This is a genomic window from Camelimonas fluminis (assembly GCF_014656355.1).
GTDB classification, from domain to species: Bacteria; Pseudomonadota; Alphaproteobacteria; order Rhizobiales; family Beijerinckiaceae; genus Camelimonas; species Camelimonas fluminis.
Genome location: NZ_BNCG01000001.1, coordinates 638,541 through 693,972 on the forward strand (window position 1 = coordinate 638,541; position 55,432 = coordinate 693,972).

Genomic DNA, 55,432 nt, shown 5'->3' on the forward strand with positions numbered 1-55,432 from the left:
GCCCTGTGCGTTATGTCGGGGGCTGCGCCAAGGGCGCATCCCGTATTCTCCGCATGAGCGTCGCCGCGCCATCACGTGGAATTTGGTTGCTGGCGGCTTCCATGGAGCCGGCGATCATTCCACTGTGTTGCGACGGAAGCGCGGTCATTTCCGGCCAGCGCGCCTGATCGGGACGCCTGTGTGACCACGCCGCAAATCCTGTCTGTCGTAACCCTGATCGCGATGATGGCGATGTTCGTCTGGGGGCGGTTCCGTTACGACGTCACCGCTTGCATCGCGTTGATCGCCGCCGTCGCCCTCGGCGTTGTCGCCCCGGCGGATGCGTTCAAGGGGTTTTCCGACGACATCGTCATCATTGTCGCCTCGGCCCTGGTGATTTCCGCGGGCGTGCAACGCTCCGGGATTATTGAACTGGCCCTGTCGCTGACCGCGTCGCGGCTGACGCGGGTTCGCACGCAACTGCTGGCGCTGACGGTGACCGTCGGGGTTGCTTCCGGCCTGGTGAAGAATGTCGGCGCCCTTGCCATGATGATGCCGGCGGCTTTCCAGATGGCCCGCAAGAGCAAGGTCAGCCCGTCGGTGTTCCTGATGCCGATGGCCTTCGCTTCGCTGCTGGGCGGCCTGACGACGCTTGTCGGCACCTCGCCCAATATCATCGTCAGCCGCGTGCGCGAGGAGATGACTGGCAAGCCTTTCGGCATGTTCGATTATTTTCCGACCGGCTTTGGCCTGCTCGTCGGTGGGCTGGCGTTTCTGGCGTTCGGCTACCGGCTGATTCCCCGCGACCGGCGGGCGCCGCCGGATTTGAGCGACGCGCTCGACATCAGGGGGTATTGCACCGAGGCGTCGATCGGCGAGGGGTCGCCGGCAATTGACGAGATGGCGCAGGATTTCGCCGCCCGCCATCAGGGCGAGGTTACCATCGTGTCGGTGTTGCGCGGCCGGCTGCGCAGCTCCGCCTCGCCATTCACGGTTCTGCGCAAGGGCGACACCCTGATCCTGACTGGCGAGCCCGACGCCCTGGAGCGCGCCATCGCCCATGACCGGCTCAGCCTGGCGGGCCAGGACCGTGAGGCGCCGAAGGGCGCGGAGGGCGATGAGGTGGCGGTCGTCGAGGTGGTGGTCAACGCCAGTTCGTCACTGATCGGCCAGACGGCGGAACGGCTGCGGCTGCAACAGCGGCACGGGGTCAATATCATCGCCATTTCCCGCTCGGGCGAGCGGCTGCCGCGCCAGCTTGGAGCCACGGCGCTGCGGGCGGGCGACGTGATCGTATTGCAGGGCCCGCGCAGCATTTTGCCGGAAAAGATGCGGCATCTCGGGCTTCTGCCCCTGGCTGATCGCGCCCTGCGCCTCGGCAGCGCCCGCGCCGGCTGGCTGCCCCTGATCATCCTGGCCGTGGCGATGATCGCCACCGCGACGGGCGCCGTTCCGGTCGCGATCTCCTTCTTCGCCGCCGCTGGCCTGATTGTCATCAGCGGCGCCCTGACCCTGCGCGATGCCTACGATTCCGTTGAATGGCCAATACTGGTCATGCTGGCGGCGCTGATCCCCGTCAGTGATTCCCTTCGCGCCACAGGCGCCTCGCAGATCATCGCCACGCACCTGGCCACGGTGGCCACTGCGTTGCCGGGATGGGGGGCGGTGATGCTGATCATGGTGGTGGCCATGGCGGTGACGCCGTTTCTCAACAACGCCGCGACGGTGATGGTGATGGCGCCGATCGCGGCTGTGTTCGCGAAAGATCTCGGCTACCGGCCCGAAGCGTTCCTGATCGCCACCGCCATTGGCGCAGGCTGCGATTTTCTTACGCCGATCGGCCACCAGTGCAACACGCTGGTGTTTGGGCCAGGCGGCTACAAATTCACCGACTACGCCCGGCTTGGGGCGCCGCTGTCTTTGCTGGTGGTGCTGGCGGGCACGCCGCTGGTGCTCTGGGCGTGGCCGTTGCACTAGCGGATTTAACATTTGCATCCAGCTTCACATCATGCGGCATACAAATGTTAAAATCATAAATTAAATTATAAAATCAACAGGTTGCCAGTTATTCTGTTCTCGGCGTTCGCGCCACCGTTCTGGATTGCGGGGCGCGAACGCCGGAAGCAGCCGCCAGAGCATTTTCCTCTTGAGGCGCCGTCAGGGCCGCGCGTTAAATCATGGGGCTGGGCGTGGGTCCGGCAGGCTGGCGCCCTGCCGTGGCGTCGGCGGCGTCCGCCGGCGGGCTTCACGGGAATGTGTGCGGCGGCGGGTCGCGCATGTTGTCCGGCAAATGGCGCCCCGGCGAACCTGCTCTTTCGCAAAATTGGCTGTGTGCATGGCTTCTGGCCCATGGCCGCCGTTGCCACGACGGTGGCGTCGCCCTGCGGACCAGAACGGTAGGGCGGGAGAGACGAGGCTCGCGACGCCATGGTATCTCCAGATTTCAGGTGCTGAATCAGACAAAGCCCACAGAGGGGCGCCGGGGTTAAGGAGTTTCCGGATGGTGGAGAAGCAACACAAGGGCCGGTCGACGCCGGCAAGGCTGGCGAGGGGCCCCAGCCCCAGGGCTGCTGTCCTGGCGGCTGTGGCGATGCTCGGCGCGGGCGGCGCTTTGATGGCGACGACTTCCGGGGCGTCGGCCTGGTGTCGCGGCCCAGGTTGCTATGGCCCGCCAGCGGCTGGCGTGGTTGGCGGACTGGCCATTGGGGCGCTGGCCGGCGCGGCCGCCGCCGGGGCGCTTGCGCCGCCTCCGCCCCCGCCGCCGGTCGTTTATGACGAGGGGCCGGAATGTTACATGACCTCACGCCGCGTCTGGGTGGAAGGTCTGGGCTGGCGCCGTCGCCAGGTTGAGGTTTGCGACTGATCGTCTGCAACCAGGGAAGGCTCCTGCCAGGGAAGGCTCCTGCGGATTGCGTGGGAGCCGGTCCTGAAAGCCTGCCTGGACGTGTCGGGCAGGTCGGTCCGCCGGTCGTTGTTCTGACCTGCGGCGGCGACGGTCTTGCCGGCGTCAATGGATATTGTCCGTGACAGTATTCATTTGCTCAGGCGCAATCTCGCGGGACGCAAAAATCCCCCGCCGGATCTCAGTTGCCGGATCTTCGCCGCCAGATTTCCAACAAGCTCCTGGCAGGCGTGTGGCGGCTGTGTTTTCAGGCGGGTTGCGAGATATATATTGAAATCCCGACGCCATTACGTCGGGATTTTTTATTGGCTATCTTTTGCCATAGTTATTTGAAAGTATTCGTCAGGGATCAGGTTGGGTTGGTCGCTCTCTCCGCTACGGGAGGTTTGACGATGTCTATGCCTGCTTTGACGTCGATGCGTCCATGGTTCTTGCCAGCGGCGGTGTTGGCTGGCCTTCTGACATGTATGCCAGCCCAGGTCGAAGCCCAGGGGTTTCGCCACGGCGGCGGCGCTCATTTTGGAGGCCCCCATTTTGGAGGCCCCCGTTTCGGCGGACCACGCTTTGGTCCCGGCCCGGCAGGGCTGAGGCCGGGATGGGGCGGCCCGAGGCCATATTTTCATCCAGGACCCGCCTATCGTCCTGGTTGGGGTTACCGTCCAGGGTGGGGTTATCGACCCGCATACTGGCGCCCCTACTATCGCCCGTATTACTACAGGCCCGCGTATTGGGGCGGCGGCCCGTATTGGGGTTACGGCGGTTATGGCTATCCTCTCGCCGCCGGCCTGGCTCTGGGGGCCGCTGCGGCGACTGCCTACCCGGCCTACACAACATATGTGGATGGACCCTGCTATTGGGCGCCGCGACGCGTTATCGAACATGGTCGCTGGGTAAGGCGCGTCGTCACGGTCTGTTACGATCAGTAGCGCCTGCGGGAACGGGGCCCTGACAGCGGCCGTTGCGGGAATCAGACACCGGAAACAGACAAAGGCGGGGATTGCTCCCCGCCTTCTGTTTTCGGAACTCGATGGGCCTCGCGGCTTCCGCCCAGAGGCTGGGGCCGGAGACGCGGGCCTTGCGCCTATTTGGTGTCGAAGGTCTCGATATCCCGGTCCTTGGTTTCCGGCACACAGAGCAGGCCGATGACGAAGGTGGCCACCGCAATGACGATTGGATACCAGAGGCCGTAGTAGATGTCGCCGGTCTGCGCCACCATGGCGAAAGCCGTTGCCGGCAGCAGGCCGCCGAACCAGCCGTTGCCGATATGATAGGGCAGCGACATTGAGGTGTAGCGGATGCGGGTGGGGAACAGCTCCACCAGCGCGGCGGCGATTGGTCCGTAAACCATCGTCACCAGCAGAACCAGGATGAACAGCAACCCGATGACGCCAGCCACCTGCGGGCGGAAGATGTCGAACGGATGCGCCATCTTGACCACGCCGGCCTGGGCGGCGGCCAGCGGATAGCCCGCGTTCTGGAGCGCCGTCGATATGGCGGCCTTGAAGTTCTGGTCCCATGGCACGGTCACGTCATTCACCCGCACCGAAACCGGCGTTCCGGCCGCTGCCGGCTGGGTGGTGTAACGCACCGACGATTTGGCGAGGAAGTCGCGGGCCAGGTCGCATGGCGCCGTGAATATGCGGGTGCCGACGGGGTTGAACAGGTTTCCGCACTGGGCCGGATCGGCCACCACGGTCACCTTGACGTTCTCGATGGCCCGCTCCAGCGCCGGATTGGCAAGGGTGGTGATCTGCTTGAACACGGGGAAGTAGACAATGGCGGCGATCAGGCATCCGGCAAGGATGACGGGCTTGCGGCCGATCTTGTCGGACAGCCAACCGAAGAATACGAAGAAGCCGGTTCCCAACACCAGCGACCATGCGATCAGCAGGTTGGAGGTGTAGCCGTCCACCTTGACGATCGATTGCAGGAAGAACAGCGCGTAAAACTGGCCCGTGTACCAGACGACGCCCTGGCCGGCGACAAGTCCGAAGAGCGCGATCAGCACGAACTTCAGGTTCCGCCACTCGCCGAAGGCTTCCGAAAGCGGAGCCTTGGAGCGGGTGCCTTCTTCCTTCATGCGCTTGAAGGCCGGCGACTCGTCCAGCTGGGTGCGAATCCAGACCGAAACGCCAAGCAGCAGGATCGACACCAGGAAGGGAACGCGCCAGCCCCAGTCGGCAAAGGCTTGCTCGCCCACGATGGTGCGGGTGAACAGAATAACCAGCAGCGACAGGAACAGCCCAAGCGTCGCCGTCGTCTGGATCCAGGAGGTGTAGAAACCGCGCCGGCCATGGGGGGCGTGCTCAGCCACATAGGTGGCGGCGCCGCCATACTCGCCGCCGAGGGCGAGGCCCTGGAGCAGGCGCAGGGTGATCAGGATGATGGGCGCCAGGATGCCGATGGTGGCGGCATTGGGCAGGATGCCGACGATGAAGGTCGACAGGCCCATGATCAGGATCGTGATCAGAAAGGTGTATTTGCGGCCGACAAGATCGCCGATACGGCCAAACACAAGGGCGCCGAAAGGTCTCACAAGAAAGCCCGCCGCAAAGGCGAGCAGGGCGAAAATATCCCGGGTGGCGGGCGGATAGGCGCTAAAGAACTGCGCGCCAATGATCGCCGCGAGCGATCCATACAGGTAGAAATCGTACCACTCGAAAACAGTGCCGAGCGAGGAAGCGAAGACAACCTTCTTCTCTTCCCGGGTCATGGGGCGCGGCGGGGCCACGCCCCGGGATACTCCTGCCTGTGATGTCATTCCAACCTCCCTGAACGTCGTCGCTGATGCTGACGCGCCTGCCCTTGGGGCAGGTCTCCGGGCTGGCGTCGCCAGGTTCAGGTCATGTGTGAAAACACGATTCCCCGGCAGCCAGTCGTGGTCGCTGGTGAAAGGCTAGATTCCGTGTGACGTGGTGTCGCTCAGTAATAAGTATATAAATAATAAGTCTAATAATGGTTGTCCGCGTCCGGGATGTTGTTTGCGTCAGCCCGAAGCAGGCGTCGTCACATTGTTCCCGAATATCGGGCGTCATGACAAACCCAGGCATCCGACGCATTGGGGTTTTTGGCGACGCTCCAGGGCTGTAAAGCATTTCCAGCAAGGAAATGCGTCACGCTGATTTGAACTTTGCAGATTGTGGATGCGGCGGATCGTGGATGCATCGGCGTCCCAGCGGCCTGGCGTCGGACAGGCGGGACCGCAGGCGCGACATGTGGCGCAGCCAGTCCGCGTCGTAGCGAGGAACCAGGGTTTGCTCCGTCAAGCCGATTGAAGGTCGCTCTATTCCGCGACGGGAGGGCAGGCCCGCGCCACCGCGTAAAGCGAGATAGCCGCGGCGTTCGAGACGTTCAGGCTCTTGATGCGTCCCGGCATGTCGAGACGCGCCAGCGCCTGACACCGCTGGCGCGTCAGTTGCCTCAGGCCTTTGCCTTCCGCGCCCAGCACAAGGGCGAGCGGGCGGCGCATGGGCACGCCCTCAAGAACCGAATCGCCCTCCGAATCGAGCCCGATGCACATGACGCCGCGCTCGCTCATGGTTTGCAGGGCGCCGGCCAGATTGCGCACGGTGACGATCGGCACGTACTCCAGTCCCCCCGAGGCCGATTTGGCCAGCACGCCGGTCGCGGCGGGGCTGTGCCGCGCCGTGGTGATGATGGCGCTGACGCCGAACGCAGCAGCCGTCCGGACGATGGCGCCGACATTGTGTGGATCGGTGATCTGGTCGAGCACGAGGAACACGCCATCCTGCGGCATGGATTCGAGCGTCGGCGCGTCGAGCGGCTCGACTTCCGCATACAGGCCCTGGTGCACCGCGTCCGGTCCCACCAGCCGGTCGATCTGTTCGGGACGGACGATCTCGGCGGTTATGGCCGGCGTCAGGCCCGCTTCCTGCAGGCGCCGCTGCGCGTTCTCCGTAACCAGCAGGCGCAGGAAGGAGCGGCCGCTGTTGGCGATCGCTTCGGCTACCGGCCGCCAGCCATACAGCACCACCGTGTCTTCCGCATGCTCGGGCCGGTTCGCCTTCCACTCTGCCCGCGCCGCCTCGCGCCGGGCGTGATCCGGGCGGCGCCTGGGGCCCCTGGAGGCCTGGTTGCGATGATGGGGAGGCGGCCGGTTGGCGGACATGGGCATTTTCCAGACGACGTCCTTCACGGCGCGATGGCGCCGGCCGCCGTATGACGGGTGAGAGACTGGTTTGCGCGGCTGTTCTGCACGCTTCAGAACCTGTTGTCGACCGGAGGGCGCGGGAATGCGGCGCGGCGACCGCCAGATAATCCACATGTCCTGACAATTTGCGGGGCGAGGGGCGTTGACAGCGTCGGCTGCTCTCCGCATAAGAGCGCCACGTTGCCACGGCGGTTCGCCGGCCGGCGACGCACCCGGGGCGCTGGCAAGCGTCCTGCGGACATTCCGGACGATGAGGAGGGATGCCCGAGTGGTTAAAGGGGACGGACTGTAAATCCGTTGGCTATGCCTACGTTGGTTCAAATCCAACTCCCTCCACCATCGGCTCCGGAATAGTTTCTTGCGTCAGCAGATATTCAGGGCATAATCCCGGCAGACCGGGGCTGGCGTGAGTATATTCGCCACCGGCGCGGGTGTAGCTCAATGGTAGAGCAGCAGCCTTCCAAGCTGAATACGAGGGTTCGATTCCCTTCACCCGCTCCACCTCCCTGACATCTTTCCCCTATACCTGACCTTTGTGGCTCCGGCGCAATCTGGCGCGGAGGCGTTTCCTTTATGAACGTCGCTTTGCCCTGGAAGATTTTCCCGGAAACGTCATGGCGGTCGGGTCTTGAAAAGAACGCGCATCGACTGCATGTCCGCGCAAGTTTGATTTTGCAAACCACACCCGGAATTTGCTAGGGAAGCGCGCGTCACAGCCTCCGGCCGGAAAAACCTTGTCGGGACGGGCGCGGCGATGCTCCCGGGGCACAGTTGTCGGGAATGTTTCCCGTAACAGGAAAGCAAGATGGCCAAAGAGAAATTTTCGCGGACGAAGCCGCACTGCAACATTGGCACGATCGGCCACGTTGACCACGGCAAGACGTCTCTGACCGCTGCGATCACGAAGGTTCTTGCGGAGAGCGGCGGCGCCTCGTTCACGGCGTATGACCAGATCGACAAGGCCCCGGAAGAGAAGGCTCGCGGCATCACGATCTCGACGTCTCACGTTGAGTACGAGACGGCGAACCGGCACTACGCGCACGTCGACTGCCCCGGCCACGCCGACTATGTGAAGAACATGATCACCGGCGCGGCGCAGATGGACGGCGCGATCCTGGTTGTGTCTGCGGCTGACGGCCCGATGCCGCAGACGCGCGAGCACATCCTTCTGGCGCGCCAGGTTGGCGTTCCTGCGCTGGTCGTGTTCATGAACAAGGTCGACCAGGTTGACGACGCCGAGCTTCTTGAGCTGGTCGAGCTGGAGATCCGCGAGCTGCTTTCGAAGTACGAGTTCCCCGGCGACGACATTCCGATCGTCAAGGGCTCGGCGCTGATGGCGCTTGAGGACAAGTCTCCTGAGATCGGCCGCGACGCGGTCCTGAAGCTGATGGAAGCGGTTGACGCTTACATTCCGCAGCCGGAGCGTCCGATTGACCAGCCGTTCCTGATGCCGGTTGAAGACGTGTTCTCGATCTCGGGTCGCGGCACGGTTGTGACCGGTCGCGTTGAGCGCGGCGTCGTCAAGGTCGGTGAGGAAGTCGAGATCGTCGGTCTGAAGGACACGACGAAGACGACGGTGACCGGCGTTGAAATGTTCCGCAAGCTGCTGGACCAGGGTCAGGCTGGCGACAACATCGGCGCGCTGGTTCGCGGCGTGAAGCGCGAGGACGTTGAGCGCGGCCAGGTGCTGTGCAAGCCGGGTTCGGTGAAGCCGCACACGAAGTTCAAGGCTGAAGCCTACATCCTGACGAAGGAAGAGGGTGGCCGTCACACGCCGTTCTTCACCAACTACCGTCCGCAGTTCTACTTCCGCACGACGGACGTGACGGGCGTGGTGAGCCTTCCCGAAGGCACCGAGATGGTGATGCCTGGCGACAACATCGCCATGGAAGTGACGCTGATCGCGCCGATCGCCATGGAAGAGAAGCTGCGCTTCGCCATCCGTGAAGGCGGTCGCACCGTCGGCGCTGGCGTCGTCTCCTCGATCATCGAGTAATCTCTTGGGTCCGGGGGCGCGCCGGAATGACGGCGCGTCCTTTTCTATTGAAGTACGTCGGCCCGGAGGGGTCTTATGATCAACGGTCAGAATATCCGAATTCGCCTCAAGGCGTTCGATCACCGCATCCTCGATGCGTCGACCCGTGAGATCGTCTCGACGGCGAAGCGGACGGGCGCACAGGTTCGTGGCCCCATCCCGCTGCCTACCCGTATCGAGAAGTACACGGTCAATCGTTCGCCTCACATCGACAAGAAGTCGCGTGAGCAGTTCGAGATGCGCACCCACAAGCGCGTTCTCGACATCGTGGACCCGACCCCGCAAACCGTGGACGCGCTGATGAAGCTCGACCTCGCCGCCGGTGTTGACGTCGAAATCAAGCTCTGACGAGCGTTATTGCCGACGGTTGCCTCGGCACGCCTTAGAGGATACGCAAATGCGCTCAGGCGTCATTGCACAGAAGGTGGGGATGACACGCATCTTCACCGAAGCGGGCGAGCATGTGCCCGTTACCGTTCTGAAGCTCGACCAGTGCCAGGTGGTCGCGCATCGCACCCTCGACCGTAACGGCTACACCGCCCTCCAGGTCGGTTCGGGTTCGGTCAAGGTCAAGAACGTCAGCCGCGCCCAGCGTGGTCATTTCGCCGTGGCCAACGTTGAGCCGCGTCGCCGTCTCGCCGAGTTCCGCGTGGAGCCGGAGCAGCTGATCCCGGTCGGCGCCGAGATCACCGCTGACCACTTCGTTGCTGGCCAGTTCGTGGACGTCACCGGCACGTCGACCGGCAAGGGCTTCGCCGGCGGCATGAAGCGCTGGAACTTCGGTGGTCTTCGGGCGTCGCACGGCGTGTCGATCTCCCACCGTTCGATCGGCGGCACCGGCGGTCGTCAGGATCCGGGCAAGGTGTTCAAGGGCAAGAAGATGCCTGGACACATGGGCGCCGAGCGGGTGACCACCCAGAACCTGCGCGTCGTCCAGACCGACGTCGAGCGCGGCCTGATCCTCGTCGAAGGCGCCGTTCCTGGCGTTGCCGGCGGCTGGATCATGGTTCGCGACGCGGTCAAGCGCGCGCTTCCGAAGGAAGCCCCGGTTCCGGGCGCTTTCCGTGAGCGCGGCGCGGCCGCCGCTGAAGCTGCTTCGGAGGCTCCGGCCACTGACGGGCAGGAGACGACGTGATGAAACTCGAAATCACCACGCTTGAAGGGCAGAGCGCCGGTTCGGTCGACGTCGATGACGCGATCTTCGGTCTTGAGCCCCGCGCCGATCTGATCCATCGCTACGTGCGGTGGCAGCTCGCCCGCCGTCAGGCCGGAACCCATGCTTCGCAGGGTCGTTCCGACGTGGCCCGGACGCGCAAGAAGGTCTACAAGCAGAAGGGCACGGGCAGCGCCCGTCACGGCGCCGCCAGCGCGCCGCAGTTCCGCGGCGGCGGCAAGGCCTTCGGTCCGGTTGTGCGCGATCACTCGCACGACCTGCCGAAGAAGGTCCGCGCCCTGGCCCTGCGCCACGCCCTGTCGGCCAAGGCGAAGGACGGCTCGATTGTCGTTCTCGACAAGGCTGCTGTGGCCGAGCCGAAAACGAAGGCCCTGCGCGGCCAGTTCGGCAAGCTTGGCCTGAGCAACGCCCTCGTTGTCGACGGCAGCGAGCTGGACGCCAACTTCAGCCTCGCGGCGCGCAGCATTCCGAACGTCGACGTGCTGCCCGTCCAGGGCATCAACGTCTACGACATCATTCGCCGTGAGAAGCTCGTGCTGACCAGGGCGGCAGTCGACGCGCTGGAGGCGCGCTTCAAATGAGCAGCACTCGCCCCACTGACGTGCGCCATTACGACGTGATCATCTCGCCGGTGATCACCGAGAAGGCGACCGTTCTGTCGGAACAGAACAAGGTCGTCTTCCGTGTGGCCAAGAATGCAACCAAGCCTGCGATCAAGGCGGCGGTTGAGAAGCTGTTCAACGTGAAGGTTGCGAGCGTCAACACGCTCGTCACCAAGGGCAAGGTCAAGCGGTTTCGCAATACCCTTGGCCAGCGCTCTGACGTCAAGAAGGCCGTTGTCACCCTGGTTGATGGCGAGTCCATCGATGTGACGACCGGTCTGTGAGCGGATACGGGAATTTGTAGCAATGGCACTTAAATCCTACAATCCGATCACGCCGGGCACACGCCAGCTGGTTCTCGTCGACCGCTCGACCCTGTACAAGGGCAAGCCGGTCAAGACGCTGACCGAAGGCAAGTCGCATTCGGGTGGTCGTAACAACAACGGCCGCATCACCGTTCGCTTCCGTGGCGGTGGTCACAAGCAGAGCTATCGTCTCGTCGACTTCAAGCGTCGTGAGAACCTTGGCGACGCCGCGACGGTCGAGCGTCTGGAATACGATCCGAACCGCACCGCGTTCATCGCGCTGATCAGGTTTGCCGACGGCAAGCTGTCGTACATCCTGGCGCCGCAGCGTCTGGCTGTTGGCGACACCGTGATCGCCGCTGAACAGGCTGACATCAAGCCCGGCAACGCGATGCCGATGGCCAACATGCCGATCGGCACGATCGTGCACAACATCGAGACCAAGATCGGCAAGGGCGGTTCGATCGCCCGGTCGGCCGGCGCTTACGCGCAGATCGTTGGTCGCGATCATGGCTACGTCATTGTGCGCCTGAATTCGGGTGAGCAGCGTCTGGTTCATGGTCAGTGCTTCGCCAGCGTTGGCGCTGTGTCGAACCCCGACCACATGAACACCAACATGGGCAAGGCGGGTCGTCGTCGCTGGCTGGGCCAGCGTCCGCACAACCGCGGCGTCACCATGAACCCGATCGACCACCCGCACGGCGGCGGCGAAGGCCGTACCTCAGGCGGTCGTCACCCGGTCACTCCGTGGGGCAAGCCGACCAAGGGCAAGAAGACGCGCGCCAACAAGCGCACGGATGCCTTTATCGTCACCAGCCGGCACAAACGGAAGAAGTAAGGAACCGCACGATGGCGCGTTCAGTATGGAAAGGTCCGTTTGTCGACGGATACCTTCTCAAGAAGGCCGACGCAGCCCGCGCGTCAAGCCGTTCGGAAGTCGTGAAGATCTGGAGCCGTCGCTCCACCATTCTTCCGCACTTCGTCGGCCTGACGTTTGGCGTCTACAACGGCCAGAAGCATATTCCCGTTCAGGTTTCCGAAGAGATGGTCGGTCACAAGTTCGGCGAATTCTCACCCACCCGCACCTATTATGGGCATGCGGCTGACAAGAAAGCGAAGAGGAGGTAAGCATGGGTAAGCCTGCCAATCCCCGCGCTCTTGCCGACAACGAGGCCCGCGCCGTGGCGCGGAACCTCCGCGTTTCTCCGCAGAAGCTCAACCTGGTCGCGCAGCTGATCCGCGGCAAGAAGGTGTCTCGCGCCCTGGCTGACCTTGAGTTCAGCCGCAAGCGCATCGCCGTCGATGTCCGCAAGACGCTGCAGAGCGCCATCGCCAACGCCGAGAACAACCATGACCTCGACATCGACGACCTGGTCGTCGCCGAGGCGTTCGTCGGCAAGGGGCTGGTGATGAAGCGTTTCCATGCCCGCGCCCGCGGTCGTGGCACGCGTATCGAGAAGCCGTTTGCGAACCTGACCATCGTGGTTCGCGAAACGCCCGCGACAGCCTGAGGACGGGATCATGGGTCAGAAAGTCAATCCGATCGGTCTTCGCCTCGGCGTCAACCGCACGTGGGATTCCCGCTGGTTCGCGCGCAAGGGCGAGTACGGTCAGCTGCTGCACGAAGACGTGCGGATCCGCGAAGCGCTGCGCAAGATGCTGAAGCAGGCTGCTGTTTCGCGCATCGTCGTCGAGCGTCCGCACCGCAAGTGCCGCGTCACCATCTACTCGGCGCGTCCGGGCGTTGTGATCGGCAAGAAGGGCGCGGACATCGACAAGCTGCGCCGCGCCGTGGCGAAGATGACCGACGCTGACGTCGCCATCAACATCGTCGAAGTGCGCAAGCCGGAGATCGACGCGACGCTGGTCGCCGAGTCGATCGCGCAGCAGCTCGAGCGTCGCGTGGCGTTCCGCCGCGCCATGAAGCGCGCCGTTCAGTCGGCGATGCGTCTTGGCGCCGAGGGCATCCGCATCAACTGCTCCGGCCGTCTGGGCGGCGCCGAGATCGCACGTATGGAATGGTATCGCGAAGGTCGCGTGCCGCTGCATACGCTGCGCGCTGACGTCGACTATGGCGTGGCCACGGCCTTCACTACCTACGGCACGTGCGGGATCAAGGTCTGGATCTTCAAGGGTGAGATCCTGGAGCATGATCCGATGGCCCAGGACAAGAAGATGAACGATGACGGCGGCCGCTCGCAGGCGCGTCGCGGGTCGGACGCGTCCCGGTAAGGGGCGCGGAGACCAGGAGCAGAAGCAATGCTGTCGCCCAAAAGAACCAAGTTCAGGAAGCAGTTCAAGGGCCGTATTCACGGTGTCGCCAAGGGTGGAACCGATCTCAACTTCGGTGAGTTCGGCCTCAAGGCGCTTGAACCCGAGCGCATCACCGCGCGTCAGATTGAAGCGGCCCGCCGCGCCATCACGCGTCACATGAAGCGCGCTGGCCGCGTCTGGATCCGTATTTTCCCGGACCTTCCGGTTACGGACAAGCCGACCGAAGTGCGTATGGGTAAGGGCAAGGGCTCGCCAGAATATTGGGCTGCCCGCGTCAAGCCCGGCCGCATCATGTTCGAGCTGGACGGCGTGAACGAAGAAATCGCCCGTGAGGCGCTTCGTCTCGGCGCCGCCAAGCTGCCGATCAAGACGCGCTTCGTGCAGCGCATCGCCGAGTGAGGAACTGGCAATGAAGACGAAAGACCGGCTTGCCGACCTCAAGCGGATGTCGGCGGACCAACTCGGCGAAGAGTTGGTGAAGCTGAAAAAAGAGCAGTTCAATCTGCGGTTCCAGCGTGCTACAGGGCAACTGGAAAACACGAATCGCGTGCGTGAGGTCCGTCGGGACATCGCCCGCATCCGCACGCTGCAGGCCCAGCCTGCCGCTCCAAAGGCTTGAGGAGGCGGGAATGCCGAAGCGCGTTCTCCAGGGAACGGTCGTCAGTGACAAGGGCGACAAGACTGTGGTGGTGAAGGTGGAGCGTCGCTTCACCCATCCGCTGTTCAAGAAGACCGTCCGCCGCACCAAGAACTACCATGCTCACGATGAGGGCAATGTGTTCAAGGTTGGCGACGAAGTGCTGATCCAGGAATCGAAGCCGATTTCGAAGACCAAGTCCTGGGTGGTGCTGGAGAAGTCGGGCCAGGCCTGATTTCCCCGTCACATACGGCGAGGGGACGCCAGATCCCCGTCAGTCGTAGTCCGGCGCTGCGCGCGTCGGAAACCGGCTGAGACAGAGAAAGGATCTTGCCATGATCCAGATGCAGACGAACCTTGATGTCGCTGACAATTCCGGCGCTCGCCGCGTCATGTGCATCAAGGTGCTTGGGGGCTCCAAGCGCAAGTACGCCGGCGTTGGCGACATTATCGTTGTGTCCGTCAAGGAAGCCATTCCGCGCGGTCGCGTGAAGAAGGGCGACGTCATGAAGGCGGTCGTCGTGCGCACCGCGAAGGACATCCGTCGCGCTGACGGCTCCGTGATCCGTTTCGACAACAACGCGGCCGTTCTGATCAACAATCAGAAAGAGCCGGTTGGCACCCGTATTTTCGGACCGGTGCCGCGCGAGCTGCGCGCGCGCAATCACATGAAAATCATTTCGCTCGCCCCTGAGGTGCTCTGATGGCTGCGAAGATCAAGAAGGGCGACAAGGTCGTCGTCCTCACCGGCCGTGACCGGGGCAAGTCTGGCGAAGTCGTTCAGGTGTTGCCGAAGGAAAACCGCGCTGTGGTCCGTGGCGTCAACCTGGTGAAGCGTCACCAGCGTCAGACCCAGACCGCGCAGGGCGGCATCATCAGCAAGGAAGCGTCGCTCGATCTGTCGAATGTTGCGCTGGCCGATCCGAAGGACGGCAAGGCGACGCGCGTTGGTTTCAAGGTTCTTGACGATGGCCGCAAGGTGCGCGTCGCCAAGCGTTCCGGGGAAGTGATCGATGGCTGAGAAAGACAGCAAGAAGGTCGCCAAGGCCAAGGCGCCGAAGGCTGACAAGGCCGAGGTCGCTGCTGGCGCGCGTCCGCGCACCCCTGAAGGCTACGCCGCGCGTCTGCGCAAGCACTACGACGAAGTCGTGCGTCCGCAGCTGATCGAAGAGTTCGGCTACGCCAATCCCATGCAGGTTCCGCGCATCGAGAAGATCGTGCTGAACATTGGCGCTGGCGAGTCGACGGGCGACAGCAAGAAGGCGAGCGTCGCCGCCGAAGACCTGACCCAGATCACCGGCCAGAAGGCCGTTGTGACCCGCGCCCGCAAGGCTATCGCGACGTTCAAGCTGCGCGAGAACATGCCGATCGGCGCGAAAGTGACGCTGCGCAACATCCGGATGTACGAGTTCCTCGACCGTCTGGTGACCATTGCGCTGCCGCGTGTCCGCGACTTCCGCGGGCTCAATCCGAAGTCCTTTGACGGGCGCGGAAACTACGCTTTCGGCATCAAGGAGCACATTGTGTTCCCTGAGATCAACTACGACAAGGTCGACACCATGTGGGGCATGGACATCATTGTCTGCACCACCGCGACGACCGACGCCGAGGCTCGCGCGCTCCTGAAGCACTTCAACTTCCCGTTCCGGCAGTGAGCAGGGCTGCCTGCTCATACGCGGACACCGGAGAATACTGATATGGCGAAGAAGAGTTCGATTGAGAAGAACAAGCGTCGCGAGAAGCTGGTCAAGCAGTACGCTGGCCGTCGCACGCGTCTTCTCGAGATCGCTGAGGACAAGAACCGTCCGATTGAAGAGCGGTTTGAAGCCGTTCTGAAGCTTGCGCAGCTGCCGCGCAATTCCAGCCCGACGCGCGTCCGTAACCGTTGTGAGGTTTCGGGTCGTCCGCGCGCCTATTATCGCAAGCTCAAGATGTCGCGTATCGCGCTTCGCGAGCTCGGATCCCAGGGTCTGATCCCGGGTCTGGTCAAGTCGAGCTGGTAAGGAGAGCGCCATGGCTGTGAATGATCCCATCGGCGATTTGCTGACCCGCATCCGCAATGCGCAGATGCGTCGTCGCCCCCGCGTGACCAGCCCCGGTTCCTCGCTGCGCGCCCGCGTCCTGGACGTGCTGCAGCAGGAGGGCTATATCCGCGGTTTCACTGTGACCGAGTACGGCAACGGCCGCACCGAGTTCGAGATCGAGCTGAAGTACTTTGATGGCCAGCCGGTGATCCGCAAGATTGAGCGTGTCTCCAAGCCCGGCCGTCGGGTCTATGCTTCCGTCGACGCCATGCCGCGCGTGGCTGACGGTCTTGGCGTCACCATTCTCTCGACGCCGAAGGGCGTCATGGCCGATCATACGGCTCGCGAGAGCAACGTGGGCGGCGAAGTGCTCTGCAAGGTCTTCTGACCAGCAGCGTTGTCGAACCCACGGGGGACCATATTATGTCTCGTATCGGAAAAAAGCCGGTTACCGTGCCGTCCGGCGTCACTGCGACGGTCGACGGTCAGCTGGTTAAGGTCAAGGGCTCGAAGGGCGAACTGTCCTTCGTCGTTCCTGACGATGTGTCGGTTTCTTTCGCTGACGGCTCCATCTCGGTGCAGCCGCGCGACGAATCCAAGAAGGCCCGCTCTCTTTGGGGCATGTCGCGTTCGCAGGTCAGCAACCTGATCGAGGGCGTCAGCAAGGGCTTTGAAAAGAAGCTCGAGATCAACGGCGTCGGCTACAGGGCCGCAGTCGCTGGCAAGACGCTGAAGCTGTCGCTTGGCTTCAGCCACGACGTTGACTACCCGGTGCCGGAAGGCATCGCTATCGTGACGCCGAAGCCGACGGAAATCGTCGTCTCCGGCATCAACAAGCAGCAGGTCGGTCAGGTCGCAGCTGAGATCCGCGAATATCGTGGCCCCGAGCCTTACAAGGGCAAGGGCGTCAAGTACGCCAACGAATTTATCTTCCGCAAGGAAGGCAAGAAGAAGTAAGGATCGAACATGGCTTCGAATCAAGGTTCGAGCGATCGCCGCAAGGCGCGCGTTCGCCGCGCTCTTCGGGCCGCCGCCAATGGCCGTCCCCGGCTGTCGGTGTTCCGGTCCTCCAAGCAGATTTACGCCCAGATCATCGATGATGTGAAGGGCGTGACCCTGGCGGCGGCTTCCACGCTGGAGAAGGATCTGCGTTCCGGTCTGAAGACCGGCGCGGACGTCGAAGCGGCGAAGATGATCGGCAAGCTCGTTGCAGAGCGCGCTGTCGCCGCTGGCGTGAAGGACGTCGTGTTTGATCGCGGCTCCTACATCTACCATGGCCGCGTCAAGGCCCTGGCTGACGCCGCCCGTGAGGGTGGCCTCAACTTCTGACGGCGCCAGACGTCCATTATGGCTGCACGGCAGGTCGCTCCGGAAGGGGCGGCCTGTTCGCGTCAGCCTTTTTGGCGTTTCGCCCAAAGAGGCATTGCGGCGAACATTTGTTTTAGCGAGCGGGGGCCGCAGCCCGCGAAAGTGAGATGGTTATGGCAAGAGACAGGCAGCCGCGCGAAGAGCGCGAGCGCGACAGCGAATTCGTTGATCGCCTTGTACATATCAATCGTGTCGCCAAGGTCGTGAAGGGTGGTCGCCGTTTCGGCTTCGCCGCTCTCGTGGTCGTGGGCGACCAGAAGGGCCGCGTTGGCTTCGGTCACGGCAAGGCCCGTGAGGTTCCGGAAGCGATCCGCAAGGCGACTGAAGCCGCCAAGCGCACGCTGGTCCGCATTCCGCTCAAGGAAGGCCGCACCCTGCATCACGACGTCAACGGCCGTTGGGGCGCTGGCAAGGTCGTGCTGCGCGCCGCCGCTCCGGGTACTGGCATTATCGCCGGCGGCCCGATGCGCGCCGTGTTCGAGACCCTGGGCGTGGCCGACGTTGTCGCCAAGTCGCTCGGTTCGTCGAACCCGTACAACCTGGTTCGCGCGACGATCGACGCCCTGAAGCAGGAAGACAGCCCGCGTTCGGTGGCCGCGCGCCGTGGCCTGAAGGTTTCGACCCTTCAGTCGCGCCGTCGTGACGCCGGCTCTGACGTTTCCGCTGAAGCGTGAGGGAGGGCGACATGTCCAAGGCTCAGAAGACAGTGACGGTTGTGCAGATCGGTAGCCCGATCCGCCGCGTGTCCACCCAGCGCGCGACGCTGGTTGGTCTCGGTCTCAACAAGATGAACAAGCGCTCGACGCTGCCCGACAATTCCGCCACCCGCGGCATGATCGAAGCAGTGAAGCACCTCGTTCGCGTCGTGGACGGGGAGTGAGAAACATGAAGCTCACAGACATTCGCGATAATCCGGGCGCTACCAAAGAGCGCATGCGCGTTGGCCGCGGCATCGGTTCCGGCAAGGGCAAGACCGGCGGCCGTGGCGTCAAGGGTCAGAAGTCCCGTGCTGGCGTGGCCATCAAGGGTTTCGAAGGCGGCCAGATGCCTGTGCATCGCCGTCTGCCGAAGCGCGGCTTCAACAACATTTTCCGCAAGGACTACAACGAGGTTAATCTCGGCCGGCTGCAGGTGGCGATTGACGCCGGCAAGCTGGATGTGTCTGCGCCGGTGACTGCTGACGTGCTCGTGGCCGCTGGCGTTTGCGCCAAGGCCCGCGACGGCGTGCGTATCCTTGGCGTCGGAGAACTGAAGGCGAAGCTCGTCCTGCAGGTTGCGGGCGCGTCCCGCTCTGCCGTAGAAGCGGTGGAGAAGGCGGGCGGCGTCGTCACGATTCTCGGCGGTGAGGCTGCTGCGGAAGCTTGAGATAACATCTCAGGTTTATGTGATATCCGTCTGAATTTGTTAAAATTTCAAAGACGGTCCTGAAACCGGAGGGCGGCTCGCCGCCCTCCATTGGGGCCCGAGGGTCAAGCGCATGGCATCGGCAGCTGAACAGCTCGCTTCCAGTCTCAATTTCAGTTCGCTCGCCAAGGCGGAGGAGCTGAAAAAGCGGATCTGGTTTACGTTGGGCGCGCTGATCGTCTATCGCCTCGGCACCTATATCCCGCTCCCGGGCGTCAATCCGGACGCGGTGGCCGATATTTTCCGCCAGACCCAGGGCGGCGTGCTCGGCCTGTTCAACATGTTTTCCGGCGGCGCTGTCGGGCGACTGGCGATTTTCGCCCTGAACATCATGCCGTACATTTCGGCCTCCATTATCCTGCAGCTGCTGACGAGCATCGTGCCGTCGCTGGAGCAGCTAAAGAAGGAGGGCGAGCAGGGCCGCAAGGTCATCAATCAGTATACCCGTTACCTCACGGTCGTCCTGGCGCTGTTCCAGGCCTGGGGCATCGCGGTTGGTCTTGAGAGCTCGGGCAACGTTGTCCTTGAGCCCGGACTGTTCTTCCGTATTTCCACGGTGATCACGCTGTTGGGCGGCACCATGTTCCTGATGTGGCTTGGCGAGCAGATCACCGCCCGCGGCATCGGCAATGGCGTCTCGCTGATCATCTTCGCCGGTATTGTCGCGGAACTGCCGCAGGCCATTGCCGGCACTCTTGAACTCGGCCGCCAGGGCGCCCTGTCCACCGGCATCATTCTCGGCGTGCTGGTCATGGCCGTCGCCGCGATCGCCTTCATCGTTTACATGGAGCGGGCGCAGCGCCGGCTGCTGATCAACTATCCCAAGCGTCAGGTGGGCAACCGCCTTTACGAGGGGCAGACCTCGTTCCTGCCGTTGAAGCTCAACACCGCTGGCGTCATTCCGCCGATCTTCGCTTCGTCGCTCCTGCTGCTGCCGACCACCATCGCCAGCTTCTCGCAGGGCGGCGATGGCACGGGGTTCCTCGCGAGCATGTCGGCGTACCTCGGTCACGGCCGTCCGCTGTATATCGTGCTGTATGTGGCGCTGATCGTTTTCTTCGCCTTCTTCTACACGGCTATCGTCTTCAACCCGTCTGAGACCGCCGACAATCTGAAGAAGCAGGGCGGCTTCATTCCAGGCATCCGCCCGGGCGAACGCACGGCGGATTTCATCGACTATGTGCTGACGCGCATCACCGTGATCGGCGCGGCCTATCTGGCCCTCATCTGTCTGCTTCCCGAACTGCTGATTTCCTATGCCTCGCTTCCCTTCTATTTCGGCGGCACCTCGCTGCTGATCGTCGTGAGCGTCACGATGGACACGGTTGCGCAAGTGCATGGCCATCTGCTCGCGCACCAGTACGAGGGCCTCGTCAAGAAGGCCAAACTTAAAGGGGGACGGCGTAAATGAGACTGATTCTTCTGGGCCCTCCGGGCGCGGGCAAGGGCACCCAGGCGAAACGTCTGGTCGAGCGTTATGGCATTCCCCAGCTGTCTACCGGCGATATGCTGCGCGCTGCGGTTGCCGCTGGCACGCCGATTGGTCTGAAGGCCAGGGCGGTGATGGACGCCGGCCAGCTCGTCTCCGACGACATTGTGATCGGCATCGTGGCGGATCGCATCGAGGAGCCTGACGCGAAGAAGGGTTTCATCCTCGACGGCTTCCCGCGCACCGTGGCGCAGGCCGAGGCCCTCGGCGACATGCTCGCCGGCAAGGGATTGAAGCTCGACGCCGTCGTTGAGCTCGTTGTTGATCAGGATGGTCTGGTGAACCGGATCATCAATCGCGCCAACGAATCGAAGGCCAATGGCGAACCGGTTCGCGCGGACGACGATCCGGAAGTCTTCAAGACCCGTCTGGCTGCTTACAATCGCGACACGGCGGTTGTCGCGCCATTCTATGAGGGCAGGGGCCAGCTCAGCCGCATTGATGGCGAGCAGCCGATCGACGCCGTGAGCTCAGCGCTCTATGCGGCGCTTGACAAGGTTGACGCCTGATCCTTTTGGGGTTAACAGGGCGCAACTTTTCCGATCGGCGCCGTTCTTTCCTCAAGAGGGACGGCGCTGTTCGTATTGCGTTTCCCGCAAGGCCGGCCTCCACCGGATGCGGGTTCAGCCGCGGATTTGCGGCGTTCATCAGACCCGGCGCAGACGCGCCGGCCACATGGAGACGACATTGGCTCGTATTGCTGGCGTAAATATTCCGACGAACAAGCGCACCGTTATCGCGCTTCAGTACATTCATGGCATCGGCGCGAAGTTCGCCTCCGAGATCTGCGAGAAGGTCGGCATTCCGGCCGAGCGTCGCGTCAACGAGCTGACCGACCAGGAGGTTCTGCAGATCCGTGAGACCATCGACCGCGACTATCTGGTCGAAGGCGACCTGCGTCGCGAAGTGTCGATGAACATCAAGCGCCTCATGGACCTGGGTTGCTATCGCGGTCTGCGTCACCGTCGCGGCCTGCCGGTTCGCGGCCAGCGCACCCACACCAACGCCCGCACCCGCAAGGGCAAGGCGAAGCCGATCGCCGGCAAGAAGAAGTAATCAGCGGCTGGGTCTCCAGTCTGTGGCGGAGCAGGGGTCCTGCTCCGCGATGTTTTGTCCCGAGCGCCTGGCAATACGGGCGCGCCTGAAGGAAGTGGTTTATGGCCAAGGAAGTTACCCGCGTTCGTCGCCGCGAGCGCAAGAATATCGTTTCCGGCATCGCGCACGTGAACGCCAGCTTCAACAACACGCTGGTCACCATCACCGACGCGCAGGGCAACACGATCTCCTGGTCGTCCGCCGGCACGATGGGCTTCAAGGGTTCGCGCAAGTCGACCCCGTATGCGGCTCAGGTGGCCGCCGAGGACGCGGCCCGCAAGGCTGCCGAGCACGGCATGCGCACGCTTGAGGTTGAAGTTTCCGGTCCTGGCTCCGGTCGTGAGTCCGCCCTGCGCGCCCTGCAGGCCGCCGGCTTTACCGTGACCTCGATCCGCGACGTGACGCCGATCCCGCACAACGGTTGCCGTCCGCGCAAGCGCCGCCGCGTCTGATCCTGATGGCCCCGGCTTGCCGGGGCTGCGCCGTTTGCGGCGCGCCGCCCTTTAACGTGGCGTTGGCGCGCCGCCCCTTATGAGATCCGCAGAGGTGTGCTCGTGATCCAGAAAAACTGGCAGGAACTGATCAAGCCGGGCAAGCTCGAGGTGTCCGGCAGCGATGACCGCAGGCACGTGGCGACCCTCGTGGCAGAGCCGCTTGAGCGTGGCTTCGGCCTGACGCTTGGCAACGCCTTGCGGCGCGTCCTCCTGTCGTCTCTCCAGGGCGCTGCGGTGACGGCGATCCAGATCGACGGCGTGCTGCACGAGTTTTCGTCGGTGCCTGGCGTTCGTGAAGACGTCACCGACATTGTGCTGAACGTGAAGATGATTGCCATTCGCATGCAGGGCGAAGGCCCCAAGCGGATGACGTTGCGCAAGCAGGGCCCCGGCCTTGTCACCGCTGGCGACATCAACACGGTTGGCGATATCCAGATTCTCAACCCTGACATGCCACTGTGCACGCTGGACGACGGCGCCGAAGTGCGCATGGAGTTCACGGTCAACACCGGCAAGGGTTATGTGCCGGCTGAGCGCAACTGCCCCGAGGACGCGCCCATCGGCCTGATCCCGGTGGACAGCATTTTCAGCCCGGTGCGCAAGGTTTCCTACCGCGTCGAGAACACCCGCGAGGGACAGGTTCTGGACTACGACAAGCTGACGCTTGAAGTGGAAACCAATGGCGCGGTTTCGCCGGAAGACGCTGTGGCTTACGCCGCGCGCATCCTGCAGGACCAGCTTGCCATCTTCGTCAACTTCGAGGAGCCCCGTCGCGAGGAAGCAGGAGCCGCGGCCGCGCCGCAGCTGCCCTTCAACCCGGCGTTGCTCAAGAAGGTGGACGAGCTGGAGTTGTCGGTCCGTTCGGCCAACTGCCTCAAGAACGACAACATCGTCTACATTGGCGACCTTATCCAGAAGTCGGAAGCGGAGATGCTTCGCACCCCGAACTTCGGTCGCAAGTCGCTCAACGAGATCAAGGAAGTTCTCGCGACCCTTGGCCTGCACCTCGGCATGGACGTGCAGGGCTGGCCGCCGGAGAATATCGAAGACCTCGCCAAGCGCTTCGAAGAACACTACTGAGCTTTATGCGCCGGCCACTTGATGGCCGGCCAAACAAGAGAGCGGCCGTACCGTGGCACGGCGGCCGCATAAATCTGGAGATAGCCAATGCGTCACGGTTTTGCCCATCGTCGTTTCAACCGCTCTTCCGAGCACCGCAAGGCGATGTTCGCCAACATGGCTGCGGCGCTGATCAAGCATGAGCAGATCGTCACCACCCTGCCGAAGGCGAAGGATCTCCGTCCGATCGTCGAGAAGCTGGTGACCCTTGGCAAGCGCGGCGACCTGCACGCCCGTCGTCAGGCCATTGCCCAGATCCGTGACCAGGATCAGGCTCGCAAGCTGTTCGAAGTGCTTGGCCCGCGCTACAAGGCGCGCAACGGCGGCTACCTGCGCATCATGAAGGCTGGCTTCCGCTTTGGCGACAACGCTCCGATGGCTGTCATCGAGTTCGTCGATCGCGACGTCGATGCAAAGGGCAAGGACTCTGGCCCGACCCAGCAGGGCGCTGACGAGGCGTGATTGTCCCGTTCCGCGGACATTTGACGAAGGGCGGTGTTTTCACCGCCCTTTTTTATTGCCCGAATGGCGGTATTCCGGGCGGTGATTTCTTGTGGTCGCCATTTTTCCGATTGAATCGTGCAGGATTCTGGACCAGTCCGGGCCAGGCGGTGTCCAGCCAGCCAGACGGAAACGTCGGGTCGCGCAAGGTTTGTCCGGAGCAGGGAGGCATGGGGCCTTCAATCGCGGTTCGGTGGTTTTCCCTGCGGGGGAGCTTCAGGCGCGCGTTGGTTCAGGTTTGGCTCCCCGGAGCGCGAGGTGGCGGGCGATGGGGCTTCAGCCCGCCCGGCGGGGCGCATGAAGGTTTTATCTGAGGCGGGATCCGGTTGCGGCGTCCGGCCATGTGCGTGGGAGAGTAAAGGATGCGGATGGTTATTGGCGCCCATGGCATGCGGCCGGCCCGGATGGCGATGCGCAGGAGCGTGGTTTCACGTTCTGCGGTCATCGCCGCCGCGGTTTTCATGGCGACTGTCGTGGTTGCGCCGTCCATGGCGTTGGCGCAGACCCGCGAAGTTCCCCAGGGGCGTGGCGAGATCCAGCTGTCGTTCAGCCCGATCGTCAAGAAAGTGGCCCCGTCGGTGGTCAACGTCTACGGTGCGCGGGTCGAGCGTCAGCAACAAAATCCGTTGTTCGAGGACCCGTTCTTCCGGCGCTTTTTTGGCGGCGACTTCGGGGTTCCGCGCGAGCGGGTGGCGCGTTCGCTTGGCTCGGGCGTGATTGTTGATCCGTCGGGCATCATCGTCACCAATCACCACGTCATCGAGAACATGACGGAGGTGAAGATCGCCCTGGCCGACAAGCGCGAGTTTGAGTGCGATATCGTGCTGCGCGATCCACGCACCGATCTGGCGGTGCTTCGCATCCGCGACAAGGGCGTGAAATTGCCGGCCATGGAGCTTGGTGATTCCGATGCGCTGGAGGTCGGCGACCTGGTGCTCGCTATCGGCAACCCGTTCGGCGTCGGTCAGACGGTGACCCAGGGCATTGTTTCGGCCCTGGCGCGCACCCAGGTCGGCATTGGCGACTACCAGTTCTTCATCCAGACCGACGCGGCCATCAATCCCGGCAATTCCGGCGGCGCCCTCGTCGACATGAAGGGGCGGCTGGTCGGGATCAATTCGGCCATCTATTCGCGTTCCGGCGGCAGCGTCGGCATTGGCTTCGCCATTCCGGCCGCCATGACGCGGGTGGTAGTGGAATCGGCGAAGAGCGGGGGCAAGCTTGTGAAGCGCCCCTATTTCGGCGGGCGGCTGCAGGCGGTGACCGCTGACATTGCCGAGAGCGTTGGGCTCGATCGGCCAACCGGCGCCATGGTGGCTGATCTGCGGCCAGGTAGCCCGGCGGCCGCGGCCGGCCTGAAGCGCGGCGATGTCATCCTGTCCGTGGATGGGCAAGCGGTGGATGACCCGGACGCGTTTGGTTACCGGCTGGCGACCCGGCCGATGGGCGGGGAGGCGACGCTGACGGTGCAGCGCGGCTCCCGCAAGGAAACTGTCAGGATCCGTCTGGCGCCCGCTCCGGAAACGCCGGCCCGGGATGAGGTGAAGCTGTCGTCGCGCACGCCGTTTGGCGGGGCCACGGCGGCCAACCTGTCGCCGGCGGTCGCCGAGGAACTGTCCATGGACGTGTCGGGCGCGGGCGTGGTGATTCTGGATATTGGCGAGGGTTCCAGCGCGGCGCAGGTTGGACTGAAAAAGGGCGACGTCATTGTGGCCGTCAACGGCGAGAAGGTTGGAACGTCGCGTGAACTCGACGCGGCCCTGTCCCGTCGCGCCCGCTATTGGGAAATCACCATCAAGCGCGGCGAAGAGGTGTTCACCGCCGTTCTGGGCGGCTGAGACCACTGCTGGTCAGCGCCGGGCCGCGAGCCCGGCCACTGATCCAGTGGGAGCGCCGATCGGGCGCCTGCTCAGGATGCGTATTTGATCGCGCAACCGTAAGCGCGGGTTTGCGGCGCGCTCACCGGCTTTCCACTACTGAGTTCAGCCAGCGCCTCACGCACGTAATTGCGCGCGCCCTGAACTTCGGCGACGTCCGTGCCAGGCTTGTCATCGATGGCGCCCAAATAGGCGAGCTTGCCGTCCGGCGCGATGACATACATGTGCGGCGTCGCCCGCGCGCCATAGGCGCGGCCGACCTTGCCGTCGGGATCGAACAGCACCTGGGCTGGCGTGGCGCTGCGGCTGGCGGTCAGACGGTTGGCTTCCTCCGCCGAAACGGCGCCCTGCTCGCCGGGCGCGGACGAAATGATGGTGAGCCAGACAACGCCTGCCCCGGCGGCCTCCTTCTGCAACTTCTGCATGTTGCCGCTGGAGTAGTGTTTTTTCACGAATGGACATTCGTGATTGGTCCACTCCAGCACCACGGTCTTGCCCTTGAAGTCGGCGAGGGAAATTTTGCCGCCTCCGGCTGAGGCCAGGGTGAAAGCCGGCGCAACGGAGCCGGACTTCACTGGCGGCGGAGCGGCGAGAGCAGGCAGGCCGGTCGCCAGGGCCAGGCCGGCAAGGGCGCTGCCCGCGAGCAGATGACGGCGTGAGAGACAAAAGGGGTGGCTCATCCTCATTCTCCTTGGCGATGCAATGCTGGCGGGCGCCGTGGCGCCGTCATTCCGGAAAATTTGCTCCGGACAGGCCCGGGCATGCCAAATGCCCTTGATTCCCTGCGTTCTCCGGCAATGCGAAGACCAGCGCCTGGAAACGCTTTCAATCAGAAAATAGCGCGAATGCCGGCTTCAGTGTGAGCGGATTTACCTTGCAGCCAAACCGCTGGCAGGGTTGTCGGCAACTGACAATCCAGCGACCAGGCTCTGGCGGGACAGGCATGTCGCCAGGGGTCAGGGGGTGTGGTCGCCGCCTTCTTTCCTGAGAGCGATGCGCGCGGGCAGCGCCGACAAGGCCTCGATCACAGTCGCGGGGGTCAGGATTTGCGGCAGGACCACTGGGGCCTCCTCGACGCCTTCGCCGCGATAGACCAGATACAGCGGCACGCCGCCGCGACCGAATCGCGCCAGCAGGGCGGTGATTTCCGGATTCTGGTTGGTCCAGTCCCCCTTCAGATAGGCGACGCCGCGCGCTTGCATCGCGTCGCGCACACTGGCGGTGTCCAGGGTGGTGCGCTCGTTGACCATGCAGGTGATGCACCAGGCCGCTGTCAGATTGACGAGCACCGGCTTGCGTTCAGTCAGCAGGGCGTTGAGCCGCTGCTGTGTGAAGGGCTCGACGCCTTCGCCGGTTGCGGCCACGGCGCCGGGGGCATGACGGGTTTCATCCACGCGCCAGATGCAGGCGACGGCAATAACGAGGGCCAGCGCCACAACCACGCGGGCGGCGATGGCGCCGCCCCGTCCCGCCGCGGCGGCGAGGCCAGCGGCCCAGATGGCCAACGCCACGGCGACGAGGCCGCCAAGCGCCAGTGACAGGCCGATGGGCGACACCTGCTGGCTCAGCACCCAGATCAGCCATGCGGCGGTGGCGTACAGCGGGAAAGCGAGGGCCTGCTTGAGGATTTCCATCCAGCGGCCGGGGCGCGGCATGCGCTTCATCAGCGCCGGCAGGAAGGTGAGCAGCACAAACGGAAAGGCGAGGCCGGCGCCAAGGGCGATGAAGACGGCGATGGCCATGCCCGCAGACTGGGTGAGCGAAAAGCCAATGGCGGCGCCCATGAATGGTCCGGTGCACGGGCTGGCGACGACGGCGGCGAGAATGCCGGTGAAGAAGGATCCGCCATAGCTGGCCCTGCGGGTGAGGCGATCGCCGAGACCGCTCCACGACGCGCCGAGTTGCACGGCCCCGGAAAGCCCCAGTCCCATGGCGAACATGACATAAGCCAGCAGCGCAACGACGGGCGGCGACTGCAACTGGAAGCCCCAGCCAATGCTGGCGCCGGCCTGTCGGGCGGCGATGAGCATGGCGGCGAGGGCAACGAATGAGACCAGAACGCCTGCGCCGTAGCTCAGCCCATGCAGGCGCATGGCGCGCGGCGTCTTGCCGCCGCCCTGGGCCAGCGACAGCACCTTGATCGACAGCACCGGAAACACGCAGGGCATCAGGTTGAGGACCATTCCGCCGGCAAAGGCGAGAACAAGCGCCATCCAGAGGGTGAGGCTGGCCGCGTCGGCCCCGGTCGACGTCGGCGCCGTTGCCCTAGGCGGCACGGCGAAGGCCGGCTGGCTGATGGGCAAACTGGCGACGGCCGGGGGCGGATCGCCAATGCTGATCTCATAACCACGCGTCGCGCCGCTGGCGGCGGTGAGGCTGATCACTCCGGCAAGGTGTGAGAGGGCGGCGGATGCGGGGGCGCTGCGCTGCATGGTCAGCGTCAGCTTGCCGTCCTTTATGTCGCGCTTTTGCGGCGCAGCGTTTTCCAGCAGGCTCTCGTCCACGGGAAAGAACGCAGCGTCCCGGATCTCGTCGGCTGTCATGCCGGCCGGCAAGGGCGCCGTGACGGTGAAAGCATCGCCGCTGGCGTCAAATGTGGCGCCGCTGAGGGGCGTCGGTTGCTGGTCGCGCGCCAGGGCGAAGGCCTGGGCAGAGGCGGGGTCAGGGGCCACGGAGGCGACGTCAGGAGCCGCGGGGGCGCTGGCGGAGAGGCTGGCGCCGCCAGGGATGCACTCTTTCTCGCAGACCAGCCATGAGGCGTCAGCCTTGAGGGTCACCCGACCGACGGGGGCCAGATCGGCAGGCGGGGTGATCTGTGTCAGCAGGAAGGTTTCGCCTTCATAGCCGAAATTCATCAGCGGGCCGACCGGCAGCCGCTGCGGCGTCGGCCACTGGATCGGGCCAGCGCGAAAGCCTGGCGGCAGCGACCAGCGGATTTCCGTGGGCAGGCCAGAATCGCCCGGGTTGCGCCAATAGGTGTGCCAGTGCTCCTTCGTGCGCAGGCGCAGCGCCACCGTGAACGGCTTGCCCGGCTGGATGGCGGAGGGCTCGATCAGCAGGTCGGCCTTGACCAGATCATTGCCGCGCTGATTGGCCAGCGCCGCGTCGCCCATGGTCAGGCTCTGGGCGGCCAGGGCAAAAACCGCAAGAATCGCAAGTCCGAACGCCAGCATGGTTGCCCGCAAAGCTCGCCCGGTTGGTGATGCCGCCATCAGAGTTCCGCTTTTCATCTGTCACATGAACTATGGTTAATTTAATTAAATTAACCATACATTTGTTTGGTATTTTTTATGTGTTGCGCGAACATGCGCGGCTTGGCGCGCTGGCTCGTGAGAGCGCTTGTTACGCTTGCAATGCACGCCAATCATGTCAGACCGCCGGCGCTTTTTGCCCTGGGCGTTTCGTCACCTTATATACATCAGCGCACATGAGAGGGCGATCACGGCGCCAATGGGGCGCCGGGCGCGGAATGGACCCGGACAATGGGCGATCTGTTTTCTTCAATGGAGCCGGCCCCCGCGGATGAGCCGCGTCCGGACGGCGATCGCGTCCCGGCGGCGGGACGGCCGCTGGCCGACCGGCTGCGGCCAACGCAACTTGCCGAGGTCGCCGGGCAGGATCATCTGGTCGGTCCGGAGGGAGCGCTCACCCGGATGCTCGAATCCGGTTCGTTGGGGTCGCTGATTTTCTGGGGGCCGCCCGGCACCGGCAAGACAACGGTGGCGCGGCTGCTGGCGGGCGCAACCGACCTGCGCTTCGAGCAGATCTCGGCGATCTTTTCCGGCGTGGCCGATCTCAAGAAGGTTTTCGAAGGCGCCCGCGTGCGCCGCGCCGCCGGGCAGCGCACCTTGCTGTTCGTTGACGAGATACACCGTTTCAACCGGGCGCAGCTCGACGCCTTTCTTCCTGTGATGGAAGACGGGACCATCACCCTGATTGGCGCCACGACGGAAAACCCGTCCTTCGAACTGAATGCGGCGCTGTTGTCGCGGGCGCGGGTGCTGACCTTCCGCGCGCTCGACCCGGCCGCGATCGAAAGCCTGCTGGCGCGGGCCGAGACGATCGGGGACAGACCCCTGCCGCTGACAGCCGACGCCCGCGTGGCGCTGGTCGCCATGGCGGATGGCGATGGCCGCGCCTCGCTCACCCTGGCGGAAGAAATCTGGCGGGCGGCGCGGCCTGGCGAGGTGTTCGACGCCGCCCAGCTTGTCGAGGTGGTGCAACGTCGGGCGCCGATCTACGACAAGGGCCAGGACGGCCACTACAATCTGATTTCGGCGCTGCACAAATGCGTGCGCGGCTCCGACCCGGACGCCGCCCTGTATTACTTCGCCCGGATGATCGAAGCAGGCGAGGATCCCCTGTTCATCGCCCGCCGTCTGACCGTGATGGCGGTGGAGGACATCGGCCTGGCTGATCCGCAGGCGCTGCAGGTGGCCAATGCGGCGAAGGACGCCTACGATTTTCTTGGGCTGCCAGAGGGGGCGCTGGCCCTGGCCAACGCCGTGGTCTATCTGGCGACGGCGCCCAAATCCAACGCGGTCTACATGGCGCTGGCCGGGGCCCGCCGCACGGCGAAAGCCGGCGGCTCCCTGATGCCGCCGCGCACCATCCTCAACGCCCCCACCAAATTGATGAAGGCGGAAGGCTACGGCGCGGACTATCAATACGACCATGACCAGCCGGACGCCTTTTCCGGGCAAAATTACTGGCCGGAGAAGCTTGGCCGGCAGCACTTCTACGAACCGTCGCAGCGCGGCTTCGAGCGGGAAATCGGCAAGCGGCTGGACTGGTGGGAGAAGCTGCGGCGCGAGCGGCGCGGAGGATAGGACTGTCCACGCGGCCATGGCCGGAACCGACCCGGCGAGAGTGAAAATCCGTGTGAAAATCCGTTCACATGACGTCGCCATGAAGCGCGTTGGCGCTGGGACAGTGAACAACAAAGAGGGAACGACATGACGGGCCAGCAACAGGAGCGCGCCGGGCAGACGGAAGAGGCCAGGCTGCTGTGGACGCCGACGGCGGCGGATATCGAAAAGGCCCGCATCACGCATTTTACCCGCTGGCTGGAACAGCGGGAGGGTCTGTCGTTCCCCGATTATCCGACGCTCTGGCAGTGGTCGGTGGACAATCTGGAGCGCTTCTGGGCGGCGGTCTGGGACTATTTCGAGGTGCGTAGCGAGCGCCCTTATGACCAGGTGCTGTCCAGCCACACGATGCCGGGCGCGCGATGGTTCCAGGGCGCGCGGCTGAATTACGCCGACCATGTGCTGCGCCACCATATGGATGCGCCGGACCGGCGCGCCATCGTTTTCGGTTCAGAGGACGGAGAACTGGGCGAGGTAAGCTGGGGCGAGTTGCGCAACCAGGTCGGCGCCATCGCCGCCGCCCTGCGTGACTTTGGCGTCGGGCCAGGCGACCGCGTCGTGGCGGTGCTGCCGAATATTCCCGAAACCATCATCACCTTTCTCGCTGTCGCCAGCCTTGGCGCGGTGTGGTCGCTGTGCTCGTCGGACATGGGCAAGAGCGCCGTGCTCGACCGTTTCCGCCAGATCGACCCCAAGGTGCTGATCTGCGCCGACGGCTATGTCTACGCTGGAAAGCCCTTCGATCGCGCCGAGAGCGTCGCCGAGCTGGTGGAGGCGCTGCCGGGCGTCGAGCAGCTCATTATTCTGCCGCGCCTCCACGACGGCGTCGATCGCCAGCGCTTTCCGGAAGCGCATGACTGGCGCGAACTGGCGGCGAAAACCGCCTCCTGCCCGCCGGTGGCGGTGGAGGCCGATCATCCGCTGTGGGTGGTGTACTCGTCCGGGACAACCGGCCTGCCGAAGCCGATCGTGCACGGCCACGCCGGCATCACCGTCGAAATGCTGCTGATGCAGTCAATCCACTGCGATCTGGGCCCCGGGGACACGACGCAATGGTACACCAGCTCTGGCTGGATCATGTGGAACGCCCAGGTCGCCGCCATGGCCGCTGGCTCGGCCATCGCGCTTTATGACGGCAATCCGGCGTTTCCCGATCTCGGCGTGCTCTGGCGTTTCATCGAGAAGGCGAAGGTGACGGTGTTCGGCTGCGGCGCCGCCTATTACGGCAATTGCGCCAAGGCCAATCTGCGGCCGCGCGAATTCGCCGACCTGTCGAGCCTGCGCGCCATGTCGTCGACCGGCTCGCCGCTGTCGGCGGAGGCTTACGCCTGGATCTACGAGAACGTGCGCGACGACATCTGGCTGTCGCCGATCTCCGGCGGCACCGATTTCGCCGGGGCGTTCATCTGCGGCGCGCCGACGCTGCCGGTCTACGCCGGCGAGATGCAGTGCCGGGCGCTCGGCCACAAGGTCGAGGCGTGGGACGAAAGCGGCAAGCCGCTGATCGATGAGGTGGGTGAACTGGTCTGCACCCTGCCAATCCCGTCGATGCCGCTGTATTTCTGGAATGATCCGGGCAACAAACGTTATCTGGACAGCTATTTTGACGTCTATCCAGGCGTCTGGCGGCATGGCGACTGGCTGCGCATCACGCCGCGTGGCGGCGCGATCATCTATGGCCGTTCGGACGCGACCATCAACCGTCATGGCATCCGCATGGGCACCAGCGAATTCTACCGCGTGGTCGACGCTTTCCCGGAAATCGCCGACAGCATGGTGGTGGACCTGGAGTTCCTTGGCCGCGAGTCGTTCCTCTACCTGTTCGTGGTTCCAAAGCAGGGCGCCGTGCTGGATGAGCGTCTGAAGGCGGCGCTCAACGGGCAGATACGTTCGCAGCTTTCGGCGCGGCATGTGCCCAACGCCATTGTTGAGACGCCAGCGGTGCCCTACACCCTGTCCGGCAAAAAGCTGGAAGTTCCGGTGAAGCGTCTGCTGCTCGGTCATCCGCCGGAAGGGCTGATCAACCGCGACGCCATGGCCAATCCGGACAGTTTTGAATGGTATGTGACGCTGGCGAAACAGCGGGCGCAGGGCGCCGGCTGACGCGAAAGGCGGCGGCTACAGGCCGCCAGCCAATTTCTGGTTGAACGTCGCCGTTGTCCCGGGGAGGGCTGGCGACGACCGCCGGGAATGCGGACACATCAGCCAACGCCAAAACCATCGCTTCTGGCGACGTTTGGGTGTATTGGCGTGGCGACGGGAGCGCCGCGCATTTCTGAATGGGTCAGGACGCGTCGCCCGATCGGTTTCATGCAGGCGATTGCTCTGGTTTTCTTCGGCGCCGGGATTGGGGGCGTTTGCCGTCACCTTTTCGGCATGGCGGCCGCGCGGGCGTTCGGGCTCGGATTCCCATGGGGCACGCTGCTGATCAATATCACCGGCTCGCTGGCCATGGGCCTGCTCGTGGGATGGATGGCGCTGCGGCCCGATGGCGCGTCGCAGAACCTGCGGCTGTTTCTGGCGACCGGCGTGCTCGGCGGCTATACAACCTTTTCAACCTTTTCGCTTGAGGCGGTTTTGCTGTGGCAGCGGGGCGATTTCGCCAGCGCCATGGCCTACGTTCTCGGGTCTTTGATATGTGGCGTCGCGGGTCTGGCGGTCGGACTTGTGATGATGAGGAGCCTGGCATGACCCGCGATACTGGCAACCGCAATGGCGGACGCGGGGGCAAACCCGGCGGGTTCAAACCGGGTGGGGGCAAATCCGGCGGTTTCCGCGCAGGCGGGGCGCGCCCGGCAGGTTCGCGGCCAGATGGCGCGCGCGGTCCGGCGCGCGGCGGGCAGGGTTTCCGGGGCAAGCGCTTCGATGATCGCGGCGACCGGGGGTATCGCGAACCTCCGGCTGAGGTGCAGAACACCGGAAGCGGCGGCGATGAAGACTGGTTCGCCAGGTCGCGGGGACCTGGCGGCGTTGCTGGCAAAAGCGCCGGCAAGCCGGCAGGCGGCGCTGGCCGGGCAGACGCGCGCGGCGTCGGCGGCAAGGCGGCTGGCAAGGCGACTGGCAGGCCGGCGGGGAAGGCGGCAGGTCCGCGCAAACCCACTTATGACAAGGCCGCAGGCAGGTTCGTGCGCAAGGAAGAGACGCGCGGCGCAGCCGCCGGCGCCCGATCGGGCAAACCAGCGCGTAAAACCGCGGGCCGTGGAGCCAGGCGGGACGACGGTTATGCCCGTCCCGGCTGGAACCCGGCGGCAGACGAGGCGAAGGCCTCCCGCGACATCCAGACGGCGGACGCCGAATGGGGAGATATGTGGGATGGCGGCGTCGATGACGGCGACGCCGATATCGACTGGGCTGCTGTCGAGGTTGAGGCGGCCGGGGGCGTTTTCGCTGGCGGCTTTGACGATGACGATGACGGCGCGACCGGCGAAGCGGCGCCTGTCGTCGAAACCCGCCAGACTGGCTCTAGGCGTGCGCCGCAGGAGCGGCAGCTGAAGGAGCGCCAGCCGGGCGAGCGCGCCGCCGCCCGCAAGCCGGTTGGGGGCAAAAGCATCGCGGCGCCAGGGCAGAAGGCCCGTATCCGCGCCGAAACCAGCGAGGCTTTGGCCACCGGCGTGCAGACGCTGATCGTTGAGCCGGATGAGGCTGACATGCGCCTCGACCGCTTCCTGACGGCGCGGTTCCCGCAATTGGCTTTCACCCACATCCAGCGCATCGTTCGCAAGGGCGAGTTGCGTGTTGATGGCGGGCGGGTGAAACCGAACGATCGCCTGAAGGCTGGGCAAAGCGTCCGCATTCCGCCGCTGAAGCTTACGGAAGCGCGCCCCACCGGCCGCACGCCGCGTCAGGATGAGGATGACGCCGCCTATCTGCGTTCGCTGATCCTCTATGAGGACAAGGATCTGATGGTGCTGAACAAGCCCATGGGCCTGGCGGTGCAGGGCGGATCCGGCACGCACCGGCATGTGGACGGCATGCTCGAGTCCATGCGCGACAAGGCCGGTCAAAAGCCGCGTCTGGTGCATCGTCTCGACAAGGACACGGCCGGCTGCCTGGTCATCGCCAAGACGCGGCTGGCGGCTGCGACCCTGGGCAAAAGCTTCAGGTCCCGCGTGACGCGCAAGATCTACTGGGCGCTGGTGGCCGGCGTGCCGCGCGTCAAGCAGGGGCGCATCTCAACCTACATCGCCAAGGAAGAGGACCCCGACGGCGAATCGCGCATGGGCGTGGCCCAGCATGGCGACGACGGCGCCAGCCACGCGGTGACCTATTATGCTCTGGTGGAGAACTCGGCGCAGAAAGTGTCGTGGGTGTCGCTGAAGCCGGTGACCGGACGCACCCACCAGTTGCGCGTGCACACCGCGCACATGGGGCATCCGATCGTTGGCGATCCGAAATATTTCAACGTCGAGAACTGGGAGCTGCCCGGCGGCATCCAGAAGAAGCTGCATTTGCTGGCGCGGCGCATCATCATTCCGCATCCGCGCGACGGCCGGCCGATCGACGTCACGGCGCCGTTGCCGCCCCACATGGCGCAGACCTGGAACCTGCTGGGCTTCGACGCCTCGCGTTACGATCCGATTGTCGAATCGCCGGAGGAATGATGGCGGACAGGCGGGCGCCTGGCTTGCGGGCCTGATTCATGAAAACGCTGCAAATTATTGGCGTCGCTGACGTTTTGTGCGCCGCCTCCTGGTTGTCTGAAGGTGATGCTGCTCCTCCATCGCGTCATGGCCGGGCTTGACCCGGCCATCCAGGTCTTGTCCTCAGGGGCCGCGCGCAGCGTATGGCCCGTGCGCCGCCGGCGTCGATCTCCGGGCGGCCCGGATGGTCAGGCCAGCATGCTGCTGTTGGTGTTTTATAGCAAAATCAATGCGATGAGATGCGTTTCCTCTCGCATTGACTGAATGGGGTTAGCCATGAGTTTTCGTGCTCCTGACGGCGGCGATCCGATCCGTCTCAGCCAGCAGGCCATGAAGCCGGCGTTGCCGCGCCGGTTCTACAAGGACGTGACGGTGCAGGCGGAGGAAAACGGCTCCTTCTCTGTGCGGCTGGACGGGCGGCAGGCCCGCACGTCGGCGAAGCGATTGCTGACCTTGCCGACTCAGGAGCTGGCGGAGGCGGTGGCGGACGAGTGGCGGGCGCAGCTTGATGAGATCAATCCGGCGAACATGCCGCTGACCCGCATGGCTTTCGCGGCCCATGACGCGGTGGCTCCTGATCCGGAGCCGGTTCTCGCCGAGATCATCCGTTACGCCGAAACGGACCTGCTGTGCTACCGGGCGACGGAGCCGGACAGCCTGACGTTGCGGCAGACGCAGGCATGGGACCCGCTGCTGGCCTGGATGGACGAACGCCATGGCGCGCGCTTCATGCTGGCCGAGGGCGTCATGCATGTGGCGCAACCCCCGGAGACGCTGGCTGCGGCAGGCGCGGCGGCGCGCGCCTCGACGGGGCCGTTTTCCATTGCTGGCCTTCATGTGATGACCTCGCTCGCTGGCTCGCTGGTCATCGCCCTGGCGGTGCGCGACGGGCGACTCGGGGTGGAGGAGGCATGGGCCGCGGCCCATGTGGATGAAGACCACCAGATTGCCCGCTGGGGCGAGGATGCGGAGGCGAAGGCCCGCCGGACGCGGCGCTTCGCGGATTTCTCGGCGGCGGCCCAGGTGTGTAAATCCAGCCTGTCTGCGTGAAATATGCTGTATTGCGCATCATTCCGCAGGGAATTGGCTGTTGCGCACGTTTGTTGAGGAAGACGCTTCCTAATCCGTTAGTTGAGTGATAGGGAGCACGCCAGTTTTCGGCAATCCGATCGCGGGGGACCAGATGAAGAATATTCTCGAGGCGCTGGAGGAGCGTCGCGCCGCAGCAAAGCTCGGCGGCGGTCAAAAGCGCATCGAGGCGCAGCACGGACGCGGCAAGCTGACCGCGCGTGAGCGCATCGAACTTCTCCTGGACAGCGGTTCCTTCGAAGAATTCGACATGTTCGTGCAGCACCGCTGCGTCGACTTCGGCATGCAGAACCAGGACAAGATCCCCGGCGACGGCGTCGTCACCGGCTGGGGCACGGTCAATGGCCGCACCGTCTTTGTGTTCGCCAAGGACTTCACGGTGTTCGGCGGCTCGCTCTCCGAGACGCACGCCCAGAAGATGGTCAAGATTCAGGACATGGCGCTGAAAATGCGCGCTCCGATCATCGGCCTGTTCGACGCTGGCGGCGCCCGCATCCAGGAGGGCGTCGCGGCCCTTGGCGGCTACGGCGAAGTGTTCAAGCGCAACGTGATGGCGTCGGGCGTGATCCCGCAGATTTCCGTCATCATGGGCCCCTGCGCCGGCGGCGACGTCTACTCGCCCGCCATGACCGACTTCATCTTCATGGTCCGCGACACGTCCTACATGTTCGTGACTGGCCCGGACGTGGTGAAGACCGTCACCAACGAGACCGTGACCGCTGAAGAGCTGGGCGGCGCCAAGGTTCACTCCACCAAGTCCTCGGTCGCCGACGGCGCCTGGGACAATGACGTGGAGGCGATGCTGCAGGTGCGTCGTCTGATCGACTTCCTGCCGTCCAACAACACCGATGGCGTGCCGGAGCTGCCGAGCTTCGACGATCCGACCCGCTTCGACATGTCGCTGGACACCCTGATCCCCGACAATCCCAACAAGCCTTACGACATGAAGGAGCTGATCCAGAAGGTCGTGGACGAGGGGGATTTCTTCGAGATTCAGGAAGGCTACGCCAAGAACATCATCACCGGCTTCGCCCGCGTCGAGGGCCGCACCGTCGGCGTCGTCGCCAACCAGCCGATGGTGCTGGCCGGCGTGCTCGACAGCGACGCTTCCCGCAAGGCCTCGCGCTTCGTGCGCTTCTGCGACAGCTTCGACATTCCGATCGTGACCTTTGTCGACGTCCCGGGCTTCCTGCCTGGCACGGCGCAGGAATACGGCGGCCTGATCAAGCACGGCGCCAAGCTGCTGTTCGCCTACAGCCAGGCCACCGTGCCGCTGGTCACCATCATCACCCGCAAGGCCTTTGGCGGCGCTTATGACGTGATGGCCTCCAAGCACATTGGCGGCGACGTCAATTACGCATGGCCGACGGCGCAGATCGCGGTGATGGGCGCCAAGGGCGCGGTGGAGATCATCTTCCGCCAGGACATTGGCGATGCGGAGAAGATCGCCGCCCGCACCCAGGAATACGAGGAGCGCTTCCTCTCGCCGTTCGTGGCCGCCGAGCGCGGTTACATCGACGAGGTGATCATGCCGCACTCCACCCGTCGCCGGGTGTCGCGCGCTCTCGCCATGCTGCGCACCAAGAAGGCTGAGCAGCCGTGGAAGAAGCACGACAACATCCCGCTGTAAGGTCATTGTCGCACCTGACCCGTTGAGCCGATCAGCGTCCGGTCCGGACCACAGCCATGGACCGGGCGCCACACTCAAGGAGCTAACATGAGCAAGACTCCCATGCGCGTCGCCGTGACCGGCGCCGCTGGCCAGATTGGCTACGCTTTGCTGTTCCGCATCGCCAATGGCGATCTCCTCGGCAAGGACCAGCCGGTTCACCTGTCGCTGCTCGACCTGCCGCAGGCCCAGAACGCCGTTCGCGGCGTGGTGATGGAGCTGGAGGACTGCGCGTTCCCGCTGCTCGCCGGGTTCACTGTCACCGATGATCCGAAGGTGGCCTTCAAGGACGCTGACGTGGCCATCCTGGTCGGCGCCCGTCCGCGCGGCCCGGGCATGGAGCGCGCCGACCTGCTGAGCGCCAACGCCGAGATCTTCACCGTTCAGGGCCGCGCCCTCAACGACGTGGCGAAGCGTTCGGTCAAGGTGCTTGTCGTCGGCAACCCGGCCAACACCAACGCCTACATCGCCATGAAGTCGGCGCCGGACCTTCCGGCTGAGGCCTTCAGCGCCATGCTGCGTCTGGACCACAACCGCGCCCTGTCGATGCTCGCTTCCAAAGCCAACGTGCCGGTCGCCGACATCGACAAACTGGCCGTGTGGGGCAACCACTCGCCGACCATGTACCCGGATTACCGCGACACCACCGTCGGCGGAAAGAAGATCGCCGGCCTCATCAACGATGAGGCGTGGAACCGCGAGACCTTCATTCCGCAGGTCGGCAAGCGCGGCGCCGCCATCATCGAGGCGCGCGGCCTGTCGTCGGCGGCTTCCGCCGCCAACGCCGCCATCGACCACGTGCGCGACTGGGTGCTGGGCAGCAACGGCAAGTGGGTGTCCATGGGCATTCCGTCCGACGGCAGCTACGGCATTCCGGAAGGCGTGATGTTCGGCGTGCCGGTGATCTGCGAAGGCGGTCACTACAAGCGCGTTGAGGGTCTGTCGTTCGACGACTTCTCGAAGGAGCGCATCAAGCTCACGCTTGACGAGCTGGAAGGCGAGCGCGCTGCGATCGCCCACCTGCTGAAGTAAGCAGAAAGCCGGGCGCCTCGCGCGCCCGCTGAACGACGCGATCTGGCCCGGTTCCTGCAATGGGCGGGCCGGATCGCTGGCAACTGGCGCGCTGCGGACAAGCTCCGCCCCTGGCGGACGCGCTGTGGCTCCGGGGCGCTTCTGTGAACATGGTTCGCGGAAGGCGCCCTATCTCTCTGGTTTGACGCATTTTCTTCACGAAAAGTGGGGCCCACTTTTCCCGAAAATGCTCTAGCTTTTTTGGAATGGAAACGGGCGGGGCATGTTCAGCAAGATCCTCATCGCCAACCGTGGAGAAATCGCCTGTCGCGTCATCAAGACGGCGCGCCGGATGGGCATCAAGACTGTCGCCGTCTATTCGGACGCCGACCGCGATGCGCTCCACGTCGAGATGGCTGACGAAGCGGTTCACATCGGCCCGCCGGCCGCCGCCCAGTCGTACCTCCTGATCGACAAGATCATCGACGCCTGCAAGGCGACGGGCGCGGAAGCCGTGCATCCTGGCTATGGCTTCCTGTCCGAGCGCGCCGCCTTCGCTGAAGCGCTGGCCGCAGCCGGAATCGTCTTCATCGGTCCCAACCCGAAGGCCATCGAGGCCATGGGCGACAAGATCGAATCGAAGAAGTTCGCCAACGCGGCCAAGGTCAGCACGGTGCCGGGCTATCTCGGCGTGATCGAAACCGCCGAACAGGCCGGCAAGATCGCCGAGGAAATTGGCTTCCCGGTCATGATCAAGGCCTCCGCCGGCGGCGGCGGCAAGGGCATGCGCATCGCCTACAGCCTCGACGAGGTGAAGGAAGGCTTCGACCGCGCCCGTTCCGAGGCTGCGTCGTCCTTCGGCGACGACCGCGTGTTCGTCGAGAAGTTCATCGTCAATCCGCGCCACATCGAGATCCAGGTTCTCGGCGACAAGCACGGCAACGTGATTTATCTGGGCGAGCGCGAATGCTCGATCCAGCGCCGCAACCAGAAGGTGATCGAGGAAGCGCCGTCGCCGCTGCTGGACGAGGCGACCCGTCGCAAGATGGGCGAGCAGGCCGTCGCCCTTGCGAAAGCCGTGAACTACGACAGCGCCGGCACCGTCGAGTTCGTCGCCGGTCAGGACCGTTCGTTCTTCTTCCTCGAGATGAACACCCGTCTGCAGGTCGAGCATCCCGTCACCGAGATGATCACCGGCATTGACCTCGTCGAGCAGATGATCCGCGTCGCCTACGGCGAGAAGCTGGCCATCACCCAGAACGACGTCAAGCTCGACGGCTGGGCGGTGGAAAGCCGCATTTACGCGGAAGATCCGACCCGCAACTTCCTGCCGTCGACCGGCCGTCTGGTGACCTACCGTCCGCCGGAAGAAGGCGAGAACGAGTCGGGTGTCATCGTTCGCAATGACACCGGCGTCTACGAGGGCGGCGAGATCTCGATCTACTACGATCCGATGATCGCCAAGCTGGTGACGCATGCGCCGACCCGCCTGAAGGCCATCGAGGCCCAGGCCCAGGCGCTGGACGCTTTCGCCATCGACGGCATCCGCCACAACATCCCGTTCCTGTCCACGCTGATGCAGCATCCGCGCTGGCAGTCGGGCGAACTGTCCACCGGCTTCATCGCCGAGGAATTCCCGGAAGGCTTCAGCAATCCTGAGCCGGAAGGCGAGACCGCCCGTCTGATGGCCGTGGTCGCCGCTTACATCGATCACCTGCAGAACGAGCGTCGCCGCGCCATCACCGGCCAGCTCGACCGGGTCATCGACGTGGAGTTCGAGAGCGAGCGCACCGCCGTTCTGGGCGAGCAGGCGTTCCCGATCCTGGTCAGCGGCGGCGAAGAAGACGAGGTCATCGTTTCCTTCGACGACGAGGAGCAGCCGCGCATCGTGGAATCCGACTGGGTTCCGGGCGAACCGGTCTGGCAGGGCCTGATCGACGACGTCGAGGTGGTGGCGCAGATCCGCCCGATCCTCAATGGCGTGCAGATCGCTCACGCCGGCACGCTGGCCGCTGCGCGCGTCTACACCCGCCGTGAGGCTGAACTGGCGGCGCTGATGCCTGAGAAGGTTGCGGCCGACACCTCAAAGTTCCTGCTGTGCCCGATGCCTGGTCTGGTGAAGGCCATCAGCGTGGCCGAGGGCCAGGAGGTCAAGGCCGGCGAGCCGCTGGCCATGGTCGAGGCCATGAAGATGGAAAACGTGCTGCGCGCCGAGCGCGACGGGACGATCTCGAAGATTCACGCCAAGGAAGGCGACAGCCTGGCCGTGGACGCGGTGATCCTCGAGTTCGCCTGATACCCTGGCGCAAACGCGAATATGAAAAGGCCCGGCGAAAGCCGGGCCTTTTTCGTTGTCGATCAGAGCTGGCGACGGTCCGCTTGGGGCTGGCGAGCTTATGGCGGCGGGATCACCTTTGGACGGACGCCGTGCCTGATCGCGCGGACTTCGCCGCCTTCGCGGCATCCTGGTACTCCCGGGCGACATCGATCCGGGCCTGCTGGAGACGGCGATAATAGACGAGGTAAGGCAGGGATCGGGTGTCGGCTGCGGGCTCGCAATAGTTCTGTCGTGACAGGGCAATCAGGTTGTTACGGCGGAAGATGCGCACATGCATGCCATATTTTGCTTCAAATTTCTCAGGAATAAGGGCTTTCGGCGTCTCGAAATACTCCGTGACGCCAACGCAATAGATCTCTTCATCGCCGCCAGCGCGGATGCGCGGACCAGAGATCGTGGCGTTGCGGATTTCGCCAAGGCGGACTGTTCCGCGCGGCTGGAGGCCAGCAGACCAGTTGGCGACCCTGACGGCGATTTGCTCTTCCCGACGCTCGAGCACCTTCGGGTCCTGGGCGGATTCCAGCGGCGGCCGCGACGGCCTGTTCGTGACGCATCCTGCCAGCGCCAGCGACGTGAGCAGGACGGTGATGACAACCCTCATAAGTCTTCCTGAACTGTGGGTGAATCGGGGTGGCGTTGCTACCTGAGGTTTTTATACTCAACTCCAAATCTGCCGGAACTGGCGGAAAGAGCAGAAGGGGAGTCCGATGGTTGCTGTTTTCGTCCATGGCGTGCCTGACACATGCCGGGTCTGGGATGAGGTGATCCCGCGCCTGGCCCGCAAGGACGCGCGGGCGGTTTCGCTGCCGGGATTCGACGCGCCGGTTCCGCAGGGTTTTGAAGCCGCGAAGGAAGACTATGTCGCCTGGCTGATCGGCGAACTGGAGGCGCTCGGTGAGCCCGTCGATCTGGTCGGGCATGACTGGGGCGCCTTGCTGGTGTTGCGCGTCGTGTCGTTGCGCGGCGACCTGATCCGCACATGGACGGCTGGCGGGGCGCCGCTTGATCCGGATTATGTCTGGCACGACGCGGCTCAGGCATGGCAAACGCCGGAACTTGGGGAGCAGGTGATGGCGATGATGACGCCGGAGGCGACGGCGGCGTCGCTGGCCACGCGCGGCCTTACGCCTGCGCAGGCGCAGACCACGGCTTCGCACATCGACGCGCGCATGCAGGACTGCATCCTGAGGCTGTATCGCTCGGCGAAAACCGTGGGAGCGGAGTGGACGCCGGATCTCGCCCGCATCAATACGCCAGGCCTGCTGATCTACGGCGCCCAGGACCCATTTCTTGATTCCCCCAGGCTGGCGCCGGCGCTGGCCAGCCGCACCGGCGCGGATCTGCTGATGCTTGAGGGATGTGGCCACTGGTGGGAGAGCGAGCGCCCGGCCGAGGTGGCGGGGGCGCTGCAGCGGCATTGGGCGGCTGTGTGAGCACGCCTGTTTGGCCAATTCGCGCGCCCGACTGGGCGGCTTGAGGGTCTGCGACGGAGCAGCTTCTGTTCTGGCCCGGCGCAGGCGAAATGGGTGGATCAGCTTTCCACCGCGCCGCCGGTCTTCTTCCAGGCGCCGAAGCCGCCGTCGATGTGGGCGACCGGCTTCAGGCCCATCTTCTGCGCGACATCGGCGGCGAGGGCGGAGCGCCAGCCGCCGGCGCAGAAGAACACGAAGGTTTTGTCCTCAGCGAATTGCGGCTTGAAATAGGGGCTGGCCGGGTCGATCCAGAATTCCAGCATGCCGCGGGTGCAGGAAAAGGCGCCGGGAATCTTGCCTTCGCGCTCGCGTTCACGCGGGTCGCGCAGGTCCACGAAGGTAACGTCGTCGCGGCCGTGCATGGCCTTCGCCTCATCGATGCTGAGCGTGCGGATGCGCGTGTTGGCGTCGTCGACCAGCGCCTTCACGCCGGTGGTGATGGTCTGGGGCATGGTCTTCTCCCTTGCTATGTTTTCAGGCGGCGCGCCGCTGCTGGTGATGAGACGGTAACGGCGATTGCCGGGGAAGTCATGCGCCAGCCTGGTTGGGGAAATTTTGCCCGCGTATCCCCGATTGGGCGTGTTTTCCTGTCTCAAAGCAGTTCATCATGCCGGGCAAGAGCATGCGCAGGGTGATGCGTGGATTTACAGTCGGAGCGGATGAATGAGCATGCCGTTCAGTTGGCTCGACATGCTGGCCGTGAGCATTTTTTGGGGATCATGGATTTTCTATGGCTATGCGGTGGAGCATTGGCGCGGCGCCGACCGCAGCCTGAACCTGCGCATGAACCGGTACCGGATGATCTGGATGGAGCGGTCGCTGGCGCGCGAACAGCGTGTGGTGGATGCCAGCATCATGGCCACGCTGCAGAGCGGCGCGTCGTTTTTCGCCTCCACCACGCTGATCGCCATGGGCGGTGCGCTTGCGTTCCTGCGCTCCACCGACGACGTGCTGCGGATGGTGTCGGACCTGCCATTGTCCCAGGCGCCAACCCGCCTGGCGTGGGAGATCAAGATCATCGGCCTTGCCGCCATTTTTGGCTACGCCTTCTTCAAGTTCGCCTGGTCCTACCGGTTGTTCAACTATTCGGCGATCCTGCTTGGGGCCATGCCGCCGCCTGATTCCGGCCCTGCCGGTTTGCGTCACGCTCACAGGGTCGGCGCGATGAACATCGCGGCGGGGAACCATTTCAACCGGGGTCAACGTTCAATCTTCTTTGCTCTGGCGTATCTCGGCTGGTTCATGGGCCCTCTGGCGCTGCTGGGGACGACGGGGCTCGTGCTGTGGTCGATGTGGGTCCGGCAGTTCCGCTCCGATGCGCGCACCTCGATTCTGGACGATGATGAGCCGGAGACGTCATGAGGCGCGGCCGCGCCGCCCTGTGTGTGTCGCCGCGCGTGGTCTTGACGACGGCGGCTGATGGGCGCATCGATCCACCATGGCCAAACCATCTGATCCCAAAGCTGCATCCAATGACGCCGACGTTGCTGGCGGAGCCCCGGAAAAGCCCGTTCAGCGCCGGCGCGGCGTTGGCGTGCATCTGGGCCTTGAAGAGGCGGCCCGGGCGCTGCTGCGCGAGGCCGGGGAGGGGCTGGTGGATCCCGCGGTGATCGCGCGGACGGTCGGCGGCGAGCGACCAGAAGGCTGGGGGCCGCTGATGCAGCCGTTGCGCCTTGCGCTCGTCAAGCTGGCCCACGACGGCAGCGTCATAATCTACCGCAAGGGAACGCCAGCAGACCCTGATACGTTCAGGGGGCTGTACAAGGTCGGGCGCGGGCCGAAGTTCGACGTCTGGGAAATCTGACAACCAGTTTCCTGCCTGCTCACCGGGTGCGCCTGAGACCGGAACCATGGCAGCCCTGGCCCATCAGGGCTCATCATGCCTGCGCGGCGCAAGGGCTTTGCAGGTCACTGATGCGCTCGCATGTTCGTGACGTTGCATCCGGCCGTTTCACGAGATGAATCCAGCTCCCGGGGTTGAGCCGGGAAGCCCTGGCTGCGCGGCCGGCGGTTGCTGGCTAAAGCGTTTTCGGTGAAAACCAGTCCACCAGGAATGCGCCATCTCTTTAACTTGACGCATTTTTCCACGAAAAGTGGGCTCCACTTTTCTCGACAATACGCTCACTGGATGCGGCGCTTACATGAGCGTGGACTGAATGGCGGCGAGTTCGTCGTGCGTCTGCCGGTCGATACAGCCGTCCTCATACAGGTCCTGACAGGTGATGTGGATCATTCTGGCGGTCCCATCCTGACGCCAGCCAATGCTGGCAAATCCATGATGCGCCAGAGTCATATGATTATGAAATCAACTGTTGTTGTCCGGTTTGAAGATAAACCGGCGGCGCGCCGATCATGACCATATCGGCGCGCCCGTTTGTACTCAGATCATGCTGCTCATGATGAGCGCATATTCATGGCGTGCATCGTCGTCGCTATCATTGTAAGTATCAATAAAAATATCCATAATGTTTCTCCCGTAGAAGGTATAAATTGCGCCGAAACGGAGCGTTGTAAAGTCACGTTTTATTTGGTCGCCGGCGCCGTGGCCTTGTCCGCAGCTTTTCATCCTGGCGCTGTCGCTGGGCGATATCCGGTCGCATTCCACCAGCTTTGTCAGGGAGACTTGCCGGACGCCGCGCTGGCATCCGGCAGCAATGTCGACGTATAGCCGGCTAGCCAGTAGACGGTCAGGCCAAGCCATTCCCGCACGGCGAGATCGGCCAGTCGCAATCCGCTGGAGAAGCTGTGGAACGGCAGAAAATCGGTGGCCTCATTGCGCGTATAGTAGTCGACCGGGTAGGGCGTGACGTAAAAGCCCTCGTGCTGAAACACGCCAGCGGAACGCGGCATGTGAAACGCGGAGGTTACCAGCAGCCAGCGCTCGCCGCGCTTCGGCGTCACCAGTGCACGGGTGAAAGAGGCGTTTTCCCTGGTGTTGCGGGAGCGGTCCTCGAAAATCACCCGGTCGCCCTCCAGCCCCATTTGCGACAGCAGCAGGCGCACGGCGTCTACTTCACCTGCCCCGCGATCAAGCTGGATCAGCCGCCCGTCGCCGCCGGAAAAGACGACCCGCGCTTCGGGATAGCGCCGGGCGAGCGTGACGGCCGTCGTCAGCCGCGCCGCGGCGTCATTGAGCTTGATCTGTCCCCGCCGCAAATGGGCCGATCCGCCCAGCACGATGATGCCGTCGACCCGTCCCGGATCGTTCATGGCGACAGGCGGATAGTGATTTTCAAGGGCGCGCATCAGCAGGCGCGGCGCTGGGCTGGCGGCGAAAATCACCAGACCCGTGACCGCCACGAGGCTCACGGTCAGCCCGGCGCGGCGCCAGCCCAGCAACAACAGCGCCACGCCGATGACGCTCAGGGTGATCAGCAGATTGGATGGCGTGGCGAAGAACCACAGAATCTTTGAAACCGGAAAAAACATGCCGCTCCCCGAAAGCCTCCTGCGTCGCAAGCGCCCTTCCACGGGGGCGCAGCAGGCTTCATTGAAGCATCAGGCCGTTAACATCCCGGACAGTTCGGGTCAGTCCCACTCCGGCGCGAATGCGGGATTGATCAGCCGGCCGTCGGGGCGGGCCAGATTGCCGATGCGGGCCATTTCAATGTCGCCCAGTTCGAAATCGAACACGGCGAGATTGTTGCGGATGCGCTGCGGCGTCACCGATTTGGGCGCGGCGATCACGCCTGGCTGCTGGATGAGCCAGCGCAGGACGATTTGCGCCGGCTCGCGGCCATGCGCATCGGCGATGGCGATGATCGCCGGATCTGCCAGCAGCGCGCCGCGGCCCAGCGGTGAATAGGCGGTGAGCGACAGGCCGTGCGCGGCGCAGGCGCGGATCAGCCGACCCTGGTTGAGCAGGGGATGGTACTCCACCTGATTGGTGACCAGCGGCTCCTCGCTGAGGCGCACCGCTTCATCAATCAGCGGAATGGTGAAGTTGGAGACGCCGATGTGCCGGGTCAGTCCCTCGCGCTTCGCCGCCACGAGACCAGCGATCGAATCAGCCAGCGGCGCGTCCGGGGTGGGCCAGTGCAGCAGCAGCAGGTCGACGGGCCCCGAATCGAGCCGGCGCACGCTGTCCGCGGCCGAGCGCAGGACCGCATCGCGGGCCATGTTCTCGCGCCACACCTTGGTGGTGACAAAGAACTGGTCGCGCGCCACGCCGGAAGCCCGGATGCCTTCCGCCACCTGGGCCTCGTTGCCATAGGCGGCGGCGGTGTCGATGTGACGGTAGCCGCTGCGCAGCGCTTCCCCGACAGCGCGGGCGCAGGCGTCGTCGGTGGATTGCCAGGTGCCAAGGGCAATGGCGGGAATCGCGGCGCCATTGGCGTGCACGACGATCTGGCCGTTGTCGATCCGGCTTTCAGGCGGCGTGGTCATGGAACTTGTCCTTGCTGGAGGCGGCGGTTTGGCCAGATCTGGAATGTGGCGACCGGAACATTCTCCGATCAATATGGATCAGGAAATGCTCCAGTTTTCCTTGCTTTGAGCGCTTTCCGGCCGACCAGGCGGTTCCGTCTGACCGGAAAGCGCTCCAGAGCATTTTCGAGAAAAATGGAGCCTGTTTTCGTGAAGAAAATGCGTCAACTCAAACTGATGGAGCATTTTTGGCGAACTGGATTTTACCGAAAATGCTCTAGGAGCGGTTCCGCATCGCTTCCGCCTGGGCGTAGAATTTCTTTTCCCACTCCTTCTGGTTGCCGGCGCCTTCACGGATGAATGGCGTGAACACGGCGACATTCAGCAGCAGCCAGTTGAAGAAGTTCGCCGGGAAGCCGAGCGGCTTGACGAAATCCACGAACAGCACGACGCGGGTTTTGTCCGTATGGTTCCACGCCTCGTGCTCGTAGGCGTCGTCGAACACCAGCGCCTTGCCTTCCTCCCAGTGACAGACCTGATCGGACACGCGGATGGCCAGCTTGTCGCGGGGCTCCGGCACGATCAGGCCGAGATGCAGGCGCAGCACGCCGTTGTATGGGCCACGGTGCGGCTTCAGGTGCTTGCCAGGCTCGAAGATGGAGAACATCGCCGTTTTCAGGCCGGGGATCTTCTGCATGATCCGCCAGGTTTCCGGACACTGTTCGATGTTCCGTTCGGACTTCAGGCCGTAGCCGGCGAGGAAGAAGGTCTTCCAGTGGCTGTCGTCGCTGATGGTCTTCACGTCGGGGGACAGGTCGTGGAAGCTTGGCAGTTCAGACTGACGCGCCAGCACCTTGTCGAGTTCAGCGCGGATCAGCGGCCACTCCCGTTCGATCTCCGCGACCCAGGGGAAGGTCGCCTTGTCGTACACCGGCGGGTTGCCGACCTTCGAATGACGCAGGTTGAGACGTTCGACCCGTTCCACAACGCCCATCAGCAAACGCGTCACCAGTCCGGGACGCTCCATGGCTTCGATGCCGGTGGTGCCGAAGTTCTGTTCGGGCTTGCCTGTGGGGGATGGGGAAACTTGTTGGGTCACGATCTGATCCGGAACTTGTGGTGCAGGGCGTCGCCGCAGCGTCATGCGCCAGCTGGCGCGAACGCCATGGCGGACGATCGCGCGGATGTTGCATCCGCCAGCCGTCGTTTGGCAAGGCGCGCGCAAAAGAAAGCCGGGGGAGCCATGATGCGGAGAATACAGGAAAAAACCGTCCGTGTGACGGAAACGTGTCGTGGAGGCCGCGCCACGGCGGCAAAGCCTGGCTGGACGCATGGCCCGGCCAGGCGACGCCTGTCTGCCCCATGGGCGTTCGCGGTCAGCGCTGCGGAGCGCAGGATGGCGTTGCGACAGAGCCGCAATTTGCTCCGCCTCTTTGCCCGGAACCCCAGCAATGCCGGGGTGGATAATCCGCGCTGGAAAAAAGCCCTAGCGGTTCTGGTGTGGGTGACGCCGCGCCGGCGCATGGCGCGTGCGTTGCGGCGCATGCCGCACGCGGGTGTCCTGCGGGACGCCGAGCACGCCTTTGACGCCGCCAGCGACGCCGCCGCCCACGGCGCCCGCTGCACCGCCGACAGCCCCGCCAACCGCGCCGCCCACTGGCCCGCCGATCTGCTGGCCGGCGCGCGATCCGGCGTTCGAGCCTTGTTCAGCGCCGCGCACGACGCCCTGGGCGGACGCCAGTGTTGGCGCCAGCGCCATGGTCGCTATCGCGGCGCACCATGCAAACCTGTTCATGACGTCCTCCATTGCCGGCGCCGGGGCGGCCTGCGATTGCGCCGGCGGTTCATCACACGGAAACGCCTTGCTGGGAGCGAGGCGCTTCCGGTGAAGCGGGCTCACGGAAGCGCCCAGTCTCTCGCTTGAGGCGCCTTTCCGGGAAAAGTGGCCGCTCTTTGTCCCGAAAACCTCCAGGGCTTATTTGGCGAAGCGGCCTTCATATCTGAATTGCGGCGCCGCCTTCAGCTGCTCCTTGGTGGCGTTGATGCGGGCGTTCCATTTTTTGTCGCTGTCGTTCCACGTCACCGTCAGCGCGGTCGGAGCGACGGCTACATAATGGGTGCCGGCCCCGAGGAAACCGCCCACCGACAGGATGTAGGCGTTGACGTTGTGGCCATCGATCACCACATCGGAAATCTCGCCCACCGTTTCATCGCCGGCGTTCTTGACGTTGAGGCCTTTCAGGCTGCTGTAAACAGCTGGGCCTTCCTCAACTGTCAGAAATATTGGTTTCGTCGTGGGTGTTGGCGCAGTTTGGGCAAGAGAAGCTCCAGAAAATGCGCCTGCAGCCATCAGCATAACAGCAACAGATCCTGCAAGCTTGTTCATTGTATTGTCTCCTGCAATTGATATCACGTTAGGTAAAGTGACATGGCGGGCATTTGTTCCAGGATTTGTGCATTTTCTACGGCGATGCGCCGCCATGTGGCGCGCCCCTGACAGGACTGGCGCATCGGGTTGTGGCGCCGCCGGGGCGCGTACGGCATGTATCCGAGCGACTCCCGTCACCTCAATTTGCGCTTCGCAGGTCGCGGATGCGCCAGCGCGCGATCTGACGTAACTGGCCTTCAAATGACGACAGCCCGGCCTGGGAGGCCAGGCCGGGCTGTCGAGGTTCAGTTCACGGGGGGGCGGGGAGGCGGGCTCAGCCTGTCTTGTTGAACAGCTCCCGGCCGATAAGCATGCGGCGGATTTCGCTGGTGCCCGCGCCAATTTCATACAGCTTTGCGTCGCGCAGCAGGCGCCCGGTCGGGTAGTCGTTGACATAACCATTGCCGCCGAGCAGCTGGATGGCGTCGAGCGACATCTGGGTGGCCTTTTCGGCCGCCAGCAGAATGGCGCCGGCGGCGTCCTCACGGGTGGTTTCGCCGCGGTCGCAGGAGCGGGCGACGGCGTAGACATAAGCGCGGCAGGAATTCAGCGCGACATACATGTCGGCGACCTTGCCCTGGATGAGCTGGAAGGCGCCGATGGGCTGGCCGAACTGCTTGCGCTCGTGGATGTAGGGCATCACCACGTCCATGCAGGCCTGCATGATGCCAAGCGGGCCGGCGGCAAGCACGGCGCGCTCATAGTCAAGGCCGCTCATCAGCACCTCGACGCCGCGCCCCACCTGACCAAGCACGTTTTCCTCGGGGACTTCGCAATCCTCGAAGATCAGCTCGCCGGTGTCCGAGCCGCGCATGCCGAGCTTGTCCAGCTTCTGGGCGGTGGAGAAGCCCTTCATGGTCTTCTCGATCAGGAAGGCGGTGATGCCGCGCGGGCCAGCGTCCGGATCGGTGCGGCCATAGACCACCAGGGTGTCGGCGATGGGGCCGTTGGTGATCCAGAATTTCGTGCCGTTGAGAACGAAGCGGTCGCCCTTGCGCTCGGCCTTCAGCTTCAGCGACACCACGTCGGAGCCGGCGCCGGTTTCCGACATGGCGAGGGCGCCGACGTGCTCGCCGGACATCAGCTTTGGCAGATACCTGCGCTTCTGGGCGTCGGTGCCGTTGCGACGGATCTGGTTGACGCACAGGTTGGAGTGCGCGCCGTAGCTCAGGCCGATGGAGGCCGAAGCGCGCGAGATCTCCTCCATGGCGATGCAGTGCTCAAGATAGCCGAGGCCTGTGCCGCCATATTCCTCCTCAACGGTCATGCCGAGCAGGCCAAGTTCGCCCATCTGGGGCCAGAGATCGCGGGCAAACGTGTTGGTGCGGTCAATCTCGTCGGCGCGCGGCGCGATCCTGTCCTGGGCGAACGCAGTCACGGTGGCCCGGATCTGGTCCGCGGTCTCACCGAGATCGAAGTTGAAGCCCGGCGAATTGCTGATGGCCATGTTTCCTCTCCTGAAGTCCGGTCCGTGCTGGATACGCAACCGCGTTGCGCCGCCTGGGGCCAGTCGCGGGACAATACAGCGCGGCGTACGCTGATGGGCAAGCCCCAGCCAGCCGCTGGCGGCGCGGGATGCGGGCCGGATGCAAAAAAAGGGGGCGTCGCCTGTGCGCCGCCCCCGGATTGCCATCGCCGTCATCGACCCGATCAGAGATCGCCCTTCGTGAATTTCGCCCACATGTCAGCGGTGCCGAAGAAGGCGTTGCGGTCCACCGCTCCCTTGATGCCTGGCACCCGCCCGGTGGTGGTGTACTGCCAGAAATACCAGCGGCGATCGTAGCGCATGTGCGGCTCGGCCGCCGTGCTGCGGATCCACAGCGGATATTGCTCGAAGCCGCCTTCCTGCAACACGTCGCGGAAGAAGGGGATGTCGGTGTAGATCACCGGCCGCTTGCCCGTGTGCTGGTAGAGCGCGTTGAGCATCACCTCCATCATCTGGTGAGCCTCGGCGCGCGAGACCCGCTTCGGACAGGTCTTCGAATGGCCGTTCCACTCCACGTCGAGCACCGGCGGCAGCGCGTCCGGGTCCTTCGGGATATGCTGGATGAACCATTCCACCTGCTCGCGGGCGGGACGGCACCAGTAGACGAAGTGATAGGCGCCGCGCCAGACGCCGGCATCGCGCGCCCCATACCAGTTGTCGAGGAAGCGCGGATCCACATGGTCGCCGCCCTCGGTCGCCTTGATGAAGGCGAAGGTGGCGCCCGCCCGGCGCACTTCGCGCCAGTCGATGTCGCCCTGCCAGCGGGAGACGTCGATGCCATGAACCGGCAGCTTCAGCGCCTTCGCCACCCCCGGATGGGGGCGTGCGTCGGTCATCTCGCCGAAGACCATGGACGACTGTTCCGCCGCGCATGAGGCGAGAACGGCGGATGCCAGCGCAGCCGCGATTGCGCGGGCGCGGAATTTGTTGGCGAGGGCCTTGCCAAGCGCGCGCGGAAGCGCCGCGGCAGACCGGAGGCGGGATGCTGTGCGGACCATGAATTTTCTATGTCTGCGAAATGTTGACGGAGCCTTACCGGACAAGGTGAACGCCGCGTGTCGGCGCCAGGTCGGACGTCTGTTTCACGGAGTGGGCTCCAGTATCGATCTTTTGTCGTTCTGACGACGGGCGACCTATTGACCGTGACGTCAAATTGAATCTAAATTCAACCTGTGAGCGAAGCAGGTTGTGCAAATTAATTTCCTCATAAATATATGATAATTATTAAGGGAATATTGGAATGTCTTCTGATATTACTTCGGAACGGATCCGGCGCGCCTCCCGTAAGCTGTTTGCACGGCGTGGAGTCAATGGCGTCTCTGTGCGGGAGGTCGTGGCTGAAGCTGGCGCGCGCAACAATGGTTCCATTCACTATTATTTCGGATCCAAGGATGCGCTGGTGAAGGAGCTGGTGATGGAGGGCGCGCGGGCGATCGACGAATATCGCCGCAGGGCGCTGGATGGGCTTGAAGCGGGCGTGGCGGCGCCGGATCTGCGCGCCATCATGGCTATTCTGGTCGACAGCATGCTGGATGAAGCCGACGAGCGGCTCGAGGGTTACGCCAGGTTCCTGGCTGGCGTCCGGCTCAACCAGCGCCACCTGGCCAACAATCCGCTGGAGGGGCGCTGGAGCGCCGGAACGCGTCGTTGTTATGCGCATCTGCGGCGCCTGCTTCCGGGGTTTCCCGAGGCGATGCTTTTGCAACGGTTCACCATTTCGCAAGCCCATATCGTTGCGGCCCTGGCTGAGCGGGATGCGGTCCAGGAGCTGGCGGCGCTGCACGATGCAACCGCTGAAGTCCAGGAAAGCGCGCAATGGTGGGGCAGCCGCATTGCCGTCGACGATGTCATCGATACGGCTGTGGCGCTGATGGTGACGCCGACCCGCCCTGGCGCGCCCCTGTCACAGGCGGGGCTGGGCGCCGCCTCTGCCCGGGCGCGGACCGGCGGCGCCCAGTAGGGCCGCGACCTCACGAGCCGCAAGCCGGTGAACCTGATCATCGGCGCCTGGCCAGCCCCCGGCGGCGCATGGCGTTTCCCGCCGGGAGCCAGGCCGGGCTGATCTGGGCTTTGCCGATTGAAGATGCTCCAGCATCTTCGCGGTCTGGCGTGGCGTTACGAAGATGGGAGCCGGGCGGCCCAGCCGCCCGGCGAAGCTGGTTCAGTGCAGGATCAGGCCGCCGTCGACCGGGATCGACTGACCGCAAACATAAGCGGCGAGCGGCGATGCGAGAAACAGCGCGACGCCGGCCATGTCCGAGGGCAGGCCCAGCCGGCCCATGGGAATGCCGCGCAGGGAGGCGGCCAGCCGGTCGGGGTTCCCCGTGGTCACCTTCGTCAGCTTGGTGTCGACCAGGCCCGGCGCGATGCCGTTCACCCGGATGCCGTCCGGCGCCCAGGCTTCGCCCAGGGTGCGCACCAGGCCGACGGCGCCGGCCTTGGAGGCGTTGTAGGCCGGGTTGCCCTTGGTCGAATGGAAGGCGGCGGTGGAGCTGATCATGATCAGCGATCCCCGGCTGGCCGCCAGCATGTCGTGGAACTTGATGTTGACTGCCATCAGGCTGTTCAGGTTGATGTCCATCACCTTCTGGAACCCGTCCATTTTGAACTCGCCGCGCCGGTAGATGACGTAGCCCTGGGACTGGATCAGCACGTCGAGGGTGGAGAATGGCGGCTTGTGCGCCTCGACGGCGTCAAAATCGGCGACGTCGACCTGGGAATAGTGCAGGCCGGTGAGATCGCAGCCTTCCTCCGCCTTATAGTCGGCGGCGTTGGCGCGCGTGCCCCAGACGAAGACATTGGCGCCCTTTTCGCGGAAAGCCTGGGCGATGCCATTGCCGATGCCGCTCGAACCGCCAACCACGAGTACGTTCTTGCCGGTGAAATCAAGTTCGTTCATCTGACGTCTCTCCCTGCGCCGATGGCGCTTCATCTCGTTTTTGGGCGGCCGGCCCGGAGGGGGGCGCCGCGATTGCTGCTGTTCTTGAACAGGCGTCAGTCGCCGTCAAGTCATGGCTGGCCGTCACGCAATCCGTGAAGAACTGAACTGGAAGTTTTGAAAATTTGCGTTTAGCCTCCCGTGCATTGCTGTCGCAGGCGGCGAGACGGCAGGCTTCTGGGGGCGGCGACGTTTCCAGTCACAAAAAAAAGCTGTCGGCAACTTTCAGGGATGGAAACAATGATCGCACGACGCGCGCTTCTGCTCGTGGGCATCGCAGGCGTCGCCATGGCCGCGACGGCTGCTCTGGCCGCCGAGAAAAAATATGGCCCCGGCGTATCTGATACGGAAATCAGGCTTGGCCAGACCATGCCGTATAGCGGCCCTGCCTCTGCCTATGGCATCCAGGGCACGGTTGAGGTCGCGTATTTCAAGAAACTGAACGAGAAGGGCGGCGTCAACGGGCGCAAGGTCAACCTGATCTCGCTCGACGACGCCTACAGCCCGCCGAAGACGGTTGAACAGACGCGCAAGCTGGTTGAGAACGAAAACGTGCTGGCCATTTATGGCACCGTGGGCACGCCGACCAACACGTCGATCCACAAATATCTCAACAGCAAGAAGGTTCCGCAGATCCTGATTTCCACGGGCGCGGCCAAGTGGAACGATCCGAAGAACTTCCCATGGACGACCGCGTTTTTCCCGCTTTACGACGTGGAGGGGGCGATCTATGGCCGCTATATCCTCCAGAATATTCCCAACGCGAAAATCGCCATTCTCTCCCAGAACGATGACGCCGGGCGCGACTATGTGCGCGGCTTCAAGGAGGGGCTTGGCGACAAGGCAAAGTCCATGGTGGTGGCGGAAGCGACGTATGAAGTGACGGACGCCACCGTCGACTCGCAAATGGTCAAGCTGAAAAATTCTGGCGCCAACGTCTTCTATCTCATGGCGACGCCGAAATTCGGCGCCCAGGCGATCCGCAAGAAGCATGAGCTGGACTGGAAGGCGCAGACCTTCGTGGTGAGCGTGGCCGCCTCCATCGGTTCGGTGCTGAAGCCTGCCGGTTTCGAAGCCTCGCAGGGCGTTATCACCGCCACCGCCCTCAAGACGCCTGGCGATCCGAAGTGGAAGGACAGCCCGGACATGAAGGCTTACGCCGACTTCATGAAGAGCATCGGCATGGAAAACATGTTCACGGATTCCAGCGCCGCGCTGGGCTATCTGTCAGCCACGCTCGTGCACCGGATGCTGGAGGCCGCAGGCGATGATCTCACCCGTGAGAATCTGATGAAGCAGGCGACGAACCTGAACATGAAGGACCTGCCAATGCTCCTTCCTGGCGTCACCATCCACACCACGCCGGAGAACTACTCCGCCTTCAACACGCTCATGCTGCAGCGTTTCAAGGGCGAAGGGTTCGAGCTGTTTGGCGAACCGATCTCGGCGCAGAAGCACTGAGCGGACAGACGGGGCCAGGCTGTGCAAGTCTGGCCCCATTATTTTTGGGCGCGCTTGCCTGACGCGAGCGTCGCCTGCGCCGGCCAGGGCGACGGGCGCGCGCCGCAGTCGCGCCCGGCGTCGTAATTCCGGAGCCTGCCATATCTGCAGCGCGCCCGGCCGGAGCGATATGACCCTCCTGACGACTGGAGCTGTAACAAACGCCTGACTGCAAGAA

The 55,432-nt window shown here is 64.1% G+C and carries 59 protein-coding genes and 2 tRNA genes; 46 read left to right on the forward strand and 15 right to left on the reverse strand.

What is annotated here, in order from left to right; genetic code table 11:
* Positions 1–180 precede the first annotated feature (180 nt).
* Together IE243_RS02650 and IE243_RS02655 are read left to right on the forward strand one after the other, a co-directional pair.
* Entirely contained in the window at positions 181–1,956 is a 1,776-nt protein-coding gene (locus IE243_RS02650; RefSeq protein ID WP_191317751.1) for an SLC13 family permease, read from the forward strand.
* Positions 1,957–2,479: 523 nt separating this feature from the next.
* Complete coding sequence (locus IE243_RS02655; protein WP_191317752.1) at positions 2,480–2,842, forward strand: hypothetical protein; 363 nt, start codon at positions 2,480–2,482, stop codon at positions 2,840–2,842.
* A gap of 1,120 nt (positions 2,843–3,962) precedes the next feature.
* Here the strand turns inward: IE243_RS02655 and IE243_RS02660 are convergent.
* Together IE243_RS02660 and rlmB are read right to left on the reverse strand one after the other, a co-directional pair.
* Positions 3,963–5,594, reverse strand: coding sequence for an MFS transporter (locus IE243_RS02660; protein ID WP_191317932.1), 1,632 nt, complete (start codon positions 5,592–5,594; stop codon positions 3,963–3,965).
* 570 nt (positions 5,595–6,164) lie between these two features.
* Positions 6,165–7,010, reverse strand: a complete 846-nt coding sequence (gene rlmB, locus IE243_RS02665; RefSeq protein WP_191317753.1) for a 23S rRNA (guanosine(2251)-2'-O)-methyltransferase RlmB — start codon at positions 7,008–7,010, stop codon at positions 6,165–6,167.
* A gap of 296 nt (positions 7,011–7,306) precedes the next feature.
* Between rlmB and IE243_RS02670 the strand changes: the two genes are divergently transcribed.
* The 31 genes from IE243_RS02670 (at position 7,307) to IE243_RS02820 (ending at position 25,411) form a co-directional block, all read left to right on the forward strand.
* Positions 7,307–7,391 (forward strand) — tRNA-Tyr (locus IE243_RS02670).
* A gap of 88 nt (positions 7,392–7,479) precedes the next feature.
* Positions 7,480–7,553, forward strand: a tRNA-Gly gene (locus IE243_RS02675).
* 304 nt (positions 7,554–7,857) lie between these two features.
* Positions 7,858–9,048, forward strand: a complete 1,191-nt coding sequence (gene tuf / locus IE243_RS02680; RefSeq protein ID WP_191317754.1) for an elongation factor Tu — start codon at positions 7,858–7,860, stop codon at positions 9,046–9,048.
* 78 nt (positions 9,049–9,126) lie between these two features.
* Positions 9,127–9,435 carry a 30S ribosomal protein S10 gene (gene rpsJ / locus IE243_RS02685; RefSeq protein ID WP_132010777.1) on the forward strand — a complete coding sequence of 103 codons (309 nt, stop codon included), beginning with the start codon at positions 9,127–9,129 and terminating at the stop codon, positions 9,433–9,435.
* Positions 9,436–9,484: 49 nt separating this feature from the next.
* Positions 9,485–10,222: a 50S ribosomal protein L3 gene (gene rplC / locus IE243_RS02690; protein WP_191317755.1), complete on the forward strand. Its 738-nt coding sequence runs from the start codon at positions 9,485–9,487 to the stop codon at positions 10,220–10,222.
* The gene (rplD, locus tag IE243_RS02695) at positions 10,222–10,842 is read left to right on the forward strand and encodes a 50S ribosomal protein L4 (RefSeq protein ID WP_191317933.1); all 621 of its coding nucleotides are present in this window, start codon (positions 10,222–10,224) and stop codon (positions 10,840–10,842) included. Before rplC ends, rplD begins: the two co-directional genes overlap by 1 nt.
* On the forward strand, positions 10,839–11,147 hold the full coding sequence (locus IE243_RS02700) for a 50S ribosomal protein L23 (RefSeq protein ID WP_132010728.1): 309 nt from the start codon (positions 10,839–10,841) through the stop codon (positions 11,145–11,147). The genes rplD and IE243_RS02700 overlap by 4 nt, the downstream gene beginning before the upstream one ends.
* 22 nt (positions 11,148–11,169) lie before the next feature.
* Positions 11,170–12,006 carry a 50S ribosomal protein L2 gene (gene rplB / locus IE243_RS02705; RefSeq protein WP_191317756.1) on the forward strand — a complete coding sequence of 279 codons (837 nt, stop codon included), beginning with the start codon at positions 11,170–11,172 and terminating at the stop codon, positions 12,004–12,006.
* 11 nt (positions 12,007–12,017) lie between these two features.
* Entirely contained in the window at positions 12,018–12,296 is a 279-nt protein-coding gene (rpsS, locus tag IE243_RS02710) for a 30S ribosomal protein S19 (protein ID WP_191317757.1), read from the forward strand.
* A 2-nt stretch (positions 12,297–12,298) separates the two neighbouring features.
* Positions 12,299–12,679 (forward strand): 50S ribosomal protein L22, encoded by a 381-nt coding sequence (rplV, locus tag IE243_RS02715; protein ID WP_132010734.1) that lies wholly within the window; start codon positions 12,299–12,301, stop codon positions 12,677–12,679.
* A 10-nt stretch (positions 12,680–12,689) separates the two neighbouring features.
* The gene (gene rpsC, locus IE243_RS02720; RefSeq protein WP_191317758.1) at positions 12,690–13,400 is read left to right on the forward strand and encodes a 30S ribosomal protein S3; all 711 of its coding nucleotides are present in this window, start codon (positions 12,690–12,692) and stop codon (positions 13,398–13,400) included.
* A 27-nt stretch (positions 13,401–13,427) separates the two neighbouring features.
* A complete protein-coding gene (gene rplP / locus IE243_RS02725) occupies positions 13,428–13,841 on the forward strand; it encodes a 50S ribosomal protein L16 (protein WP_132010738.1) in 414 nt (137 codons plus the stop codon).
* A gap of 10 nt (positions 13,842–13,851) precedes the next feature.
* Complete coding sequence (gene rpmC / locus IE243_RS02730) at positions 13,852–14,061, forward strand: 50S ribosomal protein L29 (RefSeq protein WP_132010740.1); 210 nt, start codon at positions 13,852–13,854, stop codon at positions 14,059–14,061.
* 10 nt (positions 14,062–14,071) lie between these two features.
* Complete coding sequence (rpsQ, locus tag IE243_RS02735) at positions 14,072–14,314, forward strand: 30S ribosomal protein S17 (protein ID WP_132010742.1); 243 nt, start codon at positions 14,072–14,074, stop codon at positions 14,312–14,314.
* A 100-nt stretch (positions 14,315–14,414) separates the two neighbouring features.
* Positions 14,415–14,783 (forward strand): 50S ribosomal protein L14, encoded by a 369-nt coding sequence (rplN, locus tag IE243_RS02740; RefSeq protein WP_191317759.1) that lies wholly within the window; start codon positions 14,415–14,417, stop codon positions 14,781–14,783.
* Positions 14,783–15,100, forward strand: coding sequence for a 50S ribosomal protein L24 (rplX, locus tag IE243_RS02745; RefSeq protein ID WP_132010746.1), 318 nt, complete (start codon positions 14,783–14,785; stop codon positions 15,098–15,100). The genes rplN and rplX overlap by 1 nt, the downstream gene beginning before the upstream one ends.
* A complete protein-coding gene (gene rplE / locus IE243_RS02750) occupies positions 15,093–15,734 on the forward strand; it encodes a 50S ribosomal protein L5 (RefSeq protein WP_191317760.1) in 642 nt (213 codons plus the stop codon). Before rplX ends, rplE begins: the two co-directional genes overlap by 8 nt.
* A gap of 42 nt (positions 15,735–15,776) precedes the next feature.
* Positions 15,777–16,082 carry a 30S ribosomal protein S14 gene (rpsN, locus tag IE243_RS02755; protein WP_132010750.1) on the forward strand — a complete coding sequence of 102 codons (306 nt, stop codon included), beginning with the start codon at positions 15,777–15,779 and terminating at the stop codon, positions 16,080–16,082.
* Between the two features lie 10 nt (positions 16,083–16,092).
* A complete protein-coding gene (gene rpsH / locus IE243_RS02760) occupies positions 16,093–16,491 on the forward strand; it encodes a 30S ribosomal protein S8 (protein WP_132010752.1) in 399 nt (132 codons plus the stop codon).
* A 35-nt stretch (positions 16,492–16,526) separates the two neighbouring features.
* Positions 16,527–17,060: a 50S ribosomal protein L6 gene (gene rplF, locus IE243_RS02765; RefSeq protein ID WP_191317761.1), complete on the forward strand. Its 534-nt coding sequence runs from the start codon at positions 16,527–16,529 to the stop codon at positions 17,058–17,060.
* A 9-nt stretch (positions 17,061–17,069) separates the two neighbouring features.
* Entirely contained in the window at positions 17,070–17,432 is a 363-nt protein-coding gene (rplR, locus tag IE243_RS02770) for a 50S ribosomal protein L18 (RefSeq protein ID WP_191317762.1), read from the forward strand.
* Between the two features lie 152 nt (positions 17,433–17,584).
* Positions 17,585–18,145, forward strand: coding sequence for a 30S ribosomal protein S5 (rpsE, locus tag IE243_RS02775; RefSeq protein WP_191317934.1), 561 nt, complete (start codon positions 17,585–17,587; stop codon positions 18,143–18,145).
* Positions 18,146–18,156: 11 nt separating this feature from the next.
* On the forward strand, positions 18,157–18,351 hold the full coding sequence (rpmD, locus tag IE243_RS02780; protein ID WP_191317763.1) for a 50S ribosomal protein L30: 195 nt from the start codon (positions 18,157–18,159) through the stop codon (positions 18,349–18,351).
* Positions 18,352–18,356: 5 nt separating this feature from the next.
* On the forward strand, positions 18,357–18,836 hold the full coding sequence (gene rplO, locus IE243_RS02785; RefSeq protein ID WP_191317764.1) for a 50S ribosomal protein L15: 480 nt from the start codon (positions 18,357–18,359) through the stop codon (positions 18,834–18,836).
* Positions 18,837–18,948: 112 nt separating this feature from the next.
* Positions 18,949–20,286: a preprotein translocase subunit SecY gene (secY, locus tag IE243_RS02790; protein WP_191317765.1), complete on the forward strand. Its 1,338-nt coding sequence runs from the start codon at positions 18,949–18,951 to the stop codon at positions 20,284–20,286.
* On the forward strand, positions 20,283–20,873 hold the full coding sequence (locus tag IE243_RS02795) for an adenylate kinase (RefSeq protein WP_191317766.1): 591 nt from the start codon (positions 20,283–20,285) through the stop codon (positions 20,871–20,873). The genes secY and IE243_RS02795 overlap by 4 nt, the downstream gene beginning before the upstream one ends.
* A 178-nt stretch (positions 20,874–21,051) precedes the next feature.
* Positions 21,052–21,420, forward strand: coding sequence for a 30S ribosomal protein S13 (gene rpsM / locus IE243_RS02800; protein ID WP_132010767.1), 369 nt, complete (start codon positions 21,052–21,054; stop codon positions 21,418–21,420).
* A 101-nt stretch (positions 21,421–21,521) separates the two neighbouring features.
* Positions 21,522–21,911 carry a 30S ribosomal protein S11 gene (gene rpsK / locus IE243_RS02805; protein ID WP_132010769.1) on the forward strand — a complete coding sequence of 130 codons (390 nt, stop codon included), beginning with the start codon at positions 21,522–21,524 and terminating at the stop codon, positions 21,909–21,911.
* 102 nt (positions 21,912–22,013) lie between these two features.
* A complete protein-coding gene (locus IE243_RS02810) occupies positions 22,014–23,033 on the forward strand; it encodes a DNA-directed RNA polymerase subunit alpha (RefSeq protein ID WP_191317767.1) in 1,020 nt (339 codons plus the stop codon).
* 87 nt (positions 23,034–23,120) lie between these two features.
* A complete protein-coding gene (gene rplQ / locus IE243_RS02815) occupies positions 23,121–23,534 on the forward strand; it encodes a 50S ribosomal protein L17 (RefSeq protein ID WP_191317768.1) in 414 nt (137 codons plus the stop codon).
* Positions 23,535–24,034: 500 nt separating this feature from the next.
* Positions 24,035–25,411, forward strand: coding sequence for a Do family serine endopeptidase (locus IE243_RS02820; RefSeq protein WP_244642732.1), 1,377 nt, complete (start codon positions 24,035–24,037; stop codon positions 25,409–25,411).
* Between the two features lie 71 nt (positions 25,412–25,482).
* Here the strand turns inward: IE243_RS02820 and IE243_RS02825 are convergent, their stop codons facing one another.
* Together IE243_RS02825 and IE243_RS02830 are read right to left on the reverse strand one after the other, a co-directional pair.
* Positions 25,483–26,130 carry a thioredoxin family protein gene (locus tag IE243_RS02825; RefSeq protein WP_191317769.1) on the reverse strand — a complete coding sequence of 216 codons (648 nt, stop codon included), beginning with the start codon at positions 26,128–26,130 and terminating at the stop codon, positions 25,483–25,485.
* 276 nt (positions 26,131–26,406) lie between these two features.
* A complete protein-coding gene (locus tag IE243_RS02830; RefSeq protein ID WP_191317770.1) occupies positions 26,407–28,662 on the reverse strand; it encodes a protein-disulfide reductase DsbD family protein in 2,256 nt (751 codons plus the stop codon).
* A 270-nt stretch (positions 28,663–28,932) separates the two neighbouring features.
* Between IE243_RS02830 and IE243_RS02835 the strand changes: the two genes are divergently transcribed.
* The 8 genes from IE243_RS02835 to IE243_RS02870 all read left to right on the forward strand — a co-directional run bounded on the left by IE243_RS02835 (position 28,933) and on the right by IE243_RS02870 (position 41,023).
* Positions 28,933–30,279, forward strand: a complete 1,347-nt coding sequence (locus IE243_RS02835) for a replication-associated recombination protein A (protein WP_191317771.1) — start codon at positions 28,933–28,935, stop codon at positions 30,277–30,279.
* Positions 30,280–30,405: 126 nt separating this feature from the next.
* Entirely contained in the window at positions 30,406–32,421 is a 2,016-nt protein-coding gene (locus IE243_RS02840) for an acetoacetate--CoA ligase (protein WP_191317772.1), read from the forward strand.
* A 207-nt stretch (positions 32,422–32,628) separates the two neighbouring features.
* Positions 32,629–33,009: a fluoride efflux transporter CrcB gene (gene crcB / locus IE243_RS02845; protein ID WP_191317773.1), complete on the forward strand. Its 381-nt coding sequence runs from the start codon at positions 32,629–32,631 to the stop codon at positions 33,007–33,009.
* A 614-nt stretch (positions 33,010–33,623) separates the two neighbouring features.
* Complete coding sequence (locus IE243_RS02850; RefSeq protein ID WP_191317936.1) at positions 33,624–34,919, forward strand: RluA family pseudouridine synthase; 1,296 nt, start codon at positions 33,624–33,626, stop codon at positions 34,917–34,919.
* Positions 34,920–35,234: 315 nt separating this feature from the next.
* A complete protein-coding gene (locus IE243_RS02855) occupies positions 35,235–36,008 on the forward strand; it encodes an ATP12 family chaperone protein (RefSeq protein ID WP_244642667.1) in 774 nt (257 codons plus the stop codon).
* A 133-nt stretch (positions 36,009–36,141) separates the two neighbouring features.
* Positions 36,142–37,677 carry an acyl-CoA carboxylase subunit beta gene (locus tag IE243_RS02860; protein ID WP_191317775.1) on the forward strand — a complete coding sequence of 512 codons (1,536 nt, stop codon included), beginning with the start codon at positions 36,142–36,144 and terminating at the stop codon, positions 37,675–37,677.
* An 87-nt stretch (positions 37,678–37,764) separates the two neighbouring features.
* Entirely contained in the window at positions 37,765–38,748 is a 984-nt protein-coding gene (locus tag IE243_RS02865; RefSeq protein WP_191317776.1) for a malate dehydrogenase, read from the forward strand.
* Positions 38,749–39,010: 262 nt separating this feature from the next.
* Positions 39,011–41,023, forward strand: coding sequence for an acetyl-CoA carboxylase biotin carboxylase subunit (locus IE243_RS02870; RefSeq protein WP_191317777.1), 2,013 nt, complete (start codon positions 39,011–39,013; stop codon positions 41,021–41,023).
* Between the two features lie 112 nt (positions 41,024–41,135).
* Here the strand turns inward: IE243_RS02870 and IE243_RS02875 are convergent, their stop codons facing one another.
* Complete coding sequence (locus IE243_RS02875) at positions 41,136–41,666, reverse strand: hypothetical protein (protein WP_191317778.1); 531 nt, start codon at positions 41,664–41,666, stop codon at positions 41,136–41,138.
* Positions 41,667–41,772: 106 nt separating this feature from the next.
* On the opposite strand from IE243_RS02875, the gene IE243_RS02880 reads away from it, so the two are divergent.
* Positions 41,773–42,498 carry an alpha/beta fold hydrolase gene (locus IE243_RS02880; RefSeq protein WP_191317779.1) on the forward strand — a complete coding sequence of 242 codons (726 nt, stop codon included), beginning with the start codon at positions 41,773–41,775 and terminating at the stop codon, positions 42,496–42,498.
* Between the two features lie 98 nt (positions 42,499–42,596).
* On the opposite strand, the gene IE243_RS02885 is transcribed toward IE243_RS02880, so the two are convergent.
* Positions 42,597–42,989 carry a rhodanese-like domain-containing protein gene (locus tag IE243_RS02885; RefSeq protein ID WP_191317780.1) on the reverse strand — a complete coding sequence of 131 codons (393 nt, stop codon included), beginning with the start codon at positions 42,987–42,989 and terminating at the stop codon, positions 42,597–42,599.
* A gap of 211 nt (positions 42,990–43,200) precedes the next feature.
* Between IE243_RS02885 and IE243_RS02890 the strand changes: the two genes are divergently transcribed.
* Both IE243_RS02890 and IE243_RS02895 read left to right on the forward strand, forming a co-directional pair.
* The gene (locus IE243_RS02890) at positions 43,201–43,899 is read left to right on the forward strand and encodes a DUF599 domain-containing protein (protein ID WP_244642669.1); all 699 of its coding nucleotides are present in this window, start codon (positions 43,201–43,203) and stop codon (positions 43,897–43,899) included.
* Between the two features lie 76 nt (positions 43,900–43,975).
* A complete protein-coding gene (locus IE243_RS02895) occupies positions 43,976–44,341 on the forward strand; it encodes a DUF3253 domain-containing protein (RefSeq protein ID WP_191317781.1) in 366 nt (121 codons plus the stop codon).
* A 576-nt stretch (positions 44,342–44,917) separates the two neighbouring features.
* Here the strand turns inward: IE243_RS02895 and IE243_RS02900 are convergent.
* The 8 genes from IE243_RS02900 to IE243_RS02935 form a co-directional block, all read right to left on the reverse strand.
* Positions 44,918–45,142, reverse strand: coding sequence for a hypothetical protein (locus IE243_RS02900; protein ID WP_191317782.1), 225 nt, complete (start codon positions 45,140–45,142; stop codon positions 44,918–44,920).
* A gap of 8 nt (positions 45,143–45,150) precedes the next feature.
* Positions 45,151–45,966, reverse strand: coding sequence for a YdcF family protein (locus IE243_RS02905; RefSeq protein WP_191317783.1), 816 nt, complete (start codon positions 45,964–45,966; stop codon positions 45,151–45,153).
* A 99-nt stretch (positions 45,967–46,065) separates the two neighbouring features.
* Complete coding sequence (locus IE243_RS02910; protein WP_191317784.1) at positions 46,066–46,923, reverse strand: aldo/keto reductase; 858 nt, start codon at positions 46,921–46,923, stop codon at positions 46,066–46,068.
* Positions 46,924–47,179: 256 nt separating this feature from the next.
* Positions 47,180–48,001 carry an ornithine lipid ester-linked acyl 2-hydroxylase OlsC gene (olsC, locus tag IE243_RS02915; RefSeq protein WP_244642672.1) on the reverse strand — a complete coding sequence of 274 codons (822 nt, stop codon included), beginning with the start codon at positions 47,999–48,001 and terminating at the stop codon, positions 47,180–47,182.
* A 387-nt stretch (positions 48,002–48,388) separates the two neighbouring features.
* On the reverse strand, positions 48,389–48,697 hold the full coding sequence (locus IE243_RS02920) for a hypothetical protein (protein WP_191317786.1): 309 nt from the start codon (positions 48,695–48,697) through the stop codon (positions 48,389–48,391).
* Positions 48,698–48,877: 180 nt separating this feature from the next.
* Entirely contained in the window at positions 48,878–49,384 is a 507-nt protein-coding gene (locus tag IE243_RS02925) for a PRC-barrel domain-containing protein (RefSeq protein ID WP_244642674.1), read from the reverse strand.
* A 220-nt stretch (positions 49,385–49,604) separates the two neighbouring features.
* Entirely contained in the window at positions 49,605–50,777 is a 1,173-nt protein-coding gene (locus tag IE243_RS02930; RefSeq protein ID WP_191317787.1) for an isovaleryl-CoA dehydrogenase, read from the reverse strand.
* A gap of 203 nt (positions 50,778–50,980) precedes the next feature.
* Entirely contained in the window at positions 50,981–51,814 is an 834-nt protein-coding gene (locus IE243_RS02935; protein WP_373301539.1) for a glycoside hydrolase family 25 protein, read from the reverse strand.
* Positions 51,815–52,056: 242 nt separating this feature from the next.
* Here IE243_RS02935 and IE243_RS02940 point away from each other — a divergent pair, with 242 nt between their 5' ends.
* Positions 52,057–52,776: a TetR/AcrR family transcriptional regulator gene (locus IE243_RS02940; RefSeq protein ID WP_191317789.1), complete on the forward strand. Its 720-nt coding sequence runs from the start codon at positions 52,057–52,059 to the stop codon at positions 52,774–52,776.
* A gap of 201 nt (positions 52,777–52,977) precedes the next feature.
* On the opposite strand, the gene IE243_RS02945 is transcribed toward IE243_RS02940, so the two are convergent.
* Positions 52,978–53,715, reverse strand: coding sequence for an SDR family NAD(P)-dependent oxidoreductase (locus IE243_RS02945; RefSeq protein ID WP_191317790.1), 738 nt, complete (start codon positions 53,713–53,715; stop codon positions 52,978–52,980).
* Positions 53,716–53,994: 279 nt separating this feature from the next.
* Here IE243_RS02945 and IE243_RS02950 point away from each other — a divergent pair, with 279 nt between their 5' ends.
* On the forward strand, positions 53,995–55,215 hold the full coding sequence (locus IE243_RS02950) for an ABC transporter substrate-binding protein (RefSeq protein ID WP_191317791.1): 1,221 nt from the start codon (positions 53,995–53,997) through the stop codon (positions 55,213–55,215).
* Positions 55,216–55,432: the final 217 nt, after the last annotated feature.

Coding starts and splice junctions, on each gene's coding strand:
- IE243_RS02655 (WP_191317752.1), top strand. CDS start 2,480: ATGGTGGAGAAGCAACACAAGGGCCGGTCGACGCCGGCAAGGCTGGCG.
- IE243_RS02660 (WP_191317932.1), bottom strand. CDS start 5,594: ATGACCCGGGAAGAGAAGAAGGTTGTCTTCGCTTCCTCGCTCGGCACT.
- rlmB (WP_191317753.1), bottom strand. CDS start 7,010: ATGTCCGCCAACCGGCCGCCTCCCCATCATCGCAACCAGGCCTCCAGG.
- tuf (WP_191317754.1), top strand. CDS start 7,858: ATGGCCAAAGAGAAATTTTCGCGGACGAAGCCGCACTGCAACATTGGC.
- rplC (WP_191317755.1), top strand. CDS start 9,485: ATGCGCTCAGGCGTCATTGCACAGAAGGTGGGGATGACACGCATCTTC.
- rplD (WP_191317933.1), top strand. CDS start 10,222: ATGAAACTCGAAATCACCACGCTTGAAGGGCAGAGCGCCGGTTCGGTC.
- IE243_RS02700 (WP_132010728.1), top strand. CDS start 10,839: ATGAGCAGCACTCGCCCCACTGACGTGCGCCATTACGACGTGATCATC.
- rplB (WP_191317756.1), top strand. CDS start 11,170: ATGGCACTTAAATCCTACAATCCGATCACGCCGGGCACACGCCAGCTG.
- rpsS (WP_191317757.1), top strand. CDS start 12,018: ATGGCGCGTTCAGTATGGAAAGGTCCGTTTGTCGACGGATACCTTCTC.
- rplV (WP_132010734.1), top strand. CDS start 12,299: ATGGGTAAGCCTGCCAATCCCCGCGCTCTTGCCGACAACGAGGCCCGC.
- rpsC (WP_191317758.1), top strand. CDS start 12,690: ATGGGTCAGAAAGTCAATCCGATCGGTCTTCGCCTCGGCGTCAACCGC.
- rplP (WP_132010738.1), top strand. CDS start 13,428: ATGCTGTCGCCCAAAAGAACCAAGTTCAGGAAGCAGTTCAAGGGCCGT.
- rpmC (WP_132010740.1), top strand. CDS start 13,852: ATGAAGACGAAAGACCGGCTTGCCGACCTCAAGCGGATGTCGGCGGAC.
- rpsQ (WP_132010742.1), top strand. CDS start 14,072: ATGCCGAAGCGCGTTCTCCAGGGAACGGTCGTCAGTGACAAGGGCGAC.
- rplN (WP_191317759.1), top strand. CDS start 14,415: ATGATCCAGATGCAGACGAACCTTGATGTCGCTGACAATTCCGGCGCT.
- rplX (WP_132010746.1), top strand. CDS start 14,783: ATGGCTGCGAAGATCAAGAAGGGCGACAAGGTCGTCGTCCTCACCGGC.
- rplE (WP_191317760.1), top strand. CDS start 15,093: ATGGCTGAGAAAGACAGCAAGAAGGTCGCCAAGGCCAAGGCGCCGAAG.
- rpsN (WP_132010750.1), top strand. CDS start 15,777: ATGGCGAAGAAGAGTTCGATTGAGAAGAACAAGCGTCGCGAGAAGCTG.
- rpsH (WP_132010752.1), top strand. CDS start 16,093: ATGGCTGTGAATGATCCCATCGGCGATTTGCTGACCCGCATCCGCAAT.
- rplF (WP_191317761.1), top strand. CDS start 16,527: ATGTCTCGTATCGGAAAAAAGCCGGTTACCGTGCCGTCCGGCGTCACT.
- rplR (WP_191317762.1), top strand. CDS start 17,070: ATGGCTTCGAATCAAGGTTCGAGCGATCGCCGCAAGGCGCGCGTTCGC.
- rpsE (WP_191317934.1), top strand. CDS start 17,585: ATGGCAAGAGACAGGCAGCCGCGCGAAGAGCGCGAGCGCGACAGCGAA.
- rpmD (WP_191317763.1), top strand. CDS start 18,157: ATGTCCAAGGCTCAGAAGACAGTGACGGTTGTGCAGATCGGTAGCCCG.
- rplO (WP_191317764.1), top strand. CDS start 18,357: ATGAAGCTCACAGACATTCGCGATAATCCGGGCGCTACCAAAGAGCGC.
- secY (WP_191317765.1), top strand. CDS start 18,949: ATGGCATCGGCAGCTGAACAGCTCGCTTCCAGTCTCAATTTCAGTTCG.
- IE243_RS02795 (WP_191317766.1), top strand. CDS start 20,283: ATGAGACTGATTCTTCTGGGCCCTCCGGGCGCGGGCAAGGGCACCCAG.
- rpsK (WP_132010769.1), top strand. CDS start 21,522: ATGGCCAAGGAAGTTACCCGCGTTCGTCGCCGCGAGCGCAAGAATATC.
- rplQ (WP_191317768.1), top strand. CDS start 23,121: ATGCGTCACGGTTTTGCCCATCGTCGTTTCAACCGCTCTTCCGAGCAC.
- IE243_RS02820 (WP_244642732.1), top strand. CDS start 24,035: ATGGCGACTGTCGTGGTTGCGCCGTCCATGGCGTTGGCGCAGACCCGC.
- IE243_RS02825 (WP_191317769.1), bottom strand. CDS start 26,130: ATGAGCCACCCCTTTTGTCTCTCACGCCGTCATCTGCTCGCGGGCAGC.
- IE243_RS02830 (WP_191317770.1), bottom strand. CDS start 28,662: ATGGCGGCATCACCAACCGGGCGAGCTTTGCGGGCAACCATGCTGGCG.
- IE243_RS02835 (WP_191317771.1), top strand. CDS start 28,933: ATGGGCGATCTGTTTTCTTCAATGGAGCCGGCCCCCGCGGATGAGCCG.
- IE243_RS02840 (WP_191317772.1), top strand. CDS start 30,406: ATGACGGGCCAGCAACAGGAGCGCGCCGGGCAGACGGAAGAGGCCAGG.
- crcB (WP_191317773.1), top strand. CDS start 32,629: ATGCAGGCGATTGCTCTGGTTTTCTTCGGCGCCGGGATTGGGGGCGTT.
- IE243_RS02850 (WP_191317936.1), top strand. CDS start 33,624: ATGTGGGATGGCGGCGTCGATGACGGCGACGCCGATATCGACTGGGCT.
- IE243_RS02855 (WP_244642667.1), top strand. CDS start 35,235: ATGAGTTTTCGTGCTCCTGACGGCGGCGATCCGATCCGTCTCAGCCAG.
- IE243_RS02860 (WP_191317775.1), top strand. CDS start 36,142: ATGAAGAATATTCTCGAGGCGCTGGAGGAGCGTCGCGCCGCAGCAAAG.
- IE243_RS02865 (WP_191317776.1), top strand. CDS start 37,765: ATGAGCAAGACTCCCATGCGCGTCGCCGTGACCGGCGCCGCTGGCCAG.
- IE243_RS02870 (WP_191317777.1), top strand. CDS start 39,011: ATGTTCAGCAAGATCCTCATCGCCAACCGTGGAGAAATCGCCTGTCGC.
- IE243_RS02875 (WP_191317778.1), bottom strand. CDS start 41,666: ATGAGGGTTGTCATCACCGTCCTGCTCACGTCGCTGGCGCTGGCAGGA.
- IE243_RS02880 (WP_191317779.1), top strand. CDS start 41,773: ATGGTTGCTGTTTTCGTCCATGGCGTGCCTGACACATGCCGGGTCTGG.
- IE243_RS02885 (WP_191317780.1), bottom strand. CDS start 42,989: ATGCCCCAGACCATCACCACCGGCGTGAAGGCGCTGGTCGACGACGCC.
- IE243_RS02890 (WP_244642669.1), top strand. CDS start 43,201: ATGAGCATGCCGTTCAGTTGGCTCGACATGCTGGCCGTGAGCATTTTT.
- IE243_RS02895 (WP_191317781.1), top strand. CDS start 43,976: ATGGCCAAACCATCTGATCCCAAAGCTGCATCCAATGACGCCGACGTT.
- IE243_RS02905 (WP_191317783.1), bottom strand. CDS start 45,966: ATGTTTTTTCCGGTTTCAAAGATTCTGTGGTTCTTCGCCACGCCATCC.
- IE243_RS02910 (WP_191317784.1), bottom strand. CDS start 46,923: ATGACCACGCCGCCTGAAAGCCGGATCGACAACGGCCAGATCGTCGTG.
- IE243_RS02920 (WP_191317786.1), bottom strand. CDS start 48,697: ATGAACAGGTTTGCATGGTGCGCCGCGATAGCGACCATGGCGCTGGCG.
- IE243_RS02925 (WP_244642674.1), bottom strand. CDS start 49,384: ATGGCGGCGCATCGCCGTAGAAAATGCACAAATCCTGGAACAAATGCC.
- IE243_RS02930 (WP_191317787.1), bottom strand. CDS start 50,777: ATGGCCATCAGCAATTCGCCGGGCTTCAACTTCGATCTCGGTGAGACC.
- IE243_RS02935 (WP_373301539.1), bottom strand. CDS start 51,814: ATGGTCCGCACAGCATCCCGCCTCCGGTCTGCCGCGGCGCTTCCGCGC.
- IE243_RS02940 (WP_191317789.1), top strand. CDS start 52,057: ATGTCTTCTGATATTACTTCGGAACGGATCCGGCGCGCCTCCCGTAAG.
- IE243_RS02945 (WP_191317790.1), bottom strand. CDS start 53,715: ATGAACGAACTTGATTTCACCGGCAAGAACGTACTCGTGGTTGGCGGT.
- IE243_RS02950 (WP_191317791.1), top strand. CDS start 53,995: ATGATCGCACGACGCGCGCTTCTGCTCGTGGGCATCGCAGGCGTCGCC.